This window comes from Chlorogloeopsis sp. ULAP01 (assembly GCF_030381805.1).
Taxonomy (GTDB): domain Bacteria; phylum Cyanobacteriota; class Cyanobacteriia; order Cyanobacteriales; family Nostocaceae; genus Chlorogloeopsis.
This window is the reverse complement of the sequence record NZ_JAUDRH010000001.1, coordinates 749,358-801,838: the sequence shown is the minus strand read 5'-3', so window position 1 is coordinate 801,838 and position 52,481 is coordinate 749,358. Positions and strand designations below refer to the sequence as shown.

The following is a 52,481-nucleotide window of genomic DNA, read 5'->3' as shown; positions in this document are numbered from 1 at the left end:
GCAACCCTCAACGAGTCGTGACTCTTAGATCAGATACTTTAGCCAATAGTTTGGCACTAGGTATTCGACCTATTGCCGCAGCATATGTTCCGGGTTTTCCTCTTCCAAAATATCTTCAAGGTAAAGTAGACCAAGTAGAGTCTGTAGGAGGATTTAATTCCCCTAATATCGAAAAAATATTACAACTTAAACCGGACTTAATTGTGTCTAGCTCTGGGTTGAAAGGTATCTACAAACAGCTATCATACATCGCGCCTACAGTTGTATTAAACATACCTTTTCCTCCCCCAACCTGGAAGGAGCAATTAGGAGAACTTGCTACTGTTTTGGGGAAACAAGAGGTTAGTAAACAATTAATGGATGAGTATTGGCAACGGGTTGAAAAACTCAAAGCAGCTTTGGGGAACCGCCTCACAACTATGGAGGTATCTATTGCCAATACATCTTCAGAATATGGCATTTGGTCTTATGGAGAAAAGCATTTCTCTGGCTCAGTTTTGCAAGATATTGGTCTGCAACGTCCCAAATCACAGAGAAGGGATATATTCTATATCGAAAATATATCTAAGGAAAAAATATTTGATATTGATGGGGACGTTCTCTTTTTTGTGTCTTGGGAAAGGGAAGATGATAAGAAGACGTTAGATAAGCTTAAACAAAGTCCTTTGTGGTCACAACTCGAAGTTTTTCAAAAAAATAAAGTTTATTTTGTCGGCGGACATTGGCATAGTTCAGATATTTTTGCGATTAATGCTATTCTTGATGACCTGGAAAAATACCTTGTTAACAGTTATCAATGACATTTATCAGTACGATGTCGTTGGCAAAGCCTGCTCCTTTGGAACATCGCAATCTTTATTAGGTTGGGAAGCTACTAAGTTGTAGAGCTAGTCTTCTTCTATAGTAGTTAATAAAATTTCACTTTAATGACGATAGTCACCCTTGTGCTGTATCCATCTCTAGTTCAGGAAAACACATTTATCTTTTCGTGGCTCTCTCACTTGAGGAAAGCGCCACAGCCTTACTGGAATTTGTACAACTATACATCAATAATTGAAATCCTTGCGAAGGAATTATTATATAAAAACGTTCAAAAAAGTTCCCCAACTTTAGCTGTCTGCTACTTTCGCACACCTTTCTTCCTTACAAGCTAATACTGTTTTAGTTAAAAATTCATATAAAAAATTCCCTGCTCCTTGCTATAGTGCTGATATTAGTGAAATTGCTCGTGGCGAGAAATACATATTTTCACTGATGGTTTACCATCAAATTTACTATATCAGGAGAATAAGAGCCTGCTAGAATAAAGCTATTTCCCAACGAATATCCAATCTAATTTATTAGTTAGCTTTAGCCAATAATTTGCACTTTTGGGATAAAAATTTGCCTTTTTTGGATAGACCGATAACGTGAAAGCGATTAAAATTATCTACATCTAACTTCTTGTTAAAATATAACACGAGGACTTACTGGCACTGAATGGTATCTATGCAAGTTTGTGGCATATATAGTCAGTGTTTCATTAATACTTGTATTTAACTATAGTTAGCTGAAAATAAGTTTATCTTATATTACACAAGTTATACCAGCGCTGAAAGATTTTCTTGAGAGTAGCTGTACTTATGTATACTTTAGATGCATTGAAATTAAAATTAAATACTCAAGGTTATCGGTTTACTCCTCAACGTCTACTAATTTGTCAAGTTTTTCAAGATTTACCAACTAGTCATCCTTTAAGTGCAGAGGAACTGCATCAGTTACTAACAGAGCGTGGAGAACGAATGAATTTGAGTACGGTGTATCGCAATCTCAAATTCATGATGCAATTGGGAATTGTGCGGGAAGTCAATTTAGCACGAACACGTAAATATTATGAACTCAACACTACCCTTTGTAATCACCACCATCTTGTTTGTGTTCAATGCCATCAGACAATAAAGTTTGTCAACTCCTCTATTATCCAAGCAGGATTGAGGGAAGCAAACAAACATGGAATGCAAATGCTTGACTGTCAACTTACTCTTCATACCATCTGTGTTGAAGCAAGAGAGATGGGATGGCCTTCATCTATATCTAATGATTGGAGATGTCCCAAATCTATTGCGACAAGGGAAGCCAATAGTTTCAATCATCAAAATCTGAAGCCAAAAACCAGTATCAACAAAAAACTGTTACGGCGAATCGAGTTGAGAGGAGAACGTATTATAGTTTTTACGCCAAAAGATGAGATAGAAAATTATCAACACCAAGCAAAGTCAATTACAGGATGGCGCTTATCTAGAGAAGATAAATACTGGTATTTCCCTTTAGAAAAAGCGCCAGAGGTGCTAAACCTGTTTCAAGGATATGAAATTGATCCAGAAATAAAAGCTATTGTTGCCCTTATCAAAGGGTAAAAAGTTGATTCTGGTTGCTAGAATACTTAAAAGTTGATTGTAGGCTCTATTGATAGCGACAGTTCAAGCTGGTAACAAGGATTTGCAAACTCTATCTCCAGACTGTTGAAACTGATGCAAGATTTGAAGATAAATATTTGACCTATGACTCCAAAAGCCTCTTTGATTTTTAATCCATCTTCGGGTCAAGGCGATCCAGTTGAACAATTAGTGACAATTAGAAAAATATTAGAGCCTACTATTAACCTAGATATTTGCCCTATTCATAATCAAGAAGTTGGAGCAGCTCAGTTAGTCCGTACAGTTATTGCGGAGGGTGCATCCATGATTCTTGTCGCTGGAGGTGATGGCACCATTTCAGTGGTTGCCGAAGCGTTAATTAATACCGAAATTCCCTTGGGCATAATTCCCACAGGAACTGCCAATTCTTTTGCTAGAGCCTTGGGTATTTCCAATGATATCGCACTCGCCTGCCAAACTATTTTAATGGGCGTAAATAGAAGCGTAGATATAGCACTGTGCAATGGCAAACCAATGGTATTACTTGCAGGTATTGGCTATGAGGCTGGAAGTATTGAGCAAGCAAAGCACCGCTTAAAAAAGCTTTTTGGAGTTTTGGCATATATTCAAGGTGGAATTAAAGAATTTTGGAATTTAAAGGCGTTTGAAACTCAAATTGAGACAGAAAATCAAACTATTAGTTTGTCATCTGTAGCTGTTACTATCGCTAATGCTGCTCCTGTTACTTCTTTCCTGGCTCATGGAGCGGCAGATGTAATTCTGGATGATGGATTACTAGATGTCACAATTGTTGCTCCTGCCAATCGAACCAATGCCTTATTTGCTGCTTACCATCTTCTCGTCACAGGCTTTATTGGTAAGGCTACTAACCGTAATGATATTAAATACTTGCGAGCAAAATCTGTAAAGGTTAGAACTGAACCTCCACAAAAGGTAGTTTTAGACGGTAATTTAATTGAAACTACTCCAGTTGAAGTAACTTGCATCTCAAGAGGTTTAAATGTCATAGTGCCTAGTCAATAGAGGGTTGGGGAGTGTGAAGCGGTTTCTCCCCCATCTTCCCCTTCTTCCCCATCTCCCCTCTCTCGTCCTAGCCCCTAGTCTCCAGTTCCTTCTCATTATTCAGTCACATTTGCTTGTTAATTTATCTGTGCTATCACTTTTTAATCAAAATTTTTTTCTATTGGTGCTAATAGAGGTTAAAACTTGATACCTAAATAGGATGAAAAGGAGCTGCTGTGACTGAACAAACTCCCCCTTCATACCAAATGACTGGCTCCCGACGTGAGTTACAGGAGCTAGTGCAAGCACAATTGGAAACATTGCTTACTCAAGAGAACTATGAAGGAGCAAAGGCTTTGCTGGTTCCTGTTCAACCAGTAGATATTGCTGAAGTGATTGGCAACTTACCTGAGGCGATGCAGGCGATCGCTTTTCGTTTGCTTTCTAAAGAAGAGGCGATCGAGGTGTATGAATATCTTGATTCCAATGTACAGCAAGCACTTCTGGAAGAATTCAAGCGTCAAGATGTGTTGGATATTGTTGATCGGATGTCACCCGATGATCGAGCGCGGCTATTTGACGAACTACCAGCAAAAGTAGTCCGGCAACTCTTACAACAACTAACTCCTGCCGAACGCGATGCAACTGCCCTGCTTTTGGGTTACAAACCCAATACTGCGGGGCGGATCATGACGCCAGAATACTTGTCACTGAAAGAAAATATGACCGTTACTCAGGCTTTAGAACGAATTCGCAGCCTGGCAGACGTGAGTGAAATGATTTATTACCTCTACGTCACTGATGATGCTCGTCGTCTGAGCGGAACACTTTCATTGCGAGATTTGATCAAGGCGCAACCAGAGGAATTCATCGCCAATATCATGACTAGGGATGTGGTATATGTTCATACCGACACTGACCAAGAGGAAGTGGCCCGTACTATTCAACGTTATGACTTCGTGGCAGTGCCTGTTGTGGATACTGAGAAAAGGCTAGTAGGCATTGTTACTGTTGATGATGTTCTTGATATTTTAGAACAAGAAACCACTGAAGATATATATGCCTTGGGAGGGCTTGAATCTGGCACTGACAACTATTTTCAAACTAATTTATTCACAGTTGCCCGTAGACGGGTATCATGGCTGCTGATTCTTTTATTGACTAATACCCTTACCTCCGCAGTCATCCGCGATCAAGAAGATGTTTTAGAGCAGGTAGTTACCTTGGCTGCGTTTATCCCATTGTTGATTGATACCGGTGGTAATGTGGGAGCGCAATCTTCCACAGTAGTGATTCGGGGTTTGAATACGCAGGAAATACGTATACGAGAGACTTTGACCGTGATTCGCAAAGAGGTGATCGCTGGTATTTTGTTAGGGGCAATGCTAGGTGTAGTAGTTACGATATGGGCTTTCTTTCTTCAGGGAAACTTAGCAGTAGCAATTGCTGTGGGTATAAGTTTATTCGCTATTTCACTCATTGCTTCACTATCAGGTGCTGCCTTACCTTTTTTGTTTCATTCTTTGAAATTAGATCCAGCATTGATGTCAGCTCCTTTTATTACCACTGCCGTTGATGTCTTGGGAGTCTTAATTTATCTGAATGTCGCCAGATGGATTTTAAGATTGTGAAGTATCACGATTATTGCAACGTGAGTAGGCGGGATAAAAGCGACTCTTACTAAAGACTAATGACGACTTTAACTAATTAACCTGATTTGTACAAACTTCTTATCACTTTTTAATCACATTTGCGCTTAATCATAATTAGGTGTAAGTATACAAACATGATTGCAAATATATTTGCAATCAAATTCCAAAAGCAATTATTGTGTCCCTGGAAACTTAATTCAATAACACTAATGTTGTGTTACTGCTCGGCGTTAGTTACAACTTCTAGCAATTCAATCGTTGATTGAGCTTACTAGTTAAGAGGTTATAAGCATGAACCAAAAAATTTTTTTGCCTTTGATGATGGTTGCAACAATCATTGTGCCATCAATTCCCAAATTGGCACAGGCACAGACGCAAACACAGACTACTAGAATTGGTGACTTAGGGAGTCCTCAAGGTATCACCATATCTGGAAAAGTTCAGAGCATAGTTGGTAATGATTTCATCCTGGATGATGGCAGTGGACAAGTCATTGTTGATGCCGGGCCTCGTTGGTGGCGTGAAATTAACCTGAAACAAGGTGAGCAAGTCACAGTCACAGGTGAAGTAGGTAGAGCTGGTGAATTCGATGCTTTTAGGATTACTAAAGCAGATGGTTCTGTAATCGAAATTCGTTCACCTCAAGGGCCACCGCCTTGGGCAGGTGGGCCAAATCGAGCCAAGCCTAAGAAGTAATAATAGCTCTGTTGAGCTAAAAATTATACGTTTTAGGGAAGGGGTAAGCAGTTAAAAATTCAATTGAAGAAGTCATGAGGTAGAGAGCAGAAGGTTCCATTCAGAAGGGGATTCAGACCCTTCCATTCGGGGCAGCCTGTGAGCCTTGCTCATAGGAAACTTGATACCCCTTATTCCTTTCAGTCGTGAACAGAAGTTTTGTTGACACTCCTTCTGACTTGAAAGAGCAGGGGGATCTCTTGAGGCTGGGGAAGCTGGGGGAGAAAAACACTTTCATGCAAGGCTTGTGAAACTTGTTTCATCGGGACTGCCTCCTGCCTTTCTTGGTCAAAGCGTACATCCAAAGTACAAATATTATTTCTTGATGTTTTTTGAAAAAATATCAAAACTATGATTTCCAGAAAAATTCTACTATTACTGATTACGGTTGTTAGCACTGTATTTGGTTCTGTTGGATGCTCCTTGGAACGCAATTTTGAAGTAGAGGCAAAAGTGCCTGCTTCTGTGATGAGAACTCAAACAAAGCGAGCAAATGTACCTTATGTGCCAACACCCCAACGAGTAGTAGAAGCTATGCTGGAACTAGCACAAGTTAACAGTAATGATGTGATTTATGACTTGGGTAGTGGTGATGGGCGAATTCCTATTACTGCTGTCCAGAAATATAACGCTCGTCGTGCTGTGGGCGTGGAGATTAATCCTCGTCTTGTCCAGGAAAGCCGTACTAATGCTCAAAAAATAGGAGTGAGCGATCGCGTCGAGTTTAAACAACAAGACTTGTTTCAAACTGATTTAGGTGATGCCACTGTAGTAACACTCTATTTATTACCAAATGTCAATTTAAGATTGCGACCAAAACTATTAAAAGAACTAAAACCAGGCACTCGTATTGTTTCTCATAGCTTTGATATGGGCAACTGGAAACCACAACAGGTAGTAAGGATACGTGGTAGAACTCTTTATTTATGGGTTGTTCCGGAGCAAATTCCTACAAATTTAACCTCATAGGCAGAAATTTAATTTTCCATCAGACAGATGAATGACTCAACAAATATGAAATAAACTACTCAAAGTGAATCGATTAAATCAAAAATAGTGATTTCAATATTTAGTATCAAAGTAATGACTATGAAGATTAGAAAGTTTGCTAGCTTGGCGACAGGTATTATACTACTACCAGTCTTTGCAGCCTGTACACCTAACGAAACTGCCCAAGTCTCTCCAACACCAACTCCACCTGCTACTGATGTCACACAACCGCCGACTCCAACAACACCTCCTGCTACCCCTGGTACAACTGCGAATAAAGATATTCCAGATGTGATCGACGATCATCCCTCATTAAACACACTTGAGAAACTGATTGATGAAGCAGATTTAGAAGATAAGCTAGATGATACTGGCCCCTTCACGATATTTGCACCATCAGATCAAGCATTCGCAGCTCTTCCAGAAGCAACTCGGCAAAAACTACTCCAACCACAAAACCGTGAGGTTCTCAGACAAATATTGACTTATCATGTCGTTCCTGGAAATCTAAGAGCTAACCAACTTCAGTCTGGAGATATAAAAACTCTTGGTGTTAACCCACTAACCATTCAGGTTGAGCAAGCAACAAACCAGGTTCAAGTTAATAATGCTCGTGTCATTCAGCCAGATATTCCAGCCAGTAACGGTGTTATTCATATAATTGATCAAGTACTTTTACCTCCAGATTTGAAGTTATAAACCAAAAAGGAAAAGTGCAATGAAAGGATTGAAAGGCAAGAATGCTCTAATTACTGGAGCAAGTTCAGGAATTGGACAAGCGATCGCCATTCGTCTTGCCCAAGAGGGTTGCAACATCGCCATCAATTACCGCAAAAGCCCTGCGGGAGCCGAAGAAACCGAAGACATGGCAATGCAAAAGGCGTGTGGCGATATCGAAAATTGTGGTGTTAAGTCTCTACTAGTTCAAGGTGATGTTTCCAATGAAGAAGACATCATCAGCATGGTAAACACTGTAATCGAAAAGTTCGGCAGTTTAGATATTTTGGTTAACAATGCCGGGATTCAAATTGAAAGTCCCTCCCATGAAATTCCAACTAGCGAGTTCGATCAAGTACTGGCAGTAAACCTCCGAGGTTCTTACCTCTGCGCCCGTGAAACTATTAAGCACCTACTTGCTCAGAATCGTTCTGGGGTAATTATCAATGTTTCCAGTGTTCATGAGATTATACCCAGACCAATGTATGTCACCTATTCCATCAGTAAAGGAGGAATGGAAAATCTGACTAAAACTCTAGCACTGGAATACGCCAACCGAGGTATTCGTGTTAACGCCATCGCACCAGGTGCGACAATTACACCCATTAATGAAGCTTGGACTGACGATCCCGAAAAGAAGGCTGTTGTAGAAAGTCACATTCCGATGGGACGTGCTGGTACTTCCGAAGAAATGGCAGCAGCAGTAGCATTTTTAGCATCAGATGAAGCGGCATACATCACCGGACAAACCCTGTTTATTGACGGTGGGCTAACGCTGTATGCAGACTTCCGAGAAGCTTGGTCAGCTTAAGGAGTAATTTTTTTGACATATTTGACATAATATTACTGCCAGTAAAAGCGCCATAGCAGAGTGTTTGCTGAACTAGAATTTCAACTTAAATTTCAATATCTTTATTTGCGAGCGATCGCATAGCTTACCGTAGGCATTCGCTGCTAGTGGCAAGCTCATACTTAGATTTTTCGCTCAGTAATTTAATCACACAAAGAATTTGTGAAATCCTCTGTTTCCTAGCCCTTGCCTTATCTACATCTTTGTAAATCTCTCGCTTCGTTGCTATGGCGCCAGAGAATTGATTCTCTGGCTCACAGCTAAATTATACCGAAGTAGACTCAACAAAAATTTCAGTCCTAGAAGTGGACTTATGCTATTAGCCCAGTAGACGCCAGAGGCGGCTTCCCACAGGGTACTTTAGTTCTGAGCGGAATAACACCAGAGCGCGATACTTCGATTATTCCAAAAATGGAGTCAACAAAAAGCCCCTAGTTCCTATTTCCAGGAGAATTATGAACTTATTTTCCATTGATGAATTAGCAATTTTAACTGCACAATCAAATCACACTTGTGTTTCTATCTATATGCCGACTTATAAAATGTCGACAGAGACACTACAAAACCCAATTCGTTTTAAAAATTTAATCCGGGAAGCTGAGGAGAAGTTAGTAGAGAGTGGGCTTCGTCCTCAAGATGTCAGAGACTTGTTGCAGCCAGCCCAAGAGTTAGATGAATACGAGTTTTGGCAGCACCAAAGCGATGGACTAGCAATGTTCATTTCTAACAACTTTTTTAGTTACTACTGTGTACCTGTTGATTTTCAAGAATTAGTCGTTGTTACTGACCGCTTTCATCTTAAACCTTTAATATCCTTGCTTACAGGTGATGGATTGTTCTATATCCTAGCGCTGAGTCAAAATCAGGTGAGATTATTTCAAAGCACCCGCTATAGTGTAAGTGAAGTAGAGTTAGAAAACGTACCTACCAGTATTGCTGAGGCACTAAAGTACGACGATCCCGAAAAAAGTCTCCAGTTCCACACAGGTACATCCCAAGGTGGTGGTGGCGATCGCGCTGCTATATTTCACGGGCATGGTGCTGGCAACGACGACAGGAAAGACAACCTGCTACGCTACTTTCGCAAGATAGATGACGGCTTGCAAGAGTTGCTAAAAAATCAGCGATCGCCTCTGGTTTTAGCAGGCGTTGACTATCTTCTACCTATCTACAAGCAAGCCAACTCCTATCCCAATCTCATCGATGAAGGCATCGCTGGCAACCCAGACGAACTCAAAGCAGAGGAATTACATTCACAGGCATGGCAGATTGTACAGCCTTACTTTGAAGAAGCACAGCAGGAAGCAATTGCTAGCTACCAAGCTTTACTAGGAACAGGAAAAACTGCTAGTAGTATTCAAGAAGTCGTTACTGCTGCTTACTACCAAAGAGTAGAGTCTTTATTTGTACCAGTTGGACAACAAAAGTGGGGACACTTTAATCCCAGCACAAATCGGGTACAAGTACACCCTGAACAAGAAACAGGTGACGAAGACTTGATGGATTTTGCCGCGCTGCATACACTTCTTAATGGTGGTACAGTCTTTGCTGTTAGTCCAGAGCAAGTACCGGGAGATAAACCAATAGCTGCCATATTGCGTTATTAAAGTATGGTGGTTACTCGATTAACTCGTAAACAACGCAGATTTACTGCGTTGATGGTAGTAGTAGTATTCACAAACATATTACTACTACCCCTTGGGAGGGGATTAACACAGGAAGTACCACCTATACCCGTTACACCCCAACTCCCTGAAACTGAGACACTCTCACCAGATGGATTGTTCTTTGCTGATATAGTCGTTAGAGGACAGCCTATATTTCAAGTTGGTAGTGTTGGAGATGTTAGTGCTATACAACGAGCACAAATTATTAACCGTCGCATCGCAGGTATTTTGGCACAACCTCAAATTGGTAGAGATGTTATTGTTGTGCCAGATCCATCGCGGGGTATCGCTACTTTACAAGTGAGCAATCGGGTTTTAATGACTGTTACCCAACAGGATGCTCAAGATTTTAACTTGCCAGTCGAAGCGCTTGCCCAGCAGTGGGCTTCTCAATTAAACCAGGCATTTAAGCAACCACCCTTAGCAATTGATGTCGGACAACGTCTATTTGTTACTGTGCGTCAGTTCCAGCGAGATAGCATAGACAACCTACCATCTTTTTTGGGTGCACTGTTAGCTGTGATTGCAACTTGGATAATTGCTATTAGTGTACGCCGTCTTACCCTATTTGGCTCGCGACAGTGGGAAGTAGATCACAACTCAAAAATCTTGGTAAGTCGCTTGGTATACGGCATTATATGGGTAATAGGTACAATTGTTGCTTTGGGAGTCTTGGGACTCGACTTTACCACCTTGCTGGGAACACTAGGTTTAACGAGTGTTGCAATTGGCTTTAGTTTACGTGATATTTTAAGTAACTACTTTTCTGGCATTATTCTGCTTGCCTCTCGTCCATTTCGATTAGGAGATCAGATTGTCATTAAAGAAATTGAAGGTACTGTTACTCAAATTCAACTGCGAGCTACAACAATAAAAACCTACGATGGGCGTGTTGTCTATATTCCTAATCAAGAAGTTTTTAGCGCCATTATTACCAATAATACATCTTCTACCATTCGTCGTAATTCAATTATGGTCGGTATTGGTTATAGTGCAGATATTACAACCGCCAAACAAATTATTAACGATGCTGTTTTACAAGTTAGAGGAGTTGAAGCAGAACCAAAACCAGAAGTTTTAATCCGAGAGTTGGCTGCAAGTACAGTCAATATAGAAGTGCGATGTTGGGTGAACTCCCGTAGATTACCTTTTTTAGAAACTACTTCTTTGATTGCTCAAGCAATTAAAGAGGCATTACAGCAGGCAAAAATTGAAATGCCAACTGAAATTTATACAATAAAATTTCGCAATCAACTACCAAGGAATAATCACCATCAAGTTAATTCAGAATTCTCTAAATAAATTTATATTGTGAATTTTTAATTCTAAAATATGTCGATTTTGAGAAAAGTTTGGCGACTGTTAAAAGAAATAGCTTCTGAATGGCAGTTTAATGAAGTATCACTTTTAGCTTCTTCTTTAGCTTATTTCACGGTATTCTCCCTCGCTCCATTAATGGTCATAATCATTATGATTGTGGGAACAATTTATGGAGAAAGTGCAGCAAAAGAACAGCTTATTAGTCAACTATCTGGGCTGGTGGGTGAGGAAGGTGCAGAATTAATTGCAACAGCAATAGCTAATTTTAGAGCCGATGCTACAGGAGGAACATTTCGGCTTTTATTCAATCTTGGCTTTTTGATATTTGGCGCTACTGGAGTTTTTACACAAATTCAAGATGCATTGGATAGAATTTGGGAGGTAAAGGCAGATCCAAAAAGGCATCTCCTACATTTTATACGTAAACGCCTATTATCTTTTGCGATGGTATTGGTCATTGCATTATTGTTACTACTTTCTTTTATCGGTAATACAATATTAATAGCATTAGTTAATTTTTTGAATGAATTAGTTCCCGGTTTTGGTTATTTGTGGCAAATTATTAGCTTTTTGGTTTCTTTTGGAACAACAACACTGATATTTGTCCTAATGTATACCATTCTCCCCGATGTTGAAATTGCCTGGCGTGATACTGTTGTTGGTGCAGCCATTACCGCACTTCTGTTTCTAGCCGGACAATTTTTCTTCAGATTATTTCTCAGTCAAACTAATTTTGGCTCTGCCTATGGAGTAGCAGGTTCCTTTGTAATCATAATTACTTGGATATTTTATGCTGCTCACATTCTCTTTTTAGGAGCAGAATTTACCAAGGTTTATGCTAAACAGCGTGGCTCTCCTATCGTACCGTCTGATTATGCTGTACATATTTCGCACGAGCAACAGCGATCGCAGAAATCTTCCCAAAGAAACCGTCACCACAGGTAGAAGAATTTTCTCAGCTTACTGACGAAATATATAAATAAACTAACCACTACTAATGACGATTTTAGATTAACTTTATTTGTAAATTAATTTAAACTATTTATGAATGAAACAAATGAGCCAAACATAAACAAATTCTGGGAGCAATTGAGCAATGCCAAGCTAGTTCGCTATGTGTTACTGTTTGCTCTTGGTTGGGCAATTGTCCAGGTTTTGGCTTATTTTGAACAAGTGCTGGTTATTTTTATATTTGCCGCGATTATAGCGTTTTTACTAAATTATCCGGTCAAGTGGATTGAGCGTTTTTTACCTCACGCGATCGCAGTTATTATTGTTTTTTTATTGAGCTTATTAATTTTGGCAGGTTTGATAGCTACGCTAGGTTTTTCTATCTTATCTCAAGCGCAACAGTTGGTGGATCAAGCCCCACAATTTATAGAGGTTGTAATTTCCCAGTTAGAACAATTACAAAATCTTTTAAGCAAGTGGAATTTTCAAGTAGATTTTAATGCATTTGAAGAAGAAATACGCAATCAAGCTTTAGCTATGATTGGAACTGGTTTTACCACCGTTCAAGTTTTATTAACTAATTTTGTCGACTTAATTATAATAGCTGTTGTAGCTTTTTTCATGTTACTAGATGGTAAGAGAATCTGGAAATTAATTCTAAAAATTTTTCCAGTTCATAGCCGTGAAAAAATAACTGTAGCAATTCAACGCAATTTTTTAGGTTTCTTTTGGGGACGATTACTATTATCTATATTCTTTGGAGTTTCAACATTTATTATATTTATAATTTTGCAATTACCTTATGCTTTAATTTTGGCTGCAATTGCAGGTGTATTTGATTTAATTCCTGGAATCGGAGCCACAATTGGAATTACTCTTGTTTGTCTAATTATCTTACCTCAAGGAATTTGGTTAAGCCTGCAAGTATTAGTAGGTTGTATTTTGCTCCAGCAGGTAGAAGAAAATTTACTCATGCCACGAATTATGCAAGGTTCAATCAATATGAATCCAGTGTTTATGTTTTTTGCATTATTAGTTGGAGCAAGAGTTGCAGGGTTAGTAGGAGTGTTTCTATCAATTCCGATTGCGGGAGTGTTGATTAGCCTGTTTGATGTAGAAGAAATCCAAGGACAGCATTAGCTAGCCAAGCTTGAGTAGAGGCATAAATATTCCTAAAGAGAGATATATATTCCTAAATTGTGATTGTGAATTAAGTAATCACTTTCCAGTCACATTTGCTTGTCATGCTCAGATTGTAAGCTGTCTTCTTTTTGTAACTTACTTATCCTACCGAGATAGCCTTATGGAATTGCAGGATATCTTTCATTGGATTTATGTTGCTCTAATGGCAATTGGAGCATTACATTTTTGGTCATTAAGTCGTAATCCGCGCGGTGTTCCCCAGTATGAGTATCTTGTTGCTATATTGATCCCGATTTGGTCAGGACTTGCTTATATGGCAATGGCCTTAGGTCAAGGTAAAGTTGAAGCTGCGGGGCAAGTTGCACATTATGCTCGCTACGTTGATTGGATTGTCACTACACCGTTACTGTTGCTGGCTCTCTCCTGGACAGCAATGCAATATATTCGCAAAGATTGGACACTCATCGGCTTTTTGATGAGTACTCAGGTAGTTGTGATTACGAGTGGGCTGATTGCGGATTTATCGGAACGAAATTGGGTGAGGTATCTGTGGTATATCTGTGGAGTTTTCGCCTTTCTCATTGTTCTTTGGGGTATTTGGGTGCCATTGCGTGCTAAGACTAAAACCCAAGGTCTGGAATTATCAAACTTATACAACAAGCTTGTCACTTACTTTACAGTATTTTGGATTGGTTATCCAATTGTCTGGATTATAGGGCCTAGTGGTTTTGGTTGGGTAAATCAGACTATAGATACTTTTTTGTTTTGCGTACTTCCCTTTTTCTCTAAGGTAGGATTTAGTTTTCTAGATTTACACGGCTTGCGTAATCTTCAAGATTCTACACATCGGACAACTGGCGATCGCTTTGCAGATAATACTTTATACTTTTTGGGGGCGATCGCTGATTTAGGGAAACCGCAACGAAAACATTCTCAGCACAGAGTCCGATATTAATTGAGAGATATTAAACAAGTTAGTCAATAGCTCATCTATAAAGGGAACTTATCACTTTTGAGCAATGACAAATAGTATATTGCACCATGATTAATGACTGATGACTACTTTCCGAAAGTATTGGATTGCTAGGGTAGCTGGGATAGCGATCACACTTTTGACGACAGGATGCGAACAAGCACTGGAATATTTACCACCCTTGCCAAGAGTGGAAATTCCAACACAGCAGCCTGCAAAGCCCTCAATTCCCGTTCAAACCGCTAAAACCGCAGAAATCGAGGCAGGAGTGCGCCAAAGCATTAACCAAGTACGTGAACAGAACGGACTTAAGCCTCTCCAAAATAACGAAAGGTTAGCAGATGTTGCCCGGAACTACAGCCGACAAATGGCAGAAAAAAACTTTTTTAGTCATACAGGAGCTGATGGCAGCACTGTGGAAACGCGAGTACGTGCTGGAGGTATTTCTTACTGGGTGGTAGGAGAGAATCTGTTTAAAGGTAGAAATATTTCCCAACCGGTGGAAATATCGGTTGATGGTTGGTTGAAAAGTCCAGGACATCGAGCAAATATTATGCGTCCATACTTTACGGAAACAGGTGTGGGAGTTTGGCGAGATGGAAACACCTACTATATTACGCAGTTATTTTTACGGCGTTAGTAGGGGCAAGATCTCAAAGTTAGTTGTTGCCATGCGTCTAAGTTAATTTACTGGGAATTAACATCAGGGAGGTACTTTATGTCGCTTGATGTATTAATCGTAGGAGCGGGGCCAACAGGCTTGCTTTTAGCTGCGCAATTGGCTCGGCATGGCATCAAACCACGTCTGATTGACAAGCAACCACAACCTTCCACAACTAGTAAAGCACTTGCAGTTTTTGCCCGGACTCTGGAAATATTTGACAAGCTAGGTATTGTTGAAGAAGCAATTGATTGTGGTTGTAAGATTTACGGAGCTAATATTCATGATGATGGCAAACGTTTTGCCCATATCAGTATAGACAAAATAGATTCTTTTTTCCCCTTTGTTCTCAGCCTGCCGCAGTCGGAGACTGAACGTATCCTGGCACAGTTGGTAGAGAGCCTTGATGTACATATTGAACGTCCTGTCAGTTTTACTACCTTGGAACAGGATAGGGAAGGTGTCACAGCGACACTCTGCCATCCGGATGGACAAGAAGAAAGCTGTCGAGCAGCTTGGTTAATAGGTTGTGATGGCGCACACAGCAGCGTTCGCAAGCCAGCTGGTTTGGGCTATCAAGGTATAGATATCCAAGCTACGTTTGTCCTTGCAGATTTAAAGAGTGATTGGCAGCTTTCGCCCGACAATATCCAAGTTTTTTTCAGTTCAAGTGGTGTTTTAGCAGCTTTTCCCCTACCAGGAGAAAACAATTGGCGAATCATTGCTAATGTCCCTCCAGATATTGAATTACCTGAAAATCCTGAGTTACAAATTTTTCAGCAACTCACAAGCGATCGCTGTGGTTTGCAAGCTACTTTAGGCGATCCTACCTGGACAAGCAAATTTAGTATTCGGCAAAGGATAGTTGACAAGTGCCGTGCAGGACGTGTATTTGTTGCAGGTGATGCCTTAGCTTCTCATAGCCCAGTTGGTGGGCAAGGTATGAATACTGGTTTGCAAGATGCCTACAACTTAGCTTGGAAGCTAGCCCTAGTTATCAAAAATCAAGCACCAATTCATTTACTCGATTCATATCAAGCTGAACGTGAGCCAGTCTCTAAGTTTTTATTACTCAGCACGGAATGGGCTACACGAGCGATAGTTCAAAGCAATCCTACGATCAAGTTTTTACGTAGGCATCTAGCTAGTTTTGCTACCAGTTTTGCTCCAGTTCAACAACGCATTACCAATACTTTGTCTGAGTTAAATGTGAACTATCGCAATAGTCCCATAGTTCAAGATGGCTATCCACTTTCTTGGTTGAGCAGAAGCCCAAAAGCAGGCGATCGCGCTCCTGATGTATTGGTGCAAACGGATAAGGGACAGCAGCGTTTATATCATGTATTAGCTGATACGCAGCACCATCTGCTGTTGTTTGGTGGTAAGCTTCCCAGCTATACTAGTGTGGCTCAAATGGCTCAGGAAATTGAAAGTAAATTTCCTTATGTCATAACTGTACATATAGTGCTTATTGGCACGGAAATACCAAAAGATTTACAATGGCAAGGTTCAATACTCCTTGATCCTCAAGGCGAGTGTCACCGAAGTTATGGTGCTTCTAGTGCAAGCCTTTACTTGATTCGCCCAGACGGCTATATCGGTTATCGTTGCCAAGGTGCTGATGTCAATAAGCTCATGGCATATCTGCAAAAAGTCTATCTGTTTCAATCAACAGTTAAGAGTTATTAGTCAATCATTAACAGTCATTTCTTTCCTTCTACCTCCTGCCTCTCCGAAGTTTGGAGCCTCCTTCGGAGGAGCAACGCTTTCGGAGGAAGCCGCTCCAACTTCTCTGTGCCTCCTGCCTTTTTTAAGCTAGTAAAACGATTCCTTGAAACTGCAACCATGACACAACTTAGGGAACGCCAACAAGTACAAGTGCGATCGCACTCCCCCAAACCTCCCAAAGGATGGAACCGCCTAAAATGGTATGGCCCTGGTTTGATTTGGATGATTTCTTCCGTAGGCTCTGGTTCAGTACTGTTTACCCCAAGAATCGGTTCGCGTTACGAGTATGGCTTGCTGTGGATGGCGCTGATTGTCATCTTCTTTATGTGGGTGATGATTCGAGAAGTCGGCTGGTATACCGTTGTTACGGGTAAGACTATTCTAGAAGGCTACCGCGAGCTACCAGGGCCAAATAATTGGGCAATTTGGTTAATTTTTCTACCACAACTAGTTGCTGCCGTAGTCACAGTTGCTGGAATTGCCGCCCTTACCGGAAGTGCCTTAATGATAGCCTTTCCGGGTAATCAAGCACTCTATGGCACCATCACAATTATTTTTTCATTAGTCCTGGTGATTTCAGGGCGTTACAAAGTAGTTGAACTGGCAACTTCGATCATGGCAGGTGTGCTAGTTGCAGTGGCAATCATTACCGCAGCACGAGTTTTCCCACCAGTTGAGCAGTTCGGAGGGGGATTAATTCCGGGTTTTCCACAAGACTTAGACCTGGAATTTATACTACCTTGGGTAGGCTTTATCCTAGCGGGAGCAGCAGGAATTATGTGGTTTTCTTACTGGGTGGCGGCGCGGGAATATGGTGGCCCACTAGAGGAAGATAATCATGATCATGAGCCTGGAAATAATGGCCACTTTCATCGTGAGTATTTAGACGAGGATTATCAAAAGCGTCTCAATTCTCGCTTAAAAAAGTGGATACAGATTATGAGTACCACCGCAGCGATCGGGGTGATTGGGGGAGGCTTGGTGATTGTTGCCTTTATGATTTTAGGTGCAGAACTTTTAGCTCCTGAGGGAATCATTCCAGAAGGTATCCAGGTAGCGGAGGATCTGACGCGGCTGCTCTCAGAAGTTTGGGGAGTATTTGGTTACTGGCTGCTAATTATTGGTGTGATGATCGCTTTAGCAGGGACTATCCTCAGTAACCAAGATGGGTGGGGAAGAATGTTTGCTGATGCCACGCAAATTCTCATGGAGCCACAACTACATCAGTCTCAATTACAAAATGGACATAACGGCAATCATCTTCAGCAGTGGGTATTTTCCAAGCTCTCAAATCAAGAATGGCTTAAAAATAGTTATGCAATTTGGATAACTGCAATTCTACCACTGATTGTTTTCTTTCTAGTCCGCGAACCAGTAGACATTCTCTCTGTGGGCGGTGTTGTTACTACAGTGCATACCCCCGTTATCGTCTTTTTAACTCTTTATTTGAACCGTACACAACTTCCAGAACAATTACAACCAGGCTGGTTTTCCTTAACATTCATGGTTTTGTCAGGATTGTTCTTTACAGGGTTTGCAATTTTGTATTTTCTCGACTTATTTGGTATGGAATTTTGAATTAAAAACGAGGTGCTACAACCTTTGACGGATGCAAATAATTAATAAATCACTCAGGATAAATCAAAATCTTCAATTTTTTCGCTCATTCTCAAAAAGTCATCACCTTACTTTTTACTTCCATTTTCAGGAGGAGTTATGAACAAAAAATTTGTTTTTCTAGCTTCAGCAGTTGGACTAAGCCTACTAATAGGTGCCTGCGAACCTGCTGCCGAGACTCCAACAACAACACCACCAGCAGGTACAACACCAGTACCACCAGCAGGTACAACACCAGTGCCACCAGCAGGTACAACACCACCAGCGACTCCGACTACTCCTTAATATTTGCAGAAGCTAGTATTTAGCTTCAAACAGACGTACCGAAAAGTGTGAAGTGCCTGCCCAGGCATTGGTTGAAGTCGGAACGAATAAGAATTCCCATCGTGGTGGTGAGGTTGTTTGGCTCATCCTCGCCGCCTTACTCTACCAACAGGGTGACAAACCAGTGGTAGTTGAAGAAATCATAATTTATAGACAATAGCTGACAGTATTTCACAATGGAGCTACTTGCTACCGCTTTGGGGTGGCTAGGCGCGATCGCCCTCTTCGCCGGATTTCTCTTCATCGTCGTCTTCTATTTTCGAGGAGCCTTCCGCGATTATATCGACTACAGAGCCATAAATGTTCCCAGTCCAGATGAACACCGTTTTGCTGTTGCTTTAGGCAGTTTATCTAATTCTTTACGCACAAGCGGTTACGTCAACGGTTTTTGGTTTGAGGCGGATGAGATTCAATCGGCACGGTTAGAGACAATTCGGAGTGCCAAGCGATGCATTCACTTTGAGACATTTTTTATGACTCCGGGGCATCGTGCCAACGATTTTGCTGCTGCCTTAGCCGAGCAGGCTGCTGCTGGTGTTGAAGTGCAAATAGTTGTCGATCACTACGGTACAAAAAAATTACCTCAAAAGTATTGGAAACGACTAAAGGCAGCTGGTGTAGAGGTTCGCTTCTTTAAATCTTTTAGTTGGAAAGCTCCGTTTGATTATGCCGGGCGCACTCACCGCAAGCTACTGCTCATTGATGGAAAAACTGCTTTGATTGGTGGTGCTGGAATTTCTGATTATTGGGATGGGCAGAAAAAATTTGGCGATACGGCTCCTTGGTTTGACTTTGAGTTCTCCTTAGAAGGAGCCGTGGTGTCGGTTCTGGAAGGAATGTTCATGCAGCACTGGGCAGCGGCTCGCGGCACAGTAGACTTGGGTGCAGAAAATTTTCATCCCGATCCACCAGTGGCAGCAATGATTCTCGTAACTCCGGGTGACGCCCCTTCTAATCTTTCTTCTTCAATCAGAGCCTTATTTACTACGGCTATTTTTGCAGCCAAAGAGCGAGTTTGGATTGCTAGTCCTTATTTTTTGCCCGACCATCAGTCACGTCAAGCCCTGATCGCAGCAAAGAAAAGGGGAATTGACGTGCGTATTCTTACCTGTGGGCCACATAACGATAAAAAATTAGTTTACTACGCCTCTGGTGAGCTTTACGGAGACTTACTCCGAGTAGGGATCAAAATTTACGAGCATCAGCCAAGTATGCTGCACGGTAAGTGCTTGTTAGTTGACGATCAATGGGTGAGTACCGGCAGTGCTAACTTCGATCCCCGCAGCTTCTTCCACAATGATGAACTGAATATCTCTACTGCGGAACCGCAAATGGTGGAACACATCAAGCAGATTTTCCATACTGGCATTGAGCGCAGCCAACTAATTAGTATGACAGGCTGGCGTACTCGGCCGTTGTGGAAGCGAATTATTGGACGTTTAGTTCTGTTCTTACAATCACAACTTTAGAATTTGTTTAATCAAGTGAAATTATGAGAATAAATGTTGGCACTCCAAATTTAACAATTAACCACGGCAGAACCTTTATGGTGACTGATTTAAGTGGCAATATTCATCCTGAAACTAACCAAGGTATTTTTTCGGATGATACTCGATTCTTGAGCTACTATAACTGCTATTTAAACGGTAAAAATTGGATACGTCTAACTTCTACAACAACTGCTTATTATGCAGATCGCGTTTATCTCGTCAATCCGGAATTTACAACTGATGATGGCTCTTATACCAAGGGTACATTGTCACTAATTATTAGTCGGGTTGCCAGCGAGGGTATTCGTGAAGAGTTGCAGCTTACCAACTATGGATGCAAAAAAGTTCATTTCAATCTAGAAATTGCCCTGCGTTCAGACTTTGCTGATATCTTTGAGGTTGAATCTCAAAAGTTCGTCCGTCGCGGACACATTGAAACACAATGGAACAAAGAACAAAGTGAACTGGTAACTACTTACACCAATGGTGATTTTTTCCAGTGTCTCAGTTATCGTTTAGCCAACTGTCCCGTGCAACCCCATTATGGTAATGGGCGGATTATTTTTGAGATTACCCTAGAACCTGGTGCTACCTGGAATACTTGTTGCCTTTACACCCTGGCAGACAATAAACACGTTCGTAAACCAGTAGACTTGTCTTACCAACAAGCCATTGAAACGGGGTTGGATGAAGTTCAACAACTTTGGCGAAATATTGTGACTGATGTTACCTGCTCAGATGGGGATATTACTAGACTTTATCGCCAATCAGTTGAAGACTTGGGGGCATTACGACTATATGACTACAAATTTACTAAGGATACTTGGATACCTGCGGCGGGTGTACCCAAGTTCGTGACTTTGTTTGGTCGTGATAGTTTGATTGTTAGCCTGCAAAATATGATTGTGCATCCTGGTTTTGTGAGGGGAACGTTGCAAAAACTTGCCGAACTCCAAGCTCAAGAGTGGGATGATTGGCGAGATGCCGAACCAGGTAAGATTCTGCACGAGATTCGCATGGGTGAATTGGCGTATTTCAATAAAATACCGCACACCCCCTATTACGGCGCAGCCGATACCGCTCCTTTATTTTTAATCGCCCTGCATGAGGCTTGGAAATGGCTGGGGGATGAGGAGATGTTACGAGACTATCGAGATGTAGCTATAGGTTGCTTGGAATGGATAGAAAAATATGGCGATTTGGATAATGATGGTTTGCAGGAGTACCGAAAGCGCTCAAAAGATGGACTCGACAATCAAAGTTGGAAAGATTCTGGTGATGCGATCGTTTACCCTGATGGTAGCCAGGTGAACGCTCCCAAGGCATTGTGCGAACTCCAAGGTTACGCTTTTGATGCGTATATGCGCATGGCAGAAGCTTTTGATGTTTTGGGAGAAGACAACTACGCCACAGAACTACGCACCAAGGCTACCCAACTGCAAGCACGCTTTGAAGAAAAGTTTTGGTGTGAGGATTTAAGCTTTTATGCCCTAGCCCTCGATCCTGATAAACAACCTATTCGTACTGTTGCTTCAAATGCTGGTCATTGTCTTTGGAGTGGTATTGTTAGTCCTGAGCGAGCAGAACTTGTAGTGAAAAGACTTTTGCAACCCCAGATGTGGAGTGGCTGGGGCATTCGCACAATATCCACTCAAAACCCTGCATATAATCCTTTTTCTTACCACTTAGGTTCAATTTGGCCCCATGATAACGGTATTATTGCCTTGGGATTTAAACGCTATGGTTTTGCTAAAGAGGTAGCGCAGGTTGCTGGTGGGATTTTTGATGCCGCAAAATACTTTGCTAGCTATCGCTTGCCAGAACTATTTGCCGGAATAGCGGTAGAACCAGGAGCCTTTCCAGTTCCCTATCTAGAAGCCAATGTGCCACAAGCTTGGGCGGCGGCATCGGTTTTTCATCTTCTGCAAGCGATGCTGGGTTTGCAAGCAGACGCTCCCAAAAATCAACTTTACGTCGATCCATATTTACCAGAATGGTTACCTGATATTACCCTCCGCCAAGTAGAAATTGGTAAGGCTCTTGTGGATTTGAAGTTTTGGCGTGAAGGTAATATTACGCGTTGGGATGCTGCTGTTACTCAAGGTGATGTTGAAGTGAAACAACAAGCTTGGCACCAGATCCTGGCAACATCTTGATTTATTCCTTAAGTTTGATTTTTGAAAAGGCTATTGCATAGTAAAAATAAACGAGAGTAGCTTGGCAATGCAACAGCCTCTATTTTAGATAATCATTGGTTCAGAATTAATATATTCGTAAATTATTTATGTGAATTTATGTGAGCTACGAAGCCTCTAAATTCCCTTTTTATCTTGCATCATTGGTGAATCGTTTAAAAATTACAACTCAAAGATAATCGATAGAAATATTATTTTAATTTTAAATAATTCAAAAATTAAGAATATAAAAGCATACAGAAGGATAATATATGCTCGGCATCCTCATTACTTGGATAGTAACCACCATTAGCTTTTTAATTATTTCCAGAATACCAGCTTTGGGAATTGAAATAGATAGTTTGAAAAAAGCAGCGATCACAGCGGCTGTATTTGGAATTTTAAATGCTATTTTGCTTCCCATTTTGACCATTTTTACATTCCCATTCATTATCCTAACGTTGGGATTATTCTTTTTTGTTTTAAATTCGATTATCTTTAGTTTAGCTGCTCGCTTAGTAAATGGTTTTAGCTTACGTCATGGCTTTTGGAGTGCTACTCTAGGTTCTCTGGCTCTGACATTTATTAACTCTATTCTTTTAGCACTTGTGGCACCATTTACTTAGATAATAATTCATTATACAGCAGTCCTATATCTTTTGTGAATAACCAGATTTCCGATTTTATTGAAGAAGTCGGGAATATAATTTATTCAAGTCTAATCACTTGTTAACACAAAGAACAGCTATGACTGTGCAGTCAAATTTGACCTCAGATTTGCAAATATTTCATTTGAACCCATAACAGCTAAATTCAGAGTCATGTTCAGAATATTTAAAAATCCAAATTTATATGTCGTGTAAGTCGCTACAAATAGCATCGGTGGTAACCATTTGTACTTATTTCAGTAGAGAGATGATGATTCGGACATGAGCTTATAATCTACGACCATACAGTCGAGGCAAATTGCTTATGAAAGTCGCCTCTCTAGTTCCAAAAAACGCATTACGCCCAATTTTGATTTTGCTGTCTGTGCTTGTCTTTGTCGGCTTTATTGGTTATTTTCTCGAACTTTCCCTGCCGACAAAACCGCCCAAACTAGGCAATACTTATACCCCTTTTACCCAACCTACTCCCCAGGAAATCGGCTCCTATGATGTGTTGGGTTACACTGTTAACAAAGCCGAAGCAGATCAACTGTTGCAAACAGAGTCAGGGTCTGTAGAACTTACCCCTGAAAATGGGGCTATTCCCATCACTGAAAACTTAATTAACTTAGGCCGCGATGCCTTTTATCGAGAAACCTTTGGTAACGAATATTTCTTTACTGATATAGTAGGTGCCATTGATGGGCCGATTAACTTGCTAACTATGGGTAAGGCGATCGCTGCCCTTAAAGGTAAACCAACAAGAAATCTGCAAATCCCCCTTGACAAAGATGTCATCGTTGGCGGGCGTGAATTCAAAGCAGGCACCGTTCTCAATACAGGCTTGGACGTTCCCGCAGGTTCTCTATTGCCACTGGGAATGCAGGTTCACAAGCAAGGCGCGAAGTTACGAGTTGGTCTCACTTGTGCGGCGTGCCATGCCACTCTCGATCAAGAAACTGGACGCATCATCGAGGGGACACCCAACATTGATGTTGATACAGGTTTATTGCAAGCCTTTGCGACTAACTCCGCCGCGATGTTTCGTCAGACTGGAGTTAATCCGGCTACTATTGCTCCTGGTAAACATACTTACATTAATGCCTCTGGACAAAAAGCTATCCTGCCGGCTCCAAAAGCCTTGGAGGATGCGGTTGATGCCCAGTTGCTAGCTTGGTCGCCAGGTAACTTTGACTCAACCCCAGATAACAAAAACAATCCCTCTCAAATTCCTTCTTTCTACACCTTCGGTACTTGGCCTTATGGATGGAGTGGTTTTGCGCTTATGATAGACGCCCCCACTGGGGAAAGAAGCATACACTCAAGGCAAAAGATTTGCGATCGCTATATCCAATGTGGAACCGTTTCCAAGAAATCCGTCAGCATCTAGATCCTAATGGTATCTTCCTGACTCCATACTTACGTGAGCTTTTAGTAGACGAGTAAATATATAGGTTTTATGAAGGTATTAGGTAAGACTACATGGGCAATTCCTGGGGGACATATTCCCCTCCACAGCACTGGACATGAACCGGAATTTACTAGCCGAGACGAACTGTGCCTGCTCAACACCTCAGATCAAGAGGCAAACATCGAGATCACAATCTTCTATGTCGATAGAGAACCTGTAGGACCATACCGCCTTAAGGTGCAAGCGCGACGTGTCAGGCATATTCGCTTCAACGATTTAATCAACCCGGAAGCTATACTCCTAGATACGGACTATGCTAGCGTCATCGAGTCAGATGTCCCCATTGTTGTCCAGTTTAGCCGCCTCGATTCCAGTCGGGCAGAAAACTCATCCCTGATTACTATGGCATTTCCTGGATCATGAATGACCTTTCTATGGCTTTAGGGATTCTTTCTGCGATGATTACACCAGCAGTGCTGATCGCAGCTTGTAGCTCATTAATCCTCGCGACATCCCAAAGGTTGGGCCGTGTAATTGAAAGGACAAGAAAAATATCAGATCAATTCGAGAAACTTATGCATACTCAGGCAGACGGTGTGTATTTAGAGGAAGAGCGCAATGCGGTTTTCAATCAAATAGGTAGAGCAACGAGACGCGCACGGCTACTGCAACGAGTAATGGCTTGCCTTTATTTAACTCTCAGTGTCTTTGTGGCTACCAGTATTGTCCTTGGCATCATTGCTATTTTAGGTCAGCAGCAAGTTCAGAGGTACACATGGATACCTATTCTCTTAGGGATGATTGGGGCAGGATTGCTATTCTACGCTAGTGTACTTTTAATTGCTGAGTCACGTATCGCACTTACTGCTGTTAATGATGAAATGGATTTTGTTGTACGCCTAAGTCAGTATTATGCACCTAAGGAGTTATTAAAGCGTCGAAAGGGAGGGTTTAGAAAAAGGCTGTTTCGCAGTCCGAAGTTGTTTGAATAATTGAATCTGTAATCGTTTTGTTTGTCTTCTAATTCCAAAAAGTTAGTTTTTCTACCGCAATAGCATCAAACGATTACATAGCCGCTGCTGATCTCAATGGACACACCATCATAGAGGAGATCCATCATGAAGTACCTTCAATGTGCAATCTTGATCAACAAACCTGTCGATGCGTTCTTTGCCCTTTACAAGGACTTCCACAACTATCCCAAGTGGTCGAAGTACGGTAGATGAGGTCATTGAGCACGACGATCCCAACCCCAACCGCTTGACTTGGAAGGCATCTGCTGGGCCATTCCCGTTTGAACTTGAAACAGAGATTGTTGAGATGCACCCAAACGAACTAATTGTTTGGCGAGGTTGGCGCTCAAATTGGGAAGAGGAGGGGAATGTTCGTTTCACTACTATCGATGACACAACCCAAATCGAGGTCACGATACAAGCCCAAGGGTCTGATCGAGAAGCTTCTTGAGGTAACTGATTATGCTGTTCGCTTGAACAAAAGTGACCTCGAACACTTCAAAATGTTCGCTGAAGAAACGATTGAAGATATGTACGACACATTGTGACTCGTATTCAACGATAAAGAGCGATCGCGGTTCTTGTTGGTTTGAATGTGGAACCTTTGAATGGAGATAATGACACGCTCGTTAAAACAAAAACCACACTTTATGTTTGTAGCAGTGGTGCGATCGCCCTCTTAACATAAAGTTATAATAATAAATCATTCAAATGGTAGATGTTTTTATACATATATTTCTCTCCTAAGGAGATTACACTTAATTGATTGGCAAAGGCAGTTTAGAAGAAGGGGTGTTCGTTCCCAAATTTTGTTACAAGGAATGAAAGACCTATGACTGTCTGCGCTTAAGCTTTCCAAATTGCCTTGGAGAAGCTTTTCAAAGGAGTAGTATATATGAGTGATTTTTGTCCCATCAAGCGATTTGACCACCTAGAATTTTATATTGGGAATGCTAAACAGGCAGCACTCTTTTATTCTCAGTGTTTCGGATTTACTAACATAGCTTATCGGGGATTAGAAACGGGTAGCCGCGAAATAGCATCCTATGTGATGCAGCAAGGGAATATCCAGTTTGTTTTCAGCACAGGGTTGACTCCGGAGCATCCCATTTCCAAAAGTGTTCTTAAGCATGGCGACGGGATAGCTATTATTGCTCTAGAAGTACCAGATGCGGTTAGTGCCTATAAACAGACAACCAAACGAGGTGCCATAGGTGCTATTGCTCCCACTGAAGAAGAAGATGCTTATGGGATATTGCGTTACTCTGCTATTCACGCCTACGGTGACGTTTTAATTAAGTTCGTAGAACGGAGTGATTACACAGGTGTATTTGCTCCTCGTTTCCAGCCTCAAAGTAAGCCACATCTCAAGAGTAATGGTGTTGGACTAAATACTATTGACCACATAGTTGGTAACGTGGAACTAGGTGCAATGGAGCGATGGGCGCAGTTTTTTGCCAAAACAATGGGCTTTAGTCTTTTAGTACATTTTGACGATAAAACTATCTCTACAGAATACTCTGCCTTAATGTCGAAGGTGATGCAAGATGGCACAGGTAAAATTAAATTGCCAATTAACGAACCGGCTCAAGGCAAACATAAATCTCAAATAGAAGAGTATCTAGAACATAATTATGGCCCTGGTATTCAACATGTAGCACTCTCCACAGAGAACATTATTGAGACAGTTACTCGCATGAAGGCAGCAGGTGTTGAGTTTCTGAGCGCTCCACAAACATATTATGAAGACTTAGAGGAGCGAGTAGGAAAAATTGATGAACCTATAGACAAACTAGCAGAGTTAGGAATATTAGTAGATAGGGATCAAGATGGATATTTGCTTCAAATTTTCACCCAACCTATGCAGGATAGACCAACACTGTTCTTTGAAGTAATTGAGCGGCATGGAGCGCGGGGTTTTGGTGAAGGAAATTTCAAAGCTTTGTTTGAAGCTATTGAACGCGAACAGGCACGTCGGGGAAATCTTGTCACCGTTTAGAAACGGGGCGAAATTATGACTTATTACTATAAGTTGGGAAAAATTCCACACAAGCGGCACACTCAATTTCGACAACCCAACGACTCTCTATATCACGAAGAGTTAATCAGTATTCGCGGCTTTTCGGGTGTGCAATCTCTACTCTATCATCTACGTCCACCGACTCAGATTCAGAAGATTTTGCCAGAGCGATCGCTCTCACTTCCCTATGAAGAATCAGGAGCTTTACGCCCTTATCATCTGCGGACGGCAACTGTCCCGGTGGGCGGTGATGCGGTGGAAGCACGCGTTCCTTTGATGGTGAATGCAGATATCTGCATTAGTGTGGCTCGTCCCACGCAACCCATGCAGTATTGGTATCGGTTTGCTGATGGTGATGAGGTAATTTTTGTCCATGAAGGCAGTGGTGTGTTGGAAAGTCAGTACGGCATTCTCCGTTATCAGCCAGGTGATTATGTAGTCATTCCTACAGGCGTGCTATGGCGAATTATTGCCGATCAAGGAATTGAGCAACGGATGCTCGTAATTGAAGCCTACGGACACATTGAGCCTCCAGGACGTTACCTGAATAATTACGGTCAATTCCTCGAACACTCTCCCTACTGCGAACGTGACATCCGCCCACCAGATCAACTCATTACCCACGACGAAAAAGGGGAGTTTGAGGTGCGAGTTAAAGCAAGAAACCAAATTACTAGTTATATTTATAACTATCACCCTTTAGATGTAGTGGGCTGGGATGGGCATCTTTGGCCTTTTGCGTTCAACATTGAGGATTTTGAACCAATTACAGGGCGTATTCACCAACCTCCAACCGTACATCAAACTTTTGAAGGGCCAGGATTTGTTTTGTGTTCCTTTGTACCACGTCTTTTTGATTACCATCCTCTATCAATTCCGGCTCCTTATAACCATTCCAATGTTGATTCAGATGAAGTCCTCTACTATGCTCAGGGAAACTTTATGTCGCGTAAAGGCATTGAGGTAGCATCAATTACCCTACATCCCAGAGGTATTCCCCATGGCCCCCATCCAGGAACCTATGAAGGGTCAATTGGTAAAGAACGAACTGATGAACTTGCAGTAATGATTGATACATTTAAACCGTTAATGCTGACGAAATACGCGCTGGCATTGGAAGACAAAGATTATCCCCACAGTTGGATTTCATCGTTAGAAGAACCGATTCATGGCGTATAGCCGTAAATATAATAAATAAGGTGTTAACTATGACTCAAGTTTTTATAAAAGTACCCAGTAGTTTAACAATTTCCTCACGTATAGAAGAACGTTTGTATCGAGGCGAACTCACTCAAGCTCAAGTTGAAGATTTCCGCGACTTTCTGGCTGAAGTTGAGCGTGAATTTTTGCAGCACAGAATTATTACTAACAATACTTACACTCGTTGGTTTCGTGAAGGTACAGCAACAGATGAACAGTTGCGATATTTCATTAAACAATTTTCGGTTTTCTCGAATCAATTTCTGATCGCTGCCTTATTGAAGGGTATCAACTCGCCCACTCTTCAGCAGTCACGAGCAAGCCGAGAGATTTTGTTAAACGAACTAGGGGTTATCTATCGCAAATCTGGACAAGCGATCGGCACTCGTATAGCCCAGACAGAAGAAGAAAAAGATAGAGAAGGCGATCCTGAACTGGTTAGCACTGAAGGCACGGTAGATGGTGGTATCTGTCGTTTCCGGGCAGCCCATTTTGAATGGTTGCTGGGTGTGGCTGAAGGGCTGGGGCTATACTATGAAGATATCGGCAAGCGCAAGCACGGTAGTTCCACGACTTTGCACTTTTGTGATGAATTGATTCGCCTTTACGGTAGTGACGATTCCAATATAGCTGAGGGTGCTAGCTTTGCTGTCGAGAATTGGGCTGCGGCAGGCTTTTGGCAAGAATTAGAGGATGGATTAACAGAAATTAAAAAGACGCGGCATCCCCAGTTGCATTTAGCATTCTTCAGCTGGCACAACCGTGTTGAAGGGCAGCACGCCGGACATACACTCTTAGAGTTGGAAGAAGTTTATTTCCAGCCAAGCTTTGATCGAGCTAAGTTCATTCAAGGAGGACGAGAGATTTTGGATGCGATCGCTGTGTTTTGGGATGGATTGAATAATGACAGGGAGACGGGGGGACGCAAAGATTAATATCTAAAATGAAGAACAGCCATAGGATTCCTTGTGCGTTAGCGTACAGCTTACCTTTAGGTATCGTCCTATACACGAAAAGTTAAGTCTTTGGGCGATCGCAATCAATGCGCTCTCTAAATTATATAAATTATTGGTGTTAGCAGAACTTAACGAAGTTATTGCTTGCAGCAAATCCTGATATGTTTTGGCTTCGAGCTACCATCACAACATACCAATTATGGGTGTTTAATTGAGCAGGATCAGGTTTATGCCGCGATTCAGAAGTCGCTGACAATAATTACCCAAGCAATACTCAAATACCTATCATCGATTATGTTAGCCCCCAAGGATTGGCAACCAAACCTGTACATCAGCCATACTGGTGATGATAAAAACAGATGATCTTCCCTTGCTAATTGAGAAGTAGTATCATTAGTGTTAAAATTAGCAAGCACAAGCTATGACGAGCACACTCACAATACACGAGGAAGAGGAACTTTGGGATGAGTCAGCACAAAATACTCTCCAACCTGCATTTATAGAGCCATTTGAATTTTACGTGGAAACGCCTCGTTATTTGGGAAGTGGCTATCAGAAACACATCAAATTACATCCCGAACTGCAACTGAGTATCGTTGACTGTGAATTGCGCGACGATTTTGTCATTAAGTATCCCACAGCAAGCCATCCCTTGCAATTTGGTGTATTCCTACCAGAAGAACGTACTTTTATTTCAGGGGGTGGCATTCAACGGAAGAATCAGGTCAGGTATTTTCAATCTCTGCGGTTGTTGGGGATTGACATTCATATGTCTCCTGACTTGTTAACTACCTTTTTCCCTGGTGAAGATAGAGAGATTCTCCCAGAATTAAAATTATTAGCAAAGGGAGATGATTGGCAAACACTGGTTTATCCAGAAATGACTCCCGCAGTACGATTTTTGACACAACAAATATTGAATTGTCCCTACCAAGGAATTACAAAACGAATTTACTTACAAGCAAAGGTATTAGAACTCATCGCTTTACAAATATCTCCTTTGCTAGCGGGTGGTGATTTTTACCAACCATTAAAATCTGATACCATTGCTCGGATTCATCATGCCAAACAAATTATTCTATGTCGTTTAGAAAATCCCCCTTCACTGATAGAATTAGCTGGGATGGTTGGGGTGAGCGACAGGACTCTACGCCGAGGATTCCGAGAATTATTTGGCACGACTGTCCATAGTTATCTTACCGAGAAGCGGATGGAAAAAGCCGAGCAATTTTTGCGCGGAACTAATATGACAGTTGCCGAAGTTGCAAATTTAGTCGGTTATACTCATTTGGGTCACTTTGCCGCAGCCTTTAAGAAAAAGTATGGTATGACACCAAGAGAATGTTTGTTAGGCAAAAAGTCCGTTTCGGGACTATAGACCTGTTACTAATTAACGAAAATCTGCAATTTGAGACTATTCTCTGTTCTGGCTGGTAGCTAAAAGTTAAAACCAGTTTCGTCAGAAGTGTTGAAAAATAACTGGCTCAGATGCAAAAGTTCTGGTGAGTCCGTTTCGGGATAGACTCAACTGGTTATATTACTCTACACTTTGGTTTATTGCAATTAAGAAATATACGCAATAAGTAGCATTGTTTCATGGTGTAGGGAGTGATATGAAAGGTTGGCGTTCTACTTCTGGTAGTCAGTGTTGTGTGCGTTATCTCAATATTTATCTAGGGCTGATAGTGACTGTAGTCGGGAGTTTCAGCAGTGTACTGGCTGAAGTTGAACAGGTATTAGCATCACAAAATGAGCAACAGACAGTTGTCCCGAAAATCAAAACAATCAGCGAAGCTGATTTCCCCGCTACTAGCGTTAAAGATTTAGTTTCGCAATCACCACCTCACCCCCCTGTTTCCCCCCTTAGCAAGGAGGGAGTTGTTGTACTAATTACTGGAGTTAAGGCAAATCCCACCGAAAAAGGTGTGGAGATTATTTTACAGACAAGCCAAGGAGAACAACTACAAGTTACAAATCGCAGTGAAGGTAATAATTTTATTGCAGATATGCCTAATGCTCAGTTACGTTTACCAAATGGGGATGCTTTCACATTCAGTTCAGAGAAACCCATCGAGGGAATTACTCAAATAACAGTTGCGAATATTGACGCGAATACCGTGCGGGTAACTGTGGCTGGTGAGAAGGCTTTGCCTGCGGTTGAGTTATTTGATGATGATATTGGGTTGATTTTTGCTGTTGCATCTACAGCCACATCTGCACAGAACCCCACCCCGCCTGCGTCACCCCTCCCCTTACCAAGGGGAGGGGAAGGGGAGGGGTCAGAACAACCCGCAGCGCAGCAGGACGATCCAATTGAGTTGGTGGTGACGGGGGAACAAGATGGGTATCGCGTAGAAGAGACCTCAGTGGGAACAAGAACCGATACACCATTGCGGGATATTCCCCAATCGATTCAAATTGTACCGCAACAGGTGATTCAAGATACCCAAGCGCGGAGTATTACCGAAGCTTTAGAAAATGTTCCTGGAGTCGTCGCCCAGGGAGCAGGAAGTACGGGAACTCGCGATTACTTCACAATTCGCGGATTTGAGGCTTATGGCTCTCTAGTCAACGGGCTACCAGATCCGCAGATTACTTCCGATGGGATATTTTTCAATGTCGAACAGTTAGAAGTATTGAAGGGTCCTGCCTCTGTTTTGTACGGCGATACGGGATTGACCAGTATTGGGGGAACCATCAACTATGTGACTAAAAAGCCTCTTTCCGAACCATTTTTTGAAATTAGTACAACTGCTGGGAATTACGGCTTTTTGCAAAGTTCGCTGGACTTATCTGGCCCATTAAATACTGATAAAACCGCACTTTACCGCTTGATTGCTGGTTTTCGCTATAACGATAGCATCACTGATTTTAATTCGGCTGGGACTTTGGCAATTGCACCGAGTTTAAGCTTGCAACTAGGAGAAAAGACAAGCTTATTGGTGGAAGGTGATGTGAATCGGGTAGAACGGAATGGTCAGCAACCCGGCCCGCAACCTGTGTTGGGTACGCTGCTACCAAACCCCAATGGCAAGATTTCCCGTAGCTTTAACCCGATCGGACCTGTTCCTAATAATGTCACCTATAATGGTCGGGTTGGGTATCGCCTCGAACACCAATTTAATGAAAATTTGAAGTTGCGTAATGCTTTTCGATACGTGTTTGCTCAGGATGACGATAGCAATATCGATTTTTTCCCAACTGATCTGGAAGCAGATAACCGCACTTTGAATCGAGAGGGTAGCATCGGCGAGCAGTACTATAATTACTATCTCTTAGATACAAATTTACTCAGTAAGTTCACAACCGGTACTATCGAGCATCAACTTTTGGCAGGATTTAGTTTGAGCCGCAATACAACTGATCTCAGCTATGAGTTTGGGATACCAGCTGCACCCGTGGATATTTTTGATCCAGTGTACGACCAAACTTTGGTTACTGGCGATCGCACCTTCTCTAGGTTTACCACTAGAGACACTCTGGGAATTTATCTGCAAGACCAAATTTCCCTGTCGCAGAACTTTAAACTCTTGCTGGGTGGACGTTTTGACACCTTTAGCGAACGTGCAACTAATCGACTAACCAATATAGACAGCAGCCAGTCAGATACAGCCTTTAGTCCACGGGTGGGAATTGTTTATCAACCGATACAACCAATTTCGCTGTATGCAAGCTATTCGCGTTCTTTTACTCCGAGTATTGGAACAGCAGCAAGTGGAGAAACATTCCAACCAGAACGGGGTACTCAATATGAGATTGGGGTAAAAGCAGACTTGAGTGAGCGATTATCTGCAACTTTAGCGTTTTATGACTTAACTCGCTCCAATGTGACGACCCCCGACCCAATTAATCCTAATTTTTCCGTACAAACAGGTAAACAAAGAAGTCGTGGCATTGAATTTGATATCAGTGGTGAAATTTTGCCTGGTTGGAACATCATTGCTGGCTATGCTTACACCGATGCCAGAGTTACAGAAGATAACTCAATTCCCGTTGGTAATAGACTGTTTAATGCTCCTGAACATACGGTTAACCTGTGGACAACTTACCGGATACAAACTGGTTCCTTAAAAGGGCTGGGGTTTGGCTTAGGGCTATACTATTTAGGAGATCGCCCTTTAGATAATGCCAATACTGTTAACCTACCAAGTTTTTTCAGAACAGATGCAGCAATTTTTTACGAGCAAGAGCAATTCCGCGCCGCCCTAAACTTCCGTAATATTTTTGACATTGAAAACTATGTTAGTAGATATGGCTCAAGTGATTTTGTGCAGATAGGGACTCCATTCACGATTCAAGGTTCTTTATCATGGCGATTCTAAACATATACACTGCATGATTATCAGATCAAGACGCATTTGGGTATATCTCCTCCTTGCAGCCAGCTTGACTGTACTGGTGATTTTTTACCAAGGCAACAACAGTTTACCCAAGGCTGAAACCATTACTATCGAACAGAATTGTCGTATGGTTCAGCACGCCATGGGTGTCACCTGTGTACCTGATCACCCTCAACGGGTGGTGACGTTATCCACTATGGATTTAGCGAATGCCCTAGCGTTGGGCATTAAACCCATCGCTACTGCCAATGACTTTAGAACAGCCACAGGCGAGTTCCCTCCTTATTTGTCTTCCCATGCTCAGGGAATACCAACTCTGGGCAATTCTGGCCAACCGAATTTGGAGAAAATCCTGTATCTGAAACCAGACCTGATTTTTAGCTGGTGGGGTAGCCCTCCTAAATCAATCAATCCTTTGGTAAGCAAAATCGCCCCAACAGTTGCCTACAGTTGGTGGGAATCAAGCTGGAAAGAAATTTTTAATTCCACGGCTCAACTGTTAGGCAAAGAGCAAGCTGCCCAAGTTGCTTGGCAACATTACCAAACTAAAATTCAAGACTTGAAAACTGCACTAGGTAATCGTTATCAAGATAAAAAAATATCCTTTATCTACTTTTACTTTGGTCGAATAGGCACAAATGTCAACAATTCTTTTGCCGGATCAATTTTAAAGGATGCAGGTTTACAACGCCCGCCAGACCAGGATAGAGTCATTGAACCTTATGGTTATACAGAGTTTTCTCTAGAAGAAATCAATCAGGCCGATGGCGATGTTCTCTTTGTTGCTAGTTTTACCGATGATGATCAAAAAGTTGTGGAGAATTTGCAACGCAATCCGCTTTGGCAAACGTTAAAAGCCGTGCAACAAAAGCAGGTCTACTTTGTCAGTGGGGTGACGTGGATATGGGGTTCAGATATGATTGGCGCTGAGGCAGTGATTGATGATCTGCGGAAATACCTCGTGGAAGTACCAGACAGGAAACAGGGATAATTGCTTGATTAATGTGGTAGTGCAATGTGCGATCGCAATGTAATATACTTTAATTCAAATTCGTGGCGAGTCAGGCGATCGCTCCTGACTAAATTAATGATTTAATTTGCCTGTAGTCAGTCGAGTAAATCAGCCATGCTGGTAAAATCAAGCAACGCTACTCTACGAACCGCAACATTTCAAGACTACAAATTTTCGATAAATTCTTCATCTGAAACACCAGCTTGATTCAAAATACTTTTGAGCGTTCCAATTGCGATCGCTTTTTTGTGCAAAGATACAACACATCCAATTTCGCTGGTTTGCCCATTTTCATCGATGATCTGTTTTTTTAAATCACATGACTGCCACGTTGCCTAACTTGATAGAATCCTAGCTGTTCCAAAGCACGAATCACCTCAGAACCATTAATTCTGGGTAGTCTAGACAAATGCTACCTCAAATGTAGTAAATAAACGAGGAGTAGTTTTCGGCAGAGGAAATTCTTCTAAGTATAGTCCTGTAGCTTCTTTAAGGTTGATAATTGCCTCTTCAATTGTTTCACCCTGACTTGCTGTACCCACTTCCGGACACTCAGCAACGTATACATCATATCCCCAATAAACAATAGCTGTGAATGCACGACTCATATATGTTTGAGCCTACGCTACTTCAATCTATATCCTATTACAAACCAGATTTTAGTGCGTTATTGTCGTTTACCTGGATCAGAGATGTTATTCATCTCTCAAGCATTAGCGATTGTTTTAAGTATTTAAACGATCGCGCTAAAATCTAATTGTCAGCGGTCTAAATTGTGTAATTTACTTGCAGCCAGTTGAGTAAATCTGCGTTCGGCTCAACCGTTAGAGTGAAAATTTTGTTGTTTATACAAAATATACGATACGGGCAATGCATTATTACAATCTTTGAGTTCAAACTAAATGCACGATCATACTAACCCGAACCTCATATCCTAAAACAGGCAAAGGGCATGACCAAGCAAATATCACCTAAACAACTTCTAAACTGTGGCTTGGAAGCAAACATAGCCACTGCCATACTACCGCAGGTCAATCAATGGCTTGCCTCCCTTCCTGCTGTTGAGTGTTGGCAGCATTTGGTTCAATATATTCTCAAGCCCAGCCATCCTTTTGCACTCCACGAACTCCTCTATAAAACTACCTTCTGTGATTGGGATATCAGCCAAGGGCAACCTCCAGCCTGGTTTCCTTCTCAGAAGCAAATTCAAGCGACTAATATCGCCGCATTGATGAAAGAGCTAAAGCTGGATTCCTACGCAGAACTTCACGCTTGGTCTGCACAACACCGGGCTGAGTTTTGGGAGATGATGATTAAACGGCTAGGTATCTGCTTGCAAAAGCCATACACTCAAATTATTGACTTATCGCAGGGTGTGGAGTTGCCCCAATGGCTAGTAGGTGCGCGTCTCAATATAGCCGAGAGTTGTTTTCAAGCACCTGCCGACAACCCCGCGATTATATTTCAGCCAGAGGGCGGTTTCCTTACAACTTGGACTTATGGAGAACTCCAGGCTTTAACCAATCGAGTTGCTAATGGATTGGTTGAGGCTGGCTTTGCTCCTGGGGATGCGATCGCTATTGCTATGCCAATGACTGCTGAATCGGTGGCGATATATTTGGGAATTGTTAAAGCGGGTTGTGTCGTAGTCTCGATCGCTGATAGTTTTGCTGCTGATGAAATTGCGACACGCTTGCGTATATCTAAGGCAAAAGCAATTTTTACCCAGGATTATATTCGGCGTGGTGGGAAACAGTTACCTCTGTATGCAAAAATCATCGCAGCTAATGCACCGAGAGCGATTTTGGCAGAAACTGACACGGGGGAAGAGGACAGGGGGACAAGGGAACGCGGGGACGCGGGGAATGTTTTGGATAGATTCTCTACGTATTTAAAACTGCGTCTTGGTGATTTAACTTGGGATAAATTTCTTAGTTCCAATGATAAATTTGATGCCTTCCCTGCTCATCCAACTGCTTACACTAATGTCTTATTTTCTTCAGGTACCACGGCAGAACCAAAAGCGATTCCTTGGACGCAGACAACCCCAATTAAGTGCGCTAGTGACGGGCATTTACACCATGACATCCATCCACAAGATGTGGTAGCTTGGCCAACTAACTTGGGATGGATGATGGGGCCGTGGTTAATTTATGCCAGTTTAGTAAATAAGGCAACTATTGCCCTTTATGACGGTGCGCCTACAGAACGGGGATTTGGTGAGTTTATCCAGGATGCGTGTGTCACTATGCTGGGCTTAGTTCCCAGTTTAGTCAGTAATTGGAAAACCACTGCCTGTATGCAAGGATTTGATTGGAGTGCTATTAAAGCATTTAGTTCGACGGGTGAGTGTTCCAATCCGCAAGATATGCTGTTTTTGATGTCTTTAGCTGGCTATAAACCGATTGTGGAATACTGTGGTGGAACAGAAATCGGTGGGGCTTATATCACGGGTACAGTAGTGCAACCTGCTATTCCCTCAACTTTTACCACACCTGCTCTAGGTTTAGATTTTGTGATTCTCGATGAGGAAGGGCATCTTGCGGATAAAGGTGAGGCGTTTATCGTTCCTCCTTCAATTGGACTTTCTACTAAACTGTTAAACAAGGATCATCATCAAGTTTACTTTGCTAGTGCTCCCTCTTTAGGGCAGGCACTACGTAGCCACGGCGATCAAATAGAGCGATCGCCCAACGGCTACTACCACGCTCTCGGTCGTGTTGACGATACCATGAACTTAAGTGGTATCAAGGTTAGCTCGACGGAGATTGAGCAAATTCTCAATACTGTAGAGGGAATTTGCGAAACTGCTGCGATCGCTATTTCTCCTTCTGAAGGCGGGCCAAGTCTACTAATAATTTATGCAGTGGTTGAGTCTAATGTAAAGGCTGACAAAGAAGCACTTAAAGCTTCCTTGCAAACGGCAATTAAGCAACGCCTCAATCCGTTGTTTAAGATTCATGATGTTGTCATAGTCGAGTCTTTGCCTCGAACTGCCTCCAATAAAGTAATGCGTCGTGTGTTACGCGATCGCTACAAAGTTGCAGTTACCAAGAAATAAAAGACATACTCATAAGAAGTAAGGCAGCTATGCAGGAGGCAGAAGGAAAGAAAACAGGGCATTGCTGAATAGTAAGTATGAAATTAAGAAACGCAGTAAATTAAAAATTTTACTCTCTGCGTTTACCCTACTCTGCGGGTTCTCCTGTGGAGTACGGGAAGCCGCTACCTTTGGAAGCCCTACCTATGGAAGTCGCTAGCTAACGCAACGCCTTACGGCGAACCCGTCTACCGGGCGTCTAATGCGTCTGGTGCGTAAGATAAAAATCATCCCCGGATTCAGCAACACCGAAAACAGAAATCTTTCTTTCATTCATTGCGGGAGCGTAAAACGCGCCCCTTGGGAACTCATATCATACGCATCTATATTCATCGTTCTCCTCCAATTCTCAGCTTTATATTTCAGGAGGAATAAATAATGACAAGTATCGAACTAAAAAAAGAAAATATAAATCTCCTTCAGCTTGAAGATTACGATGTGAGCCGGGAATGTGGTTTTTTACCAACCCATTCTCCTGCCAATGTTCAATTGCCGGAGGTGTTTCGGCAAGTGCAACAAGCAGTTACCTTACTACCCAAGTGGTTGACTACTGGCAAGATTCGTCAAGTTGTAGAGAAACTCCCGCAAGTGAATGTGGAGCAAGAAAATTTAGACGAGATGCAGCTACGTCGGCTCATGCAGGTGTACTCTTATCTAACCCATGCTTACGTTTGGGGTGAAGCTAAACCTGTAAAAGTGCTGCCACGCAATATTGCCGTACCTTTTTATAAAGTTTCTCAAAAAATAGGTAGACTTCCAGTATTATCTTATGCTTCCTATGCCTTAGACAACTGGGTGCGAATTAACGAAACTGAACCGATCACAATTGGCAATATCATCATTGCGCAAAACTTTTTTGGTGGATTGGATGAAGACTGGTTTATTCTCATTCACATCGATATTGAAGCGAAAGCTGCACCTGCACTCTGTGCGATTCCTGCTCTTTTAGAGGCAATTGCTCAGGCTGATATTAACAAAGCGATCGCTGCTTTAGAAAACATCAAGAACGCATGGACAAACATCAACACCACCATGAACCGAATGCCAGAAGGTTGCGATCCTTACATTTACTACAATCGAGTACGTCCTTACATTCATGGCTGGAAAAATAACTCTGCACTACCAGAAGGACTTATATACGAAGGCGTAGAAAAATGGGGTGAAAAACCTCAGCAGTTTCGTGGCGAGACGGGCGCACAAAGCAGTATTGTACCGACTATGGATGCTCTATTCAATATTTCCCACCAACACGATCCATTGTGGGAATTCTTAATGGAAATGCGGAATTATATGCCACTAAAACATCGTACTTTTATCGAAGTAGTGGAAGGGCGCTCAACACTGCGTGATTTTGTTAAAAATTATATGGATAAAGTACCAAAGCTTAGAGATTTATATAATGATTGCGTATCTCTCATAGAACAATTCCGTACCCAACACCTAGAATTTGCTAACCGCTACATCCATCAACAAACTGCAAAATCTAGCAATGATACCAAAATAGGCACCGGAGGCACACCATTCATGCGATATTTGCAAAAACATCGCGATGAAAGCCGACGACATCTTTTGGAATAAAAGTTTGAGTATGGAAGTTGTTGGCTGGTTACATTCTACGACATATCTTTTATGCGATCGCACCCTGAAATTGCTCTTTGAAATAGCCGTTGCTGATATAGTCATACCAATTTGAAAAAAGAATGCGACAAATAGACATTGTAGAGACATGCCATGGCACGTCTCTACATCAGGATGTGTTGCAAACGTTTTTTGCATCGGTATCAACTAGCTAAATCTCAGTTTGTATAACCAAATAATGGATTTTGCAAGATTTATTAAAATTGTGTAAATAACATTTATAAGTTTATATATTTCCAGTAAGATTATGACTTCTTGAGATTATTTTTGATGCATTTACTTGAAAAACAATGGATAAGCATCAACATCGTTCATATTGGCGTGCCAATACGGCTTTAATTCGCAATCTTTTAATAATCTGGGCATTAGTTTCCCTCGTCTTTAGTATTTTGCTAGTACAACCCTTGAACACAATACGTTTTTTTGGCGTACCTTTAGGCTTTTGGATAGCGCAACAGGGGTCAATTTTGATATTTGTAGGGCTAATTTTCATCTATGCCTTTCAAATGGATAAGTTAGATCGCAAATATAATCACAAGAAGTGAGGAAAGGTTGTGTCAGTTGAACTTTGGACGATTTTAATAGTTGGATTATCTTTTTTAATTTACCTTTACATAGGCTGGCAATCGCGAGTCAAAGATAGTGAAGGTTTTTTTGTCGCAGAACGGGGAGTACCCTCAATCGCCAACGGTGCCGCTACAGCAGCTGACTGGATGTCTGCCGCCTCATTTATTTCCATGGCGGGGCTGATTTCTTTTATGGGCTATGATGGCTCAATTTACCTGATGGGTTGGACTGGTGGCTATGTGCTGCTGGCATTACTGCTCGCTCCTTACTTACGCAAGTTTGGTAAGTACACTGTTCCAGACTTTGTTGGCGATCGCTACTACTCCAATCTCGCACGCTTGGTAGCTGTAATTGCCGCCATTTTTGTTTCTCTAACTTATGTAGCCGGGCAAATGCGGGGAGTGGGCATTGTTTTTAGCCGCTTTCTGCAAGTTGATATTAATACCGGCGTAGTCATCGGTATGGTAATTGTTGGCTTTTTTGCAGTCTTGGGTGGTATGAAAGGTATCACCTGGACGCAGGTAGCGCAGTACTGCATCTTGATTATTGCTTACTTGATTCCGGCGATCGCCCTTGCTTTCTTACTGACAGGCAACCCCTTTCCTCAACTGGCATTTACCTTTAGTGACATCGCTGATAAGCTCAATCAAATCCAAGTTGACTTGGGATTTCAGGAGTATACCCAAGCCTTTGTCAACAAACCAATGATTGACGTGCTATTCATCACCCTAGCACTGATGGTAGGCACTGCTGGTTTACCTCATGTTATTGTGCGCTTTTACACAGTACCTAGTGTACGTTCTGCTCGTTTTTCGGCTGGTTGGGCGCTATTATTCATTGCAATTTTATATACAACTGCTCCTGCCCTTTCCATGTTTGCCCGGTACAACCTAATTACTTCGCTGCATAATCAAACGATAGAGGAAGTACGGCAGCTAGATTGGGCAAACAAGTGGGAAAAGACAAAACTGTTAGCATTTGAAGACAAAAACGGTGATGGGCGTTTGCAGCTAACTCCCAACAAAGACACTAACGAAATAACGATTGACCGAGATATCATCGTTCTTGCTACCCCAGAAATAGCTAAACTTGCTCCTTGGGTTATTGCCTTGGTGGCTGCTGGTGGCTTGGCTGCGGCTTTATCTACGGCATCGGGATTGTTACTGGTAATATCTAGTTCCATCGCCCACGATGTCTACTATCGCATTGTCGATCCGCAAGCATCTGAGCAAAAACGGGTGTTTGTTGGGCGCATGATGGTTGGTTTATCGTTAGTTGCGGCTGGGTACTTTGGTGTGAATCCGCCAGGGTTTGTAGGTGAAGTGGTAGCTTTTGCCTTCGGTTTAGCTGCTTCTAGCTTCTTTCCAGCAATTTTCCTCGGTATTTTTGACAAGCGCACCAACTCCACTGGAGCGATCGCCGGGATGTTGACGGGTTTAATTTTCACAACCATTTACATTATTGGCGTCAAGTTTGCAGGTATGCCAGCTTGGTTCTTTGGAGTCTCAGCAGAAGGCATTGGCACGCTGGGGGCGATTATTAATTTCATTGTCACTTGGGTTGTTTCGCGCCTGAGCGCACCACCACCATTAGAAATTCAGGCATTGGTGGAAGATTTACGCTCCCCTGATATCGAAGATAAACAAGCTGTAGCGACATTAGAAAACTGATACTACAAGTAGAGACGTGCCTGGCACGTCTATATTTTTATGATGATAACGACTACAGATGGACACAGATAGACACAGATAAATTATCCGTGTGCATCTGTGTTTATCGGTGGTCGATTTTTAAAACATAATTTTTGCTAAATTTTCTACTTTTGCAAGCTACGCGGATCAAGCGCATCTCGAAGCCCATCACCGAGTAAGTTAAATGCCAGCACTGTTAGGATAATAACTAAGGCTGGTGGCCAGATTAACCAAGGTTGCAATACCAAGATTGAAGCATTAGTTGCTAGTGATAACATATTGCCCCAAGATGGATCTGGTTGTTGAATTCCTAATCCAATCAGACTAAGTACTGCTTCTGCACCAATAAAACCAGGAACAGCAAGGGTTGCAGAGATAATTATGTAGGTAGCAGTTTGCGGTAGGATATGGCGAATAATGATATATAGTGGCTTGCCACCCATTGCTTGTGCTGCTTGTACAAATTCTCGCTCTTTGATAGATAGTACCTGTCCACGGATGACTCGTGCTAACCCAGCCCAGCTAATAAACGATGTAATCAACACAATTAGCACAAAGCGTTGAGTACTCGAAAGTCCTGGTGGTAAAACAGCGCCCAAAGTTACCAAAAGATAAATACTGGGAAAAGTCATTAGTACTTCAGCCAGACGCATGGTGATACTGTCAACCCAGCCTCCAAAATAGCCAGAAATTCCACCAACAATCATCCCCAAGGGAAAAGTTAAGGCAACTCCGATAATTCCAATAAATAAACTAATCCTACCACCGTGTAATAAACGACTGAACTGATCGCGTCCTTGATCGTCAGTACCTAAAATATTGATTTTTGTTTGATTTGTAGTGCCAAACAAATGCCAATTTAAGGGAATGCCAGGGATGATAGTTACCTCATCCCACTGTGGTGGCAGTGGTAAACTTAATTGAAACAGACGATATTCAGCACCTTCAACAAATAACCGGACTGGAGAGGGCTTGCTTTTATCTACAATTAGTTCGCGATCGCCTGTTTCTAAATTTGTATCTCCTTGAATTGTCGGATAAACATGAGGGCCAATAAACTGCCCAGATTCTGAAAACCAATGAATTTTGGTGGGTGGCAGTAGCGAACCATTTGGTTGCGAGGCATAAGGATCGTAAGGAGCAACGAAATCAGCTGCAATTACTGCCGCATAGAATACTATTAGTAAAATTGCTCCAAATCGTGCCAAAGGATTTTTCTTTAGTCTTTGCCACCAATTCATAGTTGTTATTTTTCCTTTGTCGTCTGTCCTAAATCAATAATTCATGACTACCATATTAAGCCTGTAGTTGCTCAACTAAATACAACTTGTCTTCTTGAGGCATTTCATGTTCGACAACAAACACATTTGAGTAAAGATTAGCAATAAATTGTTTTCCCTGTTGTGTCAAAGATAGATAACGCAATCCATCCTGGATATACGGATAAACTACATTCCAGTAGAATTTAGCATAGTTTTTGCGTAAATCAGCAGGAGTTTGATATCCTAAAACTTTATTCATTCCTGTTTCTTCAAACTCGTAGAACAAAGAAGTTATTTTCTTTAAATAGCGAGGATCGCTTAATTGCCCAATTAAGTCCGCAGCACGCACCAAGCCTGCATAGCTATCAGCACAGTGATGATCCTCGGCTGCTGGTACTGGGAAACGCGTCAATTCAATGTTGCTTTTAATGACTTCAGAATCTATCAGTTTATGCCCGCCAAAGCGTTCATTAATAAAAAGTTTTGCCCTATCCACATGATATGGTGTCAAACTAGCATCAGAAGCTCCTGGAGCCAAACGAATCATGATGCTATCTTTACCTGTAGCATATAATCCTTCTAACTCTCGGTCTTGGCGGCACACACCTTTAACGTAGCCGATATCATGACACACCAGGGAAATCATAAAATGCAACCAGTCTTCACTGGATACTCCTCCTTCCCGAATGTGTTTGCCACGTAACATTTCCTGTCCAACCAGGGTAACGAGAATCGAGTGTTCTACATTATGATATAAGGCGTCACTGTTGGCTATGTTTTCTAAAGCCATGTTGCCCGCCCAAGCAATAATATCTTGATAATCACTTTTAAAACAGCCGTAAGTACGGTAGTAGCCCTCTCGAATTTGCTTTACAAAAGCATCTATTAATATTTCCGTGGCATTAAACATATTGGTTTCTCAGTCGGACAAGCTTATATCAGAATTTACAAATACCTTGACGTCAAATTAAAGTTAAGCACAATTATTTTATAATTGTATTTATTTTAACATTGTCTTTTAAGTGTTGCTCAAATGCGATCGCGGCTGAGGAGCGCTTATTCATAGGTTCTACATCTAATTAGTTTTTCACATCCATGCTATTACCAGCTGCGATCTAAATCCAAAAATCCTGTGATTCAAACATCGTGCAGTTTTCTGCCTGATGTAAACCATATTTGAACAACAGCGATTGAAATCTTATATATAATAGTTGCTATCCTGGTTTTGGTTAATAACTGTTTGCGGGTGTAGTTCAGTGGTAGAACGTCAGCTTCCCAAGCTGAATGTCGTGGGTTCGAGTCCCATCACCCGCTTGAAAATGAACTACCCCTGGCTAGCAAAGATGGAGCCAGGGGTTTCTACATCCCCTGGACTAGCCTGAGACTTTTGACGTTTCTTCTGACCTAGTTGCTTCATGCTTCCCGCAACTTTACGGGTACGTGAAGTAGAGCTAGAGCCATCCACGTCTACGAGACTGGTTCCTAATCCCGGTAGTTGATTTGAGTACCAAAGAAGCATTACTTCTCCAGAAGCAATATCGTGCTGTTGAGTGTATTTACAATTACTGCAAATATGTACTCGCTGTAAGAGCGTTTTCTTTTCTTGATGCCCACATTTAGGACAAGTTTGAGATGGTTTAATTTTCTTGGTTGGCGCTTCTGAAAAAGTACCACAAACATCATCCAACTTGTATTTTAGGAATTGTCTAATCATCCCCATGCCAACATCAAGAATTGATTTATTTAGTCCAGCTTTTTGTGTTTTACGCTTCCCTTTTTTAGCTTTGGCACTGATTTTCTTTACTTCTAGTTGCTCAGTGACTACCGTGCTATTACCGCTAATTATTCGTGTAGTTACTTGATGAACCCAGTTCTGACGTGACTCCGCAACTTTTCGATATACTTTGCTAATCAACTTTTGAACTTTCTTCCATCTTCTAGAAGCTTTCTGCTTTTTCTTGTAGTTAGGTGAACGTTTACGACGCTTGCCTTTACTTAATTGCTTAATTTTCTGTTCTGCATTTCTCAAAAATCTAGGTGCGGGAATCAAACCATTTTCCTCACCATTAGTCCAGGCAATAGCATCATTGCATCCTAAATCAATAGCAACAATTCCATCACTAGTTTTACGATTATTTTTTAGCAAGTTATCGTCTAGATCCAAAACTATAGATGCGTACCACTTCCCATTACGGTAAACAATGTCTAAAGCTTTTGGGTGTCCCCATAATCTAGCTTTTCCACGCATCTGGATTTCACCAATTTTGGCTAATTCTAGATAACCGTTGTCACCAATACTATGACACTTCCAACCCGTAAAAGACGGATAACTCCATCCAGAATAACGACGAATTGATTTGAATTTTGGATATCCCGCTAAACCTTTGAAGAAACGCACAAACGCAAAGTCAACACGTTTTAGTGTTGCTTGTAATGATTGGGAATTTATTTGTTTGTACTCTGTCCATACTTCTTTGAATTCAGGCAAGCAATTGTCGGGTAAGGAGGCACACGTCGCCGTGTCCTCCTCCCCAGAGAACCGGACGTGACAGTTGCCCATCATCCGGCTCATGCATCCAGCCTCCTTTCCTTTTTGTGTAGCTGTAAGTGACATGCTTTATGAAGATGGACTAGGTTTTTAACCCCGTCATCCCCCCCCTCACTAATTTTTATTTTGTGATGGGTGTGCAAATCTTCTCCATTCAGTAGATGTTCGGCGCATATTGGGCATTTCCAGCCTTGATTCTCTGCCACTTTTCGTAGCTTCGTACCTTTAGACCAGTAACTTTTGCCGTATTTTGTTCGGCGTTTGTCCCAATACTCTTTCAGACTGGAGTCATCCGGTGATGCGTTTCCCTTGACTTTGACGTGTCTTTCAATGGGAATGTCAGCTATTGATATGACTGACATAGGTGTTAATTTCCCCCGTCTATCCTTAACAATGGCGGTAAACACCTTACTCCTGTTCCTATAAGGTTTGAAGTAGTTGCCCATAATCCACCAGAGTTTCTTCTTGGGGTGCTTCCGTGTTGACCATCTCCAGAGCATTTTCCATACCTGATAATCAATGTATGAAAACACCCTTTTGCTGGCTCCAAATCTGTAGTAGTTCGCAAAGCCTCTGAGTCTGGGGTTTAGGTATCTTACTACCATTTCTGGAGTTGTTTCTTTATTGGTTTTTAGCCATTGTCTTAACTCTCTAAGAAAGGCAAGAACCTTTTCTTTTTCGGGGAAAGTAAGGCATTTGCCATGTCTAATTACATGGAATCCTAAGAAATTAAAACCTTTTTCTGTTTTACAGATTTTGGTTTTGTTCTCATTGAGTTCTAGCCCTCTTTCTTTCAGCCATTCCCTGACTTTTGGAACTATTGCCTCGATTTCTTCTCGGCTTTGTGCCGTGATGATAAAGTCATCGGCATAGCGGATGTATCCATATCGCTTTCTTATTAGACTGGCTTTTCCGGTTCCTTTTGAACCAGGTTTCCGGTCATAGTACCTTTTTTCAGTAAACTGATTTAGGTATTCTTCCAATCCATTTAGGGCGATATTCGCAAGGAGCGGTGAAATTACGCCACCCTGCGGTGTTCCGCTTTCTGTTGCCTTGAAGATTTCGTTCTCTACATAACCTGCTTTCAGCCACTGTTTGATTAATTCTCTGCCTGGGGCTTTTCCGATGGCATTGAGTACGTATTTGTGACTGATGTTGTCAAATGCTCCCTTGATATCCGCGTCTAGTATCCATGTGTCTGCTGTTTTGTTGTTGCATCTTAGCCATACTTGGGCAATTGCATCATGACAGCTTCTGCCAGGTCTGAACCCAAAACTGTTGGGTTCAAAATGGGGTTCCCAGTACGGTTCCAGTGCATTTTTGACGATTGCCTGTGCTACCCTATTTTGGATGGTAGGAATTCCTAGCGGTCTCCTCTTTCCGTTTGACTTGGGTATATATACTCGCTTGGTTGGTTTTGCCTTCCAGGGCGTAAGTTTCCTCATCTTAATAGTGAGGTGTACCCTGTCTTTTGGGTCTAGAGCCACTTCATTATCTACCCCTGGGGTTTGTTTGCCCTGGTTTTCTTGAGTGACCCTTCGCACGGCAAGCAGCAGGTTGGAGTAGCTACGTAGCATGAGTTTCATTAGGCTTCTTACCTTTTTCCACTCACCTTGTTGGGAGGCACGGTAAATTCTTTGTCTTAGGTTTCTAACTCGCTTTTTGACTAGCTTCCAATTTATGTCCGCCCAGTCTCGTAGCAAGCCCTTCGCTCCGATGTCTTGATTGACCCTATCTTTCACGTTGGTTCGATTCCTTTACTTTGGAATTACCGCTGGACACCTGCCGGAAGTCTGCCACCTTTCGGTGTGGGGTATTTATCCCCTATCTAAGGCATTACCCCTAGCATTCGCTTTCTCCGGCATCCTTTACCCTCTGGATATTTCAGTCTTCCTTGCGGTTAACCTACTTTTGTGGTTCAAAAGAATCCATAGGGCTTACCGTGTTTCGTACATTTGACTTACAACCAATTTAGGTTCCGTCTATATCCCGGTGGGATTAAGTCCCCACGTTGTTATGCCAACAAACTCATAACAACCACCCACTTACCTTTTGGTTACTGCGTATCAATCAGTTTCGCAGTTTCTTTCGATAACGAGACTTGTGACGGTTCGCTTACGCTAACCTTCTTCGGTTTTCCCCTTGCACCCCATTATCAATCTGATTATGACTGGTGGCGCTTTTGTGCCTTGCATTCCATCAGTTTCATTACTTACTTCTGACGTAGGCGGGGTCAATGACCCTTTTACATGGGGACAGGGAGTAGGGATTCCCTGGGAGAATTTTATTCTCCGGTCACAGGACACGTGTCCTGATGTACGACTTTTCACGTCGCACCTGTTGTTCAAAGTATGAAACAGACTTTCCAAACTTTTTATAAGACGTAATTCTGTTATAGACTGCGGCATTGTAGAGATCCTTGTGCAGTCTCCGGTGATAGTGCAATATGCTATTCACTTGCTTGGTTGGATAGAGTCTGAAAGTAGCTCTACGCAAAGCCACATCTCATCACCTTTTTATCAGTTGTGTTTTGTGGTATCCTACCATTGTCTAGAATCAGTTGTCAACATGAAAACTAAGTTCAGGAAAGCTTCTCACGCTGTTTTTAGCATTCACTTACACGTCATCTTAGTAGCAAAATACCGCAAAGATGTTATTACTCAAGATATTCTTTCTAAATTGCAAGAAGTTCTTAGTCGTGTTTGTGAAAAGAGAAAATGTATGTTATTGGAGTTTAGTGGCGAAGAAAATCACGTTCATCTACTAATAGACTTTCATCCAGACAACAACATTTCGCAATTAGTGGGTTCCCTGAAATCAGCATCAAGTCGCATCATCAGGAAGGAATTTCAAGACTACCTAAAATCTTTCTATTGGAAAGCGAAAGATCCTAGCTTTTGGACAGATGCCTATTCTGTTGTTTCCGTTGGTGGCGCACCATTGGAAATTGTGAAAGAATATATACGAGCTCAAGAAAAACCCGCGCATTGATATTGTCAAAAGTTCAACTACCCCATTGCCTCTTTTACCTACGGTAAAAATCAACAATGGGGTGTTTCGCTTTTGACCCGCTTACATCCCCTCCCTGCTAAAAGCTGAGGAACGGGAATTACGCAGTTTTTGTTAAACGACACATAAAATGTGAAGTTTTTGATTTTCCGACATCTATTTTATGAAATTCATTTGAATTTATGATAGCTGTTGAATACTAGAGGAAATCAATAAAACCTTTGTCAATCAAAGGTTTCACAGTTTACAATTAGCAACATTAGTTTGTGAATGTACATTAAGGAAGGAGGGTACAGAAAACTTCCCCTCCAAACTAGAAAGACTGTCGTGAGGATTTGTCAAATGTAAATGATTTGCTAATCCTCAGCATTGCAAATAAGGGTAACAAGTTCCCACTTGCTGGGAAAACTAAATTGAATGGAAACCTAGCGAACTCCCGCAAAACCAGCTTGCTCGATCACTTGTTGTCCTTGATCGCTGAGTAAAAGATTAGCATAGGCTTCTCCTGCCTCCTGCTCTTTACCGTTGTTCTGTTTAATAATCACAAACAAGTTAGTAGTAATTGGATAGCTGCCATTTTTGATCGCTTCAGTATTAACTTGGTTGCGTTGACGCGGGCATTGCTCAGGTGTGACTAAAGGTTGGCGATAAGGAGAAACAAACTCATTAGGAGTATTGCCAAGTGGTAAAGGCTTGACGCTACATTGAGGCACTATGGCACGGGCAGAACCATAATATATTCCTCCAGGAGTTTGACTAACTTGGCGCAGGGCTTCTGTAGTAGAAGATACATAGTTAACATTAGAACCAAGCTCTTGTTTATTCACGTCTCCCTTAGTCGAGAATATTACTGGATCTGCATCTTCTGGATTTAAGGAAAAAGGAGTAATGGGTAAGTCTTGCCCACCTACCTGTTTCCAGTTAGTAATTTGTCCCAAATAAATTTGCTGCAACTGCTCAACTGTTAAACCCGGTACTTGCAGTGATGGGTTGACTGCCACTGCTATGCCATCAATTCCAACTTGGCGTTGCTCAAGCGTGAAACCTTGTTGTTTAGCTAAAGTATATTCTTCTTCTGTTAAAGGACGAGATAACTGGGCAAAGTCCAATTGTCCGTTAAGTAACATCCGAATGCCTGAACTAGAACTAGGAATGCCGTTAATAGGATTTACATAACGCAATTGTAATTCTGGGCGATCGCTTTGAATGAGAGAATCTACCAATTGACGGATAGAAGCCCAGGCTGTACTGCCACCATAGTTAAATGAACCAACTGGAACATTAGCAACACTGTTAAAGGTAGATCCAGAAATCAAGGCGGGATTTGAACTTTGCCCGGAGGAAGAGACAGCATTCTTTCGTACCAAAGTATATGGTCTTAAAAACCACCATAAAAGCCCACCGATGACCACAATAGTCATCACTTTACCTATGATCAAGCCTCGAAGTAAAAGTGTAGCTTCTTCGTTCATTACAAATTTTCTTCGATTTGTATTGTCCATGTGTCTGTTTTATCTGTACTGGTGATTCCGAGCTAAATCAAATGATTAAATGTTTAAAGATGCTATTTTTACGAATTGCTAAAAATTTTAACGAAAATGAATTACTAACACTTAATCATTAAACCAGATCATCAACTAATCAAACACCTATGGATAGAAGTCAAACTACGTAGAACTTTCTGACCTTGGTTCTATTGTTTTTTTAGTTCACTAATAGTATCGTCTGCAAGTGGACAATTTACTAAAAGCATTAATTTGTTACGAATTGGTTCCACAATTTTTTCTAGAAAACTCTTTGATTGATTCGGCTGATTTAGAACTATTGTACTTGTCTGAAGAAATATATAAAATAAAATAACCACCACCAGACTAGTAGTAGCGCCAAGGCTTACCCCAAGTAATAAGACAGATTTTTTATACGGCAGCAAAGAACTAAAATCAACATTTCTGCCTACTGGTACAGGTTGTAAAGTCGATGGTAACTCCCGAACAGCAAGGAGTGCTTGCAAAGCTTCTGCTGCTGACTGGTAACGTTGGCTCAAGCGCTGGCGAACCATTGTATCTAAAACATTGGCAAGAGCGTTACTTACTTGTGCTTTGTCACGCCAAATTACTTCTCCTGTGTGCGGATCTTTTGGCAGTTGATCGGCTCTTAAACCTGTTAGAGCTTGAATGCCAATCATTCCGACAGCATAAACATCGCTGCTAAGTTGCGGCTTTCCTTTAGATTGTTCGTTCGGCATATAGCCAGGAGTACCAATTGCAACATTGATATTGGCTTGTCCCTGCTCGTTCATACCCAGAGTACTCATTTTCTTAATACTGCCAAAATCAATCAGCACAATCTTGTTATCCCAATGCCGACGCATTAAATTTTGGGGTTTAATATCCCGATGAATGATATTGTGTTCGTGGACAAAGACTACTACTTCTAGGATGTCCCTTAACAGGTCAAAGACTGCTTCTTCGTTCAAACATTGAGATGGTAGGATTTCCTTAGTCAAATCATGACCATCAATAAATTCTTGAACTAAGTAGAAATCTCCATTTTCATCAAAATGGGCAAATAATCTAGGAATTTGGTCATGATTATTACCTAGCTGGTATAAAACTTCTGCTTCGCGAGCAAATAGGCTTTTGGCAATAGGTTCAAAATCAGCATTGAGGCTTTTCGGTTTGAAATGCTTAACTACACAATGGGGTAATCCTGGCAAATCCAAATCGATAGCCAAATAGGTATCGCCAGAACCTCCTCTCCCCAGGAGTTTGACGATTTTGTAACGATTGCGAAGCGTTTTCCCGATTTGAGGGAGAGGGTACTGGTTCATAGATTGCATTCTAAATGCTATTTGGCCTACCAGTTCAAGTACTGATAAATCTACTTACCACTTACTCCTTAAATTTGTGATGTTAACCACAGTGGTTTAGAGAGTTGATAGTGAGTGTAGAGTTAATTCTAAAGAAATTTACTTGATTGGCTCAGTCAATATTTTTCTAGACATCCTCAATATTATGAAATTTCTGTAATGATTTTAGTACCGTACAAATGTACCTTAAGCGTGGGACTTAAGTAAAATTAACAGCAACTAAGTAGGGGAATAGGGATTAGGGACTGGGGACTAGGAAAAGGAGGGGGGAAATCTTTCTCCGTCCCCGTGTCCTTTTTACCCAATTCCCGATACCCAGTACCTATTCTTTCGTTTCAACAACCAAGTTAGGCAATCCCTCTAATTTTTCTACGGGCGAAATTTCTTCTGTCAATGGCACAAAAATTTTTAAACTGGCTGGCAGGCATTTAATCTCCACAGGAGTTTTCCCCAAAATTTCACCATCAACGGCAACTTTTTGGACTGGATCGGTTGTAATTTTGAATCTTGTCGCCCGCAAATAACCAATATCATTTCTTTCTACAGCATTTCCTGTAGAAGCAGTCTGAAATAAATGAAAGGCAGCTGCGATCGCTGCGGCTTTAGTCGCAGGGGCTACGATTGTTAAATCTAGCAATCCATCATCTACAATAATTCCTGCTGGGCCTTGTGCTAACACGGAAGTTGGAGGAGCCGCATTAGCCACTGTTACTGCTGCTGCCGAGGTTTTAATTATCTTATCTTCTGTTTCAATTTCTACTTCAAAGGGCTGTAATTGTCGTAGTTG

General features: G+C 41.8%; 47 protein-coding genes, 1 tRNA gene and 1 pseudogene (1 of these 49 only partly in view). 38 read left to right on the top strand and 11 right to left on the bottom strand.

The genetic code is table 11. From position 1 onward, the window contains the following. From QUB80_RS03570 to QUB80_RS03550, 5 genes are all read left to right on the top strand, one after another. On the top strand, positions 1-800 hold an 800-nt coding region (locus QUB80_RS03570; protein ID WP_289788102.1), incomplete at its 5' end, for an iron-siderophore ABC transporter substrate-binding protein. Between the two features lie 822 nt (positions 801-1,622). Next, the gene (locus QUB80_RS03565; RefSeq protein WP_289788101.1) at positions 1,623-2,396 is read left to right on the top strand and encodes a Fur family transcriptional regulator; all 774 of its coding nucleotides are present in this window, start codon (positions 1,623-1,625) and stop codon (positions 2,394-2,396) included. 144 nt (positions 2,397-2,540) lie between these two features. Next, positions 2,541-3,440, top strand: a complete 900-nt coding sequence (locus QUB80_RS03560) for a YegS/Rv2252/BmrU family lipid kinase (protein WP_289788100.1) — start codon at positions 2,541-2,543, stop codon at positions 3,438-3,440. A 245-nt stretch (positions 3,441-3,685) separates the two neighbouring features. After that, positions 3,686-5,050, top strand: a complete 1,365-nt coding sequence (mgtE, locus tag QUB80_RS03555; RefSeq protein WP_289788130.1) for a magnesium transporter — start codon at positions 3,686-3,688, stop codon at positions 5,048-5,050. Positions 5,051-5,362: 312 nt separating this feature from the next. Then, positions 5,363-5,767 carry a NirD/YgiW/YdeI family stress tolerance protein gene (locus tag QUB80_RS03550; protein WP_289788099.1) on the top strand — a complete coding sequence of 135 codons (405 nt, stop codon included), beginning with the start codon at positions 5,363-5,365 and terminating at the stop codon, positions 5,765-5,767. Between the two features lie 179 nt (positions 5,768-5,946). On the opposite strand, the gene QUB80_RS03545 is transcribed toward QUB80_RS03550, so the two are convergent. Further along, positions 5,947-6,069 (bottom strand): hypothetical protein, encoded by a 123-nt coding sequence (locus QUB80_RS03545; protein ID WP_289788098.1) that lies wholly within the window; start codon positions 6,067-6,069, stop codon positions 5,947-5,949. Positions 6,070-6,157: 88 nt separating this feature from the next. On the opposite strand from QUB80_RS03545, the gene QUB80_RS03540 reads away from it, so the two are divergent. From QUB80_RS03540 to QUB80_RS03415, 26 genes are all read left to right on the top strand, one after another. Further along, on the top strand, positions 6,158-6,775 hold the full coding sequence (locus QUB80_RS03540) for an SAM-dependent methyltransferase (RefSeq protein WP_289788097.1): 618 nt from the start codon (positions 6,158-6,160) through the stop codon (positions 6,773-6,775). Between the two features lie 114 nt (positions 6,776-6,889). Then, positions 6,890-7,495 carry a fasciclin domain-containing protein gene (locus QUB80_RS03535; RefSeq protein ID WP_289788096.1) on the top strand — a complete coding sequence of 202 codons (606 nt, stop codon included), beginning with the start codon at positions 6,890-6,892 and terminating at the stop codon, positions 7,493-7,495. Positions 7,496-7,514: 19 nt separating this feature from the next. Beyond that, positions 7,515-8,324, top strand: a complete 810-nt coding sequence (locus QUB80_RS03530) for an SDR family oxidoreductase (RefSeq protein WP_289788095.1) — start codon at positions 7,515-7,517, stop codon at positions 8,322-8,324. 494 nt (positions 8,325-8,818) lie between these two features. After that, entirely contained in the window at positions 8,819-9,970 is a 1,152-nt protein-coding gene (locus tag QUB80_RS03525; RefSeq protein ID WP_289788094.1) for a baeRF7 domain-containing protein, read from the top strand. Positions 9,971-9,973: 3 nt separating this feature from the next. Further along, positions 9,974-11,332 (top strand): mechanosensitive ion channel family protein, encoded by a 1,359-nt coding sequence (locus QUB80_RS03520; RefSeq protein WP_289788093.1) that lies wholly within the window; start codon positions 9,974-9,976, stop codon positions 11,330-11,332. Between the two features lie 30 nt (positions 11,333-11,362). Continuing rightward, positions 11,363-12,295, top strand: coding sequence for a YihY/virulence factor BrkB family protein (locus tag QUB80_RS03515; protein ID WP_289788092.1), 933 nt, complete (start codon positions 11,363-11,365; stop codon positions 12,293-12,295). Positions 12,296-12,394: 99 nt separating this feature from the next. Next, on the top strand, positions 12,395-13,441 hold the full coding sequence (locus QUB80_RS03510) for an AI-2E family transporter (RefSeq protein ID WP_289788091.1): 1,047 nt from the start codon (positions 12,395-12,397) through the stop codon (positions 13,439-13,441). Positions 13,442-13,604: 163 nt separating this feature from the next. Further along, positions 13,605-14,399, top strand: a complete 795-nt coding sequence (locus QUB80_RS03505) for a bacteriorhodopsin (protein ID WP_289788090.1) — start codon at positions 13,605-13,607, stop codon at positions 14,397-14,399. 100 nt (positions 14,400-14,499) lie between these two features. Next, complete coding sequence (locus QUB80_RS03500) at positions 14,500-15,057, top strand: CAP domain-containing protein (RefSeq protein WP_289788089.1); 558 nt, start codon at positions 14,500-14,502, stop codon at positions 15,055-15,057. 78 nt (positions 15,058-15,135) lie between these two features. Beyond that, positions 15,136-16,767, top strand: a complete 1,632-nt coding sequence (locus tag QUB80_RS03495) for an FAD-dependent monooxygenase (protein WP_289788088.1) — start codon at positions 15,136-15,138, stop codon at positions 16,765-16,767. A gap of 156 nt (positions 16,768-16,923) precedes the next feature. Continuing rightward, on the top strand, positions 16,924-18,384 hold the full coding sequence (locus tag QUB80_RS03490; RefSeq protein ID WP_289788087.1) for an Nramp family divalent metal transporter: 1,461 nt from the start codon (positions 16,924-16,926) through the stop codon (positions 18,382-18,384). A 138-nt stretch (positions 18,385-18,522) separates the two neighbouring features. Further along, a complete protein-coding gene (locus tag QUB80_RS03485) occupies positions 18,523-18,708 on the top strand; it encodes a beta-Ig-H3/fasciclin (protein WP_289788086.1) in 186 nt (61 codons plus the stop codon). 52 nt (positions 18,709-18,760) lie between these two features. Continuing rightward, the gene (locus QUB80_RS03480) at positions 18,761-18,907 is read left to right on the top strand and encodes a hypothetical protein (RefSeq protein ID WP_289788085.1); all 147 of its coding nucleotides are present in this window, start codon (positions 18,761-18,763) and stop codon (positions 18,905-18,907) included. Between the two features lie 16 nt (positions 18,908-18,923). Continuing rightward, positions 18,924-20,216, top strand: a complete 1,293-nt coding sequence (locus tag QUB80_RS03475) for a phospholipase D-like domain-containing protein (protein WP_289788084.1) — start codon at positions 18,924-18,926, stop codon at positions 20,214-20,216. Between the two features lie 23 nt (positions 20,217-20,239). Next, positions 20,240-22,393 carry an amylo-alpha-1,6-glucosidase gene (locus QUB80_RS03470; protein ID WP_289788083.1) on the top strand — a complete coding sequence of 718 codons (2,154 nt, stop codon included), beginning with the start codon at positions 20,240-20,242 and terminating at the stop codon, positions 22,391-22,393. 290 nt (positions 22,394-22,683) lie between these two features. Continuing rightward, the gene (locus tag QUB80_RS03465) at positions 22,684-23,037 is read left to right on the top strand and encodes a phage holin family protein (protein WP_289788082.1); all 354 of its coding nucleotides are present in this window, start codon (positions 22,684-22,686) and stop codon (positions 23,035-23,037) included. A gap of 1,287 nt (positions 23,038-24,324) precedes the next feature. Then, a complete protein-coding gene (locus tag QUB80_RS35035) occupies positions 24,325-24,504 on the top strand; it encodes a D-arabinono-1,4-lactone oxidase (protein ID WP_353962226.1) in 180 nt (59 codons plus the stop codon). Between the two features lie 13 nt (positions 24,505-24,517). Then, positions 24,518-24,892 carry a sensory rhodopsin transducer gene (locus tag QUB80_RS03455; protein ID WP_289788080.1) on the top strand — a complete coding sequence of 125 codons (375 nt, stop codon included), beginning with the start codon at positions 24,518-24,520 and terminating at the stop codon, positions 24,890-24,892. Continuing rightward, complete coding sequence (locus tag QUB80_RS03450) at positions 24,889-25,461, top strand: DUF2721 domain-containing protein (protein ID WP_289788079.1); 573 nt, start codon at positions 24,889-24,891, stop codon at positions 25,459-25,461. Before QUB80_RS03455 ends, QUB80_RS03450 begins: the two co-directional genes overlap by 4 nt. A gap of 169 nt (positions 25,462-25,630) precedes the next feature. Next, positions 25,631-25,933, top strand: a complete 303-nt coding sequence (locus QUB80_RS03445) for an SRPBCC family protein (RefSeq protein ID WP_289788078.1) — start codon at positions 25,631-25,633, stop codon at positions 25,931-25,933. Positions 25,934-26,377: 444 nt separating this feature from the next. Then, a complete protein-coding gene (hppD, locus tag QUB80_RS03440; RefSeq protein WP_289788077.1) occupies positions 26,378-27,481 on the top strand; it encodes a 4-hydroxyphenylpyruvate dioxygenase in 1,104 nt (367 codons plus the stop codon). 15 nt (positions 27,482-27,496) lie between these two features. After that, entirely contained in the window at positions 27,497-28,681 is a 1,185-nt protein-coding gene (locus tag QUB80_RS03435) for a homogentisate 1,2-dioxygenase (RefSeq protein ID WP_289788076.1), read from the top strand. Between the two features lie 29 nt (positions 28,682-28,710). Next, on the top strand, positions 28,711-29,637 hold the full coding sequence (locus QUB80_RS03430) for a hypothetical protein (protein WP_289788075.1): 927 nt from the start codon (positions 28,711-28,713) through the stop codon (positions 29,635-29,637). Between the two features lie 442 nt (positions 29,638-30,079). Beyond that, positions 30,080-31,036: a helix-turn-helix transcriptional regulator gene (locus QUB80_RS03425; RefSeq protein ID WP_289788074.1), complete on the top strand. Its 957-nt coding sequence runs from the start codon at positions 30,080-30,082 to the stop codon at positions 31,034-31,036. Between the two features lie 235 nt (positions 31,037-31,271). Continuing rightward, positions 31,272-33,980, top strand: coding sequence for a TonB-dependent siderophore receptor (locus QUB80_RS03420; RefSeq protein ID WP_289788073.1), 2,709 nt, complete (start codon positions 31,272-31,274; stop codon positions 33,978-33,980). Positions 33,981-33,993: 13 nt separating this feature from the next. Then, positions 33,994-34,989: an ABC transporter substrate-binding protein gene (locus QUB80_RS03415; protein WP_289788072.1), complete on the top strand. Its 996-nt coding sequence runs from the start codon at positions 33,994-33,996 to the stop codon at positions 34,987-34,989. 331 nt (positions 34,990-35,320) lie between these two features. Here the strand turns inward: QUB80_RS03415 and QUB80_RS03410 are convergent, their stop codons facing one another. Together QUB80_RS03410 and QUB80_RS03405 are read right to left on the bottom strand one after the other, a co-directional pair. After that, complete coding sequence (locus QUB80_RS03410) at positions 35,321-35,419, bottom strand: type II toxin-antitoxin system HicA family toxin (RefSeq protein WP_289788071.1); 99 nt, start codon at positions 35,417-35,419, stop codon at positions 35,321-35,323. Beyond that, positions 35,412-35,618 carry a type II toxin-antitoxin system HicB family antitoxin gene (locus QUB80_RS03405; RefSeq protein ID WP_289788070.1) on the bottom strand — a complete coding sequence of 69 codons (207 nt, stop codon included), beginning with the start codon at positions 35,616-35,618 and terminating at the stop codon, positions 35,412-35,414. Before QUB80_RS03405 ends, QUB80_RS03410 begins: the two co-directional genes overlap by 8 nt. A 344-nt stretch (positions 35,619-35,962) precedes the next feature. Between QUB80_RS03405 and QUB80_RS03400 the strand changes: the two genes are divergently transcribed. The 5 genes from QUB80_RS03400 (at position 35,963) to QUB80_RS03380 (ending at position 41,985) form a co-directional block, all read left to right on the top strand. Further along, positions 35,963-38,071, top strand: coding sequence for an AMP-binding protein (locus QUB80_RS03400; protein ID WP_289788069.1), 2,109 nt, complete (start codon positions 35,963-35,965; stop codon positions 38,069-38,071). Positions 38,072-38,488: 417 nt separating this feature from the next. Next, a complete protein-coding gene (locus QUB80_RS03395; RefSeq protein ID WP_289788068.1) occupies positions 38,489-39,688 on the top strand; it encodes a PrnB family protein in 1,200 nt (399 codons plus the stop codon). Beyond that, positions 39,660-39,803, top strand: coding sequence for a hypothetical protein (locus QUB80_RS03390; RefSeq protein WP_289788067.1), 144 nt, complete (start codon positions 39,660-39,662; stop codon positions 39,801-39,803). The genes QUB80_RS03395 and QUB80_RS03390 overlap by 29 nt, the downstream gene beginning before the upstream one ends. A gap of 235 nt (positions 39,804-40,038) precedes the next feature. Further along, on the top strand, positions 40,039-40,293 hold the full coding sequence (locus QUB80_RS03385) for a DUF4212 domain-containing protein (protein WP_289788066.1): 255 nt from the start codon (positions 40,039-40,041) through the stop codon (positions 40,291-40,293). A 9-nt stretch (positions 40,294-40,302) separates the two neighbouring features. Beyond that, positions 40,303-41,985, top strand: a complete 1,683-nt coding sequence (locus tag QUB80_RS03380; RefSeq protein WP_289788065.1) for a sodium:solute symporter family protein — start codon at positions 40,303-40,305, stop codon at positions 41,983-41,985. A gap of 146 nt (positions 41,986-42,131) precedes the next feature. Here the strand turns inward: QUB80_RS03380 and QUB80_RS03375 are convergent, their stop codons facing one another. Further along, positions 42,132-43,247: an ABC transporter permease gene (locus QUB80_RS03375; RefSeq protein WP_289788064.1), complete on the bottom strand. Its 1,116-nt coding sequence runs from the start codon at positions 43,245-43,247 to the stop codon at positions 42,132-42,134. A gap of 55 nt (positions 43,248-43,302) precedes the next feature. Beyond that, positions 43,303-44,178 carry an Npun_R2479 family HD domain-containing metalloprotein gene (locus QUB80_RS03370; protein WP_289788063.1) on the bottom strand — a complete coding sequence of 292 codons (876 nt, stop codon included), beginning with the start codon at positions 44,176-44,178 and terminating at the stop codon, positions 43,303-43,305. Positions 44,179-44,510: 332 nt separating this feature from the next. Between QUB80_RS03370 and QUB80_RS03365 the strand changes: the two genes are divergently transcribed. Beyond that, positions 44,511-44,582, top strand: a tRNA-Gly gene (locus tag QUB80_RS03365). 10 nt (positions 44,583-44,592) lie between these two features. Here the strand turns inward: QUB80_RS03365 and QUB80_RS03360 are convergent. From QUB80_RS03360 to QUB80_RS03350, 3 genes and pseudogenes are all read right to left on the bottom strand, one after another. After that, a complete protein-coding gene (locus QUB80_RS03360; RefSeq protein WP_289788062.1) occupies positions 44,593-45,882 on the bottom strand; it encodes an RNA-guided endonuclease InsQ/TnpB family protein in 1,290 nt (429 codons plus the stop codon). Next, entirely contained in the window at positions 45,837-47,558 is a 1,722-nt protein-coding gene (gene ltrA / locus QUB80_RS03355; RefSeq protein WP_289788061.1) for a group II intron reverse transcriptase/maturase, read from the bottom strand. The genes QUB80_RS03360 and ltrA overlap by 46 nt, the downstream gene beginning before the upstream one ends. 595 nt (positions 47,559-48,153) lie before the next feature. Further along, positions 48,154-48,318: pseudogene (locus QUB80_RS03350) on the bottom strand (RNA-guided endonuclease InsQ/TnpB family protein); the annotation flags it as partial. Between the two features lie 66 nt (positions 48,319-48,384). On the opposite strand from QUB80_RS03350, the gene tnpA reads away from it, so the two are divergent. Continuing rightward, entirely contained in the window at positions 48,385-48,807 is a 423-nt protein-coding gene (tnpA, locus tag QUB80_RS03345) for an IS200/IS605 family transposase (RefSeq protein ID WP_289788060.1), read from the top strand. Positions 48,808-49,250: 443 nt separating this feature from the next. On the opposite strand, the gene QUB80_RS03340 is transcribed toward tnpA, so the two are convergent. The 3 genes from QUB80_RS03340 to QUB80_RS03330 form a co-directional block, all read right to left on the bottom strand. Then, positions 49,251-50,327 (bottom strand): PstS family phosphate ABC transporter substrate-binding protein, encoded by a 1,077-nt coding sequence (locus QUB80_RS03340; protein ID WP_289788059.1) that lies wholly within the window; start codon positions 50,325-50,327, stop codon positions 49,251-49,253. Between the two features lie 191 nt (positions 50,328-50,518). Continuing rightward, positions 50,519-51,655 carry a serine/threonine-protein kinase gene (locus QUB80_RS03335; protein WP_289788058.1) on the bottom strand — a complete coding sequence of 379 codons (1,137 nt, stop codon included), beginning with the start codon at positions 51,653-51,655 and terminating at the stop codon, positions 50,519-50,521. Between the two features lie 361 nt (positions 51,656-52,016). Continuing rightward, positions 52,017-52,481, bottom strand: the end of a protein-coding gene (locus QUB80_RS03330; protein ID WP_289788057.1) for a YegS/Rv2252/BmrU family lipid kinase. The gene runs 495 nt beyond the window's last position; 465 of the gene's 960 nt are visible here — the last part of the coding sequence; its start codon lies beyond the right edge, outside the window — the gene reads right to left on this strand; its stop codon occupies positions 52,017-52,019.

Excerpts from the sequence above, each read along its gene's own strand:
- QUB80_RS03375 (WP_289788064.1), bottom strand. The coding sequence starts at position 43,247 with ATGAATTGGTGGCAAAGACTAAAGAAAAATCCTTTGGCACGATTTGGA.
- QUB80_RS03560 (WP_289788100.1), top strand. The coding sequence starts at position 2,541 with ATGACTCCAAAAGCCTCTTTGATTTTTAATCCATCTTCGGGTCAAGGC.
- QUB80_RS03390 (WP_289788067.1), top strand. The coding sequence starts at position 39,660 with ATGAAAGCCGACGACATCTTTTGGAATAAAAGTTTGAGTATGGAAGTT.
- QUB80_RS03495 (WP_289788088.1), top strand. The coding sequence starts at position 15,136 with ATGTCGCTTGATGTATTAATCGTAGGAGCGGGGCCAACAGGCTTGCTT.
- QUB80_RS03435 (WP_289788076.1), top strand. The coding sequence starts at position 27,497 with ATGACTTATTACTATAAGTTGGGAAAAATTCCACACAAGCGGCACACT.
- QUB80_RS03505 (WP_289788090.1), top strand. The coding sequence starts at position 13,605 with ATGGAATTGCAGGATATCTTTCATTGGATTTATGTTGCTCTAATGGCA.
- QUB80_RS03510 (WP_289788091.1), top strand. The coding sequence starts at position 12,395 with ATGAATGAAACAAATGAGCCAAACATAAACAAATTCTGGGAGCAATTG.
- QUB80_RS03520 (WP_289788093.1), top strand. The coding sequence starts at position 9,974 with ATGGTGGTTACTCGATTAACTCGTAAACAACGCAGATTTACTGCGTTG.
- QUB80_RS03540 (WP_289788097.1), top strand. The coding sequence starts at position 6,158 with ATGATTTCCAGAAAAATTCTACTATTACTGATTACGGTTGTTAGCACT.
- QUB80_RS03370 (WP_289788063.1), bottom strand. The coding sequence starts at position 44,178 with ATGTTTAATGCCACGGAAATATTAATAGATGCTTTTGTAAAGCAAATT.
- QUB80_RS03455 (WP_289788080.1), top strand. The coding sequence starts at position 24,518 with ATGAAGGTATTAGGTAAGACTACATGGGCAATTCCTGGGGGACATATT.
- QUB80_RS03425 (WP_289788074.1), top strand. The coding sequence starts at position 30,080 with ATGACGAGCACACTCACAATACACGAGGAAGAGGAACTTTGGGATGAG.
- QUB80_RS03535 (WP_289788096.1), top strand. The coding sequence starts at position 6,890 with ATGACTATGAAGATTAGAAAGTTTGCTAGCTTGGCGACAGGTATTATA.
- QUB80_RS03490 (WP_289788087.1), top strand. The coding sequence starts at position 16,924 with ATGACACAACTTAGGGAACGCCAACAAGTACAAGTGCGATCGCACTCC.
- QUB80_RS03430 (WP_289788075.1), top strand. The coding sequence starts at position 28,711 with ATGACTCAAGTTTTTATAAAAGTACCCAGTAGTTTAACAATTTCCTCA.
- QUB80_RS03475 (WP_289788084.1), top strand. The coding sequence starts at position 18,924 with ATGGAGCTACTTGCTACCGCTTTGGGGTGGCTAGGCGCGATCGCCCTC.
- QUB80_RS03420 (WP_289788073.1), top strand. The coding sequence starts at position 31,272 with ATGAAAGGTTGGCGTTCTACTTCTGGTAGTCAGTGTTGTGTGCGTTAT.
- QUB80_RS03405 (WP_289788070.1), bottom strand. The coding sequence starts at position 35,618 with ATGAGTCGTGCATTCACAGCTATTGTTTATTGGGGATATGATGTATAC.
- QUB80_RS03485 (WP_289788086.1), top strand. The coding sequence starts at position 18,523 with ATGAACAAAAAATTTGTTTTTCTAGCTTCAGCAGTTGGACTAAGCCTA.
- QUB80_RS03400 (WP_289788069.1), top strand. The coding sequence starts at position 35,963 with ATGACCAAGCAAATATCACCTAAACAACTTCTAAACTGTGGCTTGGAA.
- QUB80_RS03550 (WP_289788099.1), top strand. The coding sequence starts at position 5,363 with ATGAACCAAAAAATTTTTTTGCCTTTGATGATGGTTGCAACAATCATT.
- QUB80_RS03515 (WP_289788092.1), top strand. The coding sequence starts at position 11,363 with ATGTCGATTTTGAGAAAAGTTTGGCGACTGTTAAAAGAAATAGCTTCT.
- QUB80_RS03385 (WP_289788066.1), top strand. The coding sequence starts at position 40,039 with ATGGATAAGCATCAACATCGTTCATATTGGCGTGCCAATACGGCTTTA.
- QUB80_RS03445 (WP_289788078.1), top strand. The coding sequence starts at position 25,631 with ATGCGTTCTTTGCCCTTTACAAGGACTTCCACAACTATCCCAAGTGGT.
- QUB80_RS03340 (WP_289788059.1), bottom strand. The coding sequence starts at position 50,327 with ATGGACAATACAAATCGAAGAAAATTTGTAATGAACGAAGAAGCTACA.
- mgtE (WP_289788130.1), top strand. The coding sequence starts at position 3,686 with ATGACTGGCTCCCGACGTGAGTTACAGGAGCTAGTGCAAGCACAATTG.
- QUB80_RS03470 (WP_289788083.1), top strand. The coding sequence starts at position 20,240 with ATGAGAATAAATGTTGGCACTCCAAATTTAACAATTAACCACGGCAGA.
- hppD (WP_289788077.1), top strand. The coding sequence starts at position 26,378 with ATGAGTGATTTTTGTCCCATCAAGCGATTTGACCACCTAGAATTTTAT.
- QUB80_RS03565 (WP_289788101.1), top strand. The coding sequence starts at position 1,623 with ATGTATACTTTAGATGCATTGAAATTAAAATTAAATACTCAAGGTTAT.
- tnpA (WP_289788060.1), top strand. The coding sequence starts at position 48,385 with ATGAAAACTAAGTTCAGGAAAGCTTCTCACGCTGTTTTTAGCATTCAC.
- QUB80_RS03530 (WP_289788095.1), top strand. The coding sequence starts at position 7,515 with ATGAAAGGATTGAAAGGCAAGAATGCTCTAATTACTGGAGCAAGTTCA.
- QUB80_RS03500 (WP_289788089.1), top strand. The coding sequence starts at position 14,500 with ATGACTACTTTCCGAAAGTATTGGATTGCTAGGGTAGCTGGGATAGCG.
- QUB80_RS03335 (WP_289788058.1), bottom strand. The coding sequence starts at position 51,655 with ATGAACCAGTACCCTCTCCCTCAAATCGGGAAAACGCTTCGCAATCGT.
- QUB80_RS03415 (WP_289788072.1), top strand. The coding sequence starts at position 33,994 with ATGATTATCAGATCAAGACGCATTTGGGTATATCTCCTCCTTGCAGCC.
- QUB80_RS03450 (WP_289788079.1), top strand. The coding sequence starts at position 24,889 with ATGAATGACCTTTCTATGGCTTTAGGGATTCTTTCTGCGATGATTACA.
- QUB80_RS03395 (WP_289788068.1), top strand. The coding sequence starts at position 38,489 with ATGACAAGTATCGAACTAAAAAAAGAAAATATAAATCTCCTTCAGCTT.
- QUB80_RS03360 (WP_289788062.1), bottom strand. The coding sequence starts at position 45,882 with ATGTCACTTACAGCTACACAAAAAGGAAAGGAGGCTGGATGCATGAGC.
- QUB80_RS03465 (WP_289788082.1), top strand. The coding sequence starts at position 22,684 with ATGCTCGGCATCCTCATTACTTGGATAGTAACCACCATTAGCTTTTTA.
- QUB80_RS35035 (WP_353962226.1), top strand. The coding sequence starts at position 24,325 with ATGGAGTGGTTTTGCGCTTATGATAGACGCCCCCACTGGGGAAAGAAG.
- QUB80_RS03525 (WP_289788094.1), top strand. The coding sequence starts at position 8,819 with ATGAACTTATTTTCCATTGATGAATTAGCAATTTTAACTGCACAATCA.
- QUB80_RS03545 (WP_289788098.1), bottom strand. The coding sequence starts at position 6,069 with ATGAAACAAGTTTCACAAGCCTTGCATGAAAGTGTTTTTCTCCCCCAG.